Genomic DNA, 57,671 nt, shown 5'->3' on the forward strand with positions numbered 1-57,671 from the left:
TCTCCGGGGAAAGACAAAAGTCGAGGGTATATCCGGGGGTTTGGGCCCCGCCAAACTCCCTGTTCCGCTTGTGGAATACTTCTCTACTGAAGAGAGAGTGCCTTTTGTCTTATCCATTATTCACGTTATTTACGTATTTTTTATAAAAAAAGAACAAAAAATCCTTGACCCTTACCTTACGTCATAACTTATTTTTGTTCCTGTTAATTTCAAAAGTACAGCCATGAAGTATCATTCGGTGAAAAAGCTGGCCGGAATAGCAGGGGTAAGTGTGCGCACACTACATTATTATGATCATATCGGTTTGCTGAAGCCATCGGTCCGTACTGCCGCGGGGTACAGGATGTATGGCGAAGCCGCCCTGCTCCGCTTGCAGCAGATCCTTTTTTACAGGGAACTGGGGTTTAAGCTGGAGGAGATCAGAGAAGTGCTGGATGATCCGGAATTCGACCTGTTGCAGGCGCTTAAAGTTCATAAGGAGCGCCTTGCATCAGAAAAGAAACGGTTAAATGCTTTAATGGCGACTATTGACAAAACGATGTATCACTTAAAAAACAGAAAAATGATGAAACCGGAAGATTTATATAAAGGCCTGCCCAGAGAGCAGGCAGAGATCTGGCGAAAGGAAGCCATGGAAAAATGGCCAGGCCAGGTGGAACATGCGGAGAAGCAATTGCTGAAAATGGATAAAGCGAGTTTTCAGGCATTACAGGACGGTTTTAAAGCGAATACCCAAAAGCTGTTACAACTTAGCGACAGGAATCCTGCCGACGTAGAAGTGCAGTCGGAGATACGGAAACACTACGGCTATATTATGCGCTTCTGGGGAAGCCCGAAAACGACCAATGCGGAGGCGTATAAAGGTTTGGGAGACCTTTATGTGCAGGATGAGAGGTATACTAGGGTAGGCGGAAAACCCAATCCTGTTTTTGCGGAATTTCTGAGGGAAGCAATGCATTATTTTGCGGATACTGAACTCAGTCGGTAAGGTGTAAGAGGTATGGGGTGAAATAAGCATACTGTGGTTTCGGGCAGGACCGGGTACCTGCCCGGAATAAAACAGAAGCCTTTATAAATATGATGAGGCCCGACTGCTTTCAATCTGCTGCAAACCGGTGGATTTATATTCCGTAATAATTTACTCCATTTCGTATTCATGTTCAGCATCACGTATCTGGAGGGAGTCGTATACCTGTTCCAGTCCGTGTTTGTTTTCGGCCAGGACTACAAGAAAATCCCCGTTTTCCAGTACGGTAGCCCCATTTGGGGTAATATATTTTCCTTCCCTTTTTATCATGGCAATTATCGCGTTCTTGGGGAAATGCAGGTCCACGATTTTTTTGCCTACGGAAGGATTGTCCGCGTCCAGGTGTATTTCTTCTAATGCGGATTTGGCACTGTCGGACAAAAAGAGGTCTACCGGCGTTTTCCGTTTGACTTTTTCCGGAAGGGCCACATGAAGCAATTTGGCCACAACCGATAAGGTAGTCCCTTGTACGAGGACGGAGGTTGCGGACACAAAGAAGACGATGTTGAAGATAATGCCTGCTTTGTCTATACCGGCAAGTAAGGGATAAGTAGCAAAGACGATCGGAACGGCCCCCCGTAGTCCTACCCAGGAAATATACCAGCGTCGGCGTAGCTTCATTTTGAAGAACATGAGGCTGAGAAATACGCTGAACGGCCGTGCGATAAAGATCAGGAAAAGTGAAATAAGAATACCTATACCGAAGATGGGTGGAATATTACTTGGGTAAACCAGAAGCCCCAGGGTAAGGAACAGGGCTATCTGCATAAGCCAGGCCAGCCCGTCGAACATTCTCATGATGGTCTTTTTATGGATAATATCCTGGTTACCAAGATATACGGCGCAGAGGTATACCGCGAGAAACCCGTTGCCCCCTACGAAGTCGGTAGCAGAAAACGTAAAAAACATCAGCGCGATTACCAATACCGGGTATAAGCCTTCAAAATCTATATTGATCTTATTAATAACAAATTTACCGGCTTTACCGAAGAGAAAGCCCAAAAGTAGACCCAGGGAAATTTGTTTGAAGAACATCGGAACGACGGACCATATACTTTCATCCTGGTTTATTACCAGGCTCAGAAATGCAATAGTAAGGAAATACGCCATGGGATCATTACTCCCGCTTTCCAGCTCCAGTGTGGGACGTATGTTCGTTTTGAGGGCTATGTTTTTGGACCTGAGAATGGAAAAAACCGCTGCGGCGTCCGTTGATGAAACGATCGCGCCGAGCAACAGTCCTTCGTAGATGGTAAAGTCGGTGATGGCCCAAACGAAAAAGCCCACAGATGTAGCGGTAAGAAGTACGCCGAGGGTGGATAATGATATTCCCTGCCAGAAGACAGGTTTAATGGATTTCCAGCTGGTGTCCAGTCCCCCGGAGAAAAGGATAAAATTCAGAGATACAATACCGATGAACTGTGCCGTTCCGAGATCATCAAAATGGATACCCCCGATACCTTCGGAGCCGGCGAGCATTCCTATGGCGAGGAAGAGGATAAGGGTGGGAAGTCCCACACGATAGGAGGTTTTTCCGGCAATTATACTGATAAAGAGCAGGGCAGAGCCTATGAGTAAAATGTTCTCGGTAGTTATATTCATAATTATTAATTGTCTGAATGTAAGGGCATCATCGGCATCTATTCGAATGCTTCGTTATGCTGTTCCGTAACGCGAATAAAAGTAGTTCTTTTGGTCAGTTCCTTGAGACGTTGGGCTCCAACGTATGTACAGGTGGACCTGAGGCTCCCTAGAATGTCCTTTATGGTGTCGGCAACATCTCCTTTATAAGGGATTTCTACGGTTTTGCCTTCGCTGGCACGGTATTCGGCTATGCCCCCGGTATGTTTTGTCATGGCGGTTTCGGAACTCATACCATAAAATAACTTGTACTTGTGCCCGTCTCTTTCCAGGGTTTCTCCGCCACTTTCGGAATGCCCGGCCAGCATGCCTCCAAGCATTACAAAATCGGCCCCTCCACCGAATGCTTTGGCTATATCGCCGGGTATTTTGCACCCGCCGTCCGAAATGATCTGGCCACCCAGGCCATGGGCTGCATCGGCACATTCGATAATGGCGGATAACTGCGGGTAGCCCACCCCTGTTTTCACCCTTGTAGTACAGACGCTTCCGGGGCCTATACCTACTTTGATTATGTCTGCCCCGGCCAGCAGAAGTTCTTCTACCATTTCACCGGTAACTACGTTTCCGGCAATAATTACCTTATCGGGGAATTGCGCTCTGGTCTCCTTGACAAAAGAGACAAAGTGTTCGGAATAGCCATTGGCTACATCGATGCATATGAAAGTAATTTGAGGAAATTTTCCGAGCAGTGTATGCAGTTTCCCGGCATCCTGCTTCCCGGTACCGGTACTTATGGCAATATGATCTGCGATCCTTTTCCCGTCGTTTACCATAAAATCTTCCCATTGTTGTAGATCGTAATGTTTATGGATGGCAGTGATGAGTTGATGGGGGGCAAGGGCAGAAGCCATTTCAAAGGTTCCCACGGTATCCATGTTTGCTGCAATAACGGGTATGCCCTTCCATACTTTCCCCGTGTGCATGAATTTGAATTCCCTTTCCAGGCTAACGGCTGCCCTGGAATTGAGGGTAGACCGTTTCGGGCGTATCATTACATCTTTGAATCCCAGTTTTAAATCACTTTCTATTCGCATGGCAGCTACCTTTCCTTAATTTTTAATAAAGAAAAGAATTATGGCCAAAAAATCCTATGGGGAGATATGATTTTTTTGCCAGGATACGATGGGGTATGGTAATTTTTACCGGTTACGGCTTGTATGACTAAGAGGGGGTATGTAAAATCATCTTAGTTTCGGATATTTAACCGGATCGGTTTCATGCATTATACCGTATACCCTTTCGAAAATATCCTCTGCGTTCGGTTTGGAGAAGTAATCTCCGTCGGTTCCATAGGCCGGTCTGTGTGGTTGTGCGGAGAGGGTTTGCGGGGCACTGTCGAGGTATCTGTATGCTCCTTGTTTTTCCACCACTTCCTGCATCAGATAAGCCGAAGCTCCGCCGGGAACATCTTCATCGATAATGAGCAGTCGGTTTGTTTTCTTTACGCTTTCTGCGGTTTCATGGCGAATATCGAAAGGCAAGAGGGTTTGTGCATCGATTACTTCTGCGTCAATACCTACTTCAAGCAGGTCTTTGGCAACCTGTTCCACGATGCGGAAGGTGGAGCCATAAGAGAGCAGTGTAATATCCTTCCCTTCTTTTACGATCTCGATCTTTCCGATAGGAGTGCGGAATTCCCCGAGGTTTTCCGGAAGGTATTCTTTCAGGCGATACCCGTTAAGGCTTTCTATGATAAGGGCGGGTTCGTCACTCTCCATAAGGGTATTGTAAAACCCGGCAGCCTTGGTCATGTTCCTAGGAGTAAGGATATACATACCCCTGAGCAGATGTATGAGCCCTCCCATTTGTGAACCGGCGTGCCATATCCCTTCCAGGCGATGTCCCCTGGTCCTTACGATTACAGGTGCCTTTTGTTTTCCCATGGTACGGTAATGCAATGAGGCCAGATCGTCACTCATGGTCTGCAGGGCATACAGTATATAATCCAGATATTGTATTTCTGCAATGGGACGCAGTCCCCTGAGAGCAAGCCCTATGCCCTGGCCCAGGATGGTGGCTTCGCGTATTCCGGTATCGGCTACCCTGACTTCACCGTATTTTTTCTGGAGCCCTTCGAGCCCCTGGTTTACGTCCCCGATATTACCGCTGTCCTCACCAAAAACAAGGGCATTGGAATATTTGGAAAAAAGCTTGTCAAAATTATCACGGATCACAATACGCCCGTCCACCAATTCCGGATCTTCACCGTATTGTGGTGCTATTTCCGTTATAGCAGTGGCCCTGTCCGGAAGTTCACTATAGAGATGAGAACTGTATTTCGGTTGTTCTTCGTCGAGGTAGTTCTCTATCCAGACGGCCAGTTTGTCTTTTTCTTCCAGGTTTTCGTGTATTACATAACGCAATGCACGTCTGCTTAAAGAAAGTATATCTTTTTTAGCCGGTTCGTCTATGGCTATCAGGTCGTTTTTCAGTTTGTTGATAAAAGATTTATTGGCACTTTTACCGGCCAGGCTATCCAGCAGGGCAATAGCTTCTTTCTTCTTGCTTTTTACGGGAAATATAAATTCGGCCCAGGCTTCTTTTTTCGCTTCACGGACCTCTTTTTTTACTTCCTTTTCAAGGGCAATCAGTTCTTCTTCGGTTGCAAAGCCGTTGTCCAGAAGCCATTCTCTCATTTTTACATTGCAGTCATGCGCCCTTTCCCAGTCCAGTCTTTCCTTGTTCTTGTATCTTTCGTGTGACCCGGAAGTCGAGTGCCCTTGTGGCTGGGTAAGTTCCGTCACGTGGATAAGAACGGGTACATGTTCTTCCCTGGCCAGCCTTCCTGCGCTTTCATAAGCTTCTACAAGGGCGGGATAATCCCATCCTTTTACCACGGTGATTTCAAAACCGGGTTTGTCATCGCGCTGAAAACCTTTCAGGACTTCGGATATATCTTCCTTGGTGGTCTGGTGTCTTGCATGTACGGATATTCCGTACATATCGTCCCAGATACTGATTACCATGGGGACCTGCAATACTCCGGCAGCATTTATAGTCTCAAAAAAGAGACCCTCACTGGTACTGGCGTTCCCGATGGTACCCCATGCCACTTCGTTTCCGTTATCGGAGAAGTTAGTACTGTCCATGTCCCCGGCTTCCCTGTAGATCCTGGAAGCCTGTGCAAGTCCCAGTAATCGTGGCATTTGTGCTGCGGTAGGGGAAATGTCGCTACTGCTGTTTTTTTGTTGCATAAGGTTTTTCCAGCTTCCGTCTTCATTCAGATTATGGCTCAGGAAGTGGCCGCCCATCTGTCTTCCGGCACTCATGGGCTCTTTTTCTATATCGGTGTGGGCATACAGCCCCGCAAAAAAATGTTTTGCGGTCAGGCTTCCTATGGCCATCATAAAGGTCTGGTCACGGTAATAACCGCTGCGGAAGTCACCGTTTTTGAAGGCCCTGGCCATAGCGAGCTGGGGTGTCTCTTTCCCGTCACCGAATATACCGAACTTAGCTTTTCCCGTTAGGACTTCCCTTCGGCCGAGCAAACTGCATTCCCGGCTCATAACAGCTATTCTGTAATCGTACAGGACCTGGTTTTTAAAATCGTTGAAGGTGATATCTTTCGGGGAATCTGTTTCGGTATGCATGTCGTTATTTTAAGGGTGTACAAAATTAGGGAAAACATTCCGCTTTTGCAAGGCCGGCAGGAGGTCTTTTGGTGTTGTATTAGTAATTTAAAGCCTGTTTTTTTAATAAAAAATCAAATAAATGTTTGTATTCTGGATTTTATTGCGTTTTATCTAAAGAAAATGCGCTCTAATTTCTGTTAGGAGAAATTACACCTTCTTCACAAATTTAGTCAATATAACAATGTGTTGTCCTTCTATTTTGCCTTCTATTTGTTCGGGATTGTCATGTACAAGGGAAATTCTCCGGACGGCCGTGCCTCTTTTTGCGGTAATGGACGAGCCTTTTACATTCAGGTCTTTGGTGAGGACTACAGTATCCCCAGCTTCCAGTACGGCGCCGTTACTGTCCGTATGTTTTACGGTGCTTTCTTCATTAACAGTATTGGCAGCCTTTGCCCACGCCAGGGTTTCGTCATCGAGGTACATCATGTCCAGCAGGTCCTGGGGCCAGCCTTCCGCTTTCAACCTGTTGAGCATACGCCATGCCACAACCTGAACTGCAGGGACGGTACACCACATGCTGTCGTTAAGGCATCGCCAGTGGTTGATATCGGTGGTTTCGGGATTTTCTATCTGTTGCAGGCAGGTATCGCTGATCAGAATGCATGCGTCTGCTCCGTCTGCTGGCGCACCGGGTACTTCGTAAACTTTCAGATTGTCCGTGACCCCGCTTAACTCGCATACGGAGCCGCTTCGTGCGTGTAGTTGTTCTTCGATATTCATCAGTGTGGTTTTTGCACGGCAAATATAGGGGAATTAAAATTCCGCGATACGGAAAGTTTCTCCATACGCTAGGGCGTAGCCGCTTTTTTATTCTTTAATCCATACTGAAAAGGAACGGATTGTGATCAGAACCATTTCCGGGTAAACAGCTTAACAAGGGTTTTAGGGGAGAGGGTGACGATAAAGCGTATTTTTTCGTTGTACTGGGGCTGTGCGATTTCCCATCCGTTATTGGAGTAAAGCGGAAAATATAATTCAAAGTAATCGGTGACGAGGTTTAACCTTACCCCGGAATCGTAAACAAAACGTTCCGGTTCCAGTTTACTTTTTATCCAGCCGATATCGCCGTAAAGTTCCACCCATCTCCAGACATTGAAACTCGCATTGGCCGTTACCATCCAGTTATTGGCATAGGGATCTTGGAATTTCGATTTAAACCCTCCTTCGGCAATGATGATCTGCTGGCTCAGAATCCCGGAGGTTTCCGATCGTCCCAGATAGCCGAAATCGAACAGGTAATCCGTGGGACGGTCCAGGGCAAAACTGAAATAATCGGAACTGGTATCGTTGTAGATAAATTTCCCCGCGAACAAACGGAGGTTGAGCTGCCTGTTGTTCTGGTACAGTTTCCGGTATTCCAGGTCAAAAGATAGTTTGGAGAAATTATTGGCCAGTTGAAAATCGGTAAACCAGGAGAAATAATTAATGATACCGTTATTGGAGTATGAATACCTGGTATTGAAAACACTGTAATCGGGGTCTGTATTATCCGGATTGACTAAATTGTCCTTCTGCCGGATAACGTTTACAAAACGAAAGGTCAGGGATTCTTTTATATTGGACCGGAAATCATCTGTGCGGAAGCCCAGGCTGATTGCCGGCGTAATGGTGCTGTACCTGAGATCGGGGGCATAGTGATAGCTGGAACCGCTCACGGAAAAAGTGCTTAAATACAGGTTGTCCTGGTCCATATAGTTCCGGTAGGCAATAAGGCCGGAACCTACAAGCGATTTTCCTTTGGTGGCGAGAGAGGGTACAACATCGTATAAAAACGGTTGGGTCGTCAGGGTCTTGTTATGTAGTCTCATGCCCAATACTATGCCGTCATAATAATTATATGAAGCCGTGGGGACAAAGAAAACCTGGTTGTAATACGGATTTTCCGCATCCTTGAAGAATTGCAGTTTTATTCGCCGGTTCTGAGAGAAAAAGCCATTCAGAGACTTCCAGTTGTCACGCTGATTGAATTCGGGAATTATCTTATCGTAATTCAATACCAGTCTTTTTTCCTGATTATATGGAATGCGAAAGGTTTTTTCCCCGATAATATTTTCAAACCAGTATTTGGAGAGAACACTGTCGTTACGTACGCCGAACAGGGAAATGGGAACGTTGGTCCGCCGTTTGTTTTTGATGGTGACATAAACGGAATCTTCGGTCTTTTTTACTTTTTTTATGGTAAAATCTATCTTGTGCCGTGTACTTACGTACTCGTCAAAAAACCAATCTATATTCTTGGATGCGCCCTTTTTGAGGCTTTCTTCAAAATCCAGGGCATTCACGTATTCCAGGGAATGCTCCCGGTAGAATTCTTTTATTTTTTCGGATATACTGCCGTCTCCGAGATAGTCTTCGAGATATACCAGCCCCAGACCGGCTTTATACTTTCCTGCTATTTTTTCATTGAATTTAATGAGTTTGTCTTTAGGAGTGGCAAGAGCCTGGTCGAGATTCCTGCTGGCCATAAGCATAAACAATAACGGATATTGATCGTTAAAGCCTTTTTGCGCGATGTGAAAGCTTCTTACCAGCCATAATTCGGACAGTTTGCCCATCAGTTTCATGTCCGGATAAAATTCCTCGACATATTTTATCATCAGGTAAGTTTGTATGGCATCGGTGATCCAGCGATCTTTTCGGGTATCCAGGAACAAGGTATTTTCAAGATAATCGTTGAGTGTGGTTTTCAGTAGCTTCAGTTCGTACTGAAATTCCTCCGAGAACGGTCGCAGGAAAGATGGAAGCTGGTTGAGCCCGTAAAGCGGGTTTTTTCTGTATTCGGTTTCAGTGACCAGGAGTTTGGGATGAGGATATGTTCCGAGGTGATCGCATATATAATGTATGACCCGGTCTACGGCCTTTTTTCTTGCTTCGGGCCCCATTTCCCTGAATGCGATGTTCGTTGTGAGTGCGAGGTGTGTGTTGGTGTAGGTCTGGAAAGAATTCTTTTTTTCCAGGTACAGTTTCACATCATTCCTGTCATTTCCGATAAGTACGACCTGTTGCAAATCCCCGACCTTTTTGGTTTCGGAGATATCCAGATTGGTGTTCAGGGCATAGTGTTCCGGGTAGTTGAACACGACCTTGTAATCTGTTTTATCGGTATAGAGGTCGTCCAGGTTCTTATTGCTGTATATCACCCAGTCATCATTATAGACTGCAGGGGTGATATACCAGTATCGCAGGGTAAAATTCCCGTTATCATCAAAACCGTAGCGGGTAAATTCCGCAGAAGGTAACCTGACGGAATAGGAGAGTTTGAGCAAAAGGTCGTCGCCGGGATAAACGGGGAAATTGAGCTGGACTTTGATGATGTCTTCAGAATCCATCCGCTCCCATTTGATGGGGTTGAAATTTTTATCTACAACAGAGATGACTTTGGTGTTTCCGCGTACCCTGTTTTTGGCCAGGTGCAGACTTTTGTCAAACTCCTCGCCGAACCTTTTGGCCAATGCGGTGTTTTTTCCGGAGTAAGCATTGTTCCAGTCGGTCAGATAAATAGTGTTGAGCGTATCGCGGGAACGGTTGTGGAAAATGATTTCCTGCTGAATATTAATGGTTTTGCTCTCCGGAAGAAACCTCGCTACAATGGTCTGGCGATTTTGAGCCGAAAGACTTTGCGGTATTGTTAACAGGAGCAGGAGAATGAAAAGACCGCAATTCCGGGCAAAAAATCGCAGAGGTGCGTAACGGGTACACCTCGTTTCGGGAGATTTGATGTTTTTCTCAGGTTGCGGCATATAGGTCTTAAAAATTTGGACTGAGGTTAGATTCCTTATAAAAAGAATCCAGGATTTCCAGTACGTCATCTTCGGTATCCACAATTTTTACCAGGTCAATATCAAGAGGGCTGATATTGCGGTGGTGTTCCAGGAGAGAGGTGCGGACCCATTCGAAAAGGCCGCCCCAGAACTCGGCACCTACAAGTATGATGGGAAATTTACCGATCTTTTTCGTTTGTATCAGGGTGATGGCTTCAAAAAGTTCATCCAACGTGCCGAAACCACCCGGCATAACCACAAACCCCTGGGCGTATTTTACAAACATGACCTTACGTACAAAGAAATAATCGAAATGGAGATTTTTGTCGCTGTCAATATAGGGGTTGTCGTGCTGTTCGAACGGAAGGTCGATATTCAAACCTACCGAGGTACCGCCGGCAAGGTGGGCTCCCTTGTTCCCCGCTTCCATGATACCGGGACCTCCTCCGGTGATTACACCGTACCCGTGATTAACTATCTTATAAGCGATCTTTTGAGCGAGGTCGTAATATTTGTCTCCTGGTTTTGTCCTCGCTGATCCGAAGATGGACACGCAGGGGCCGATCTTGCTCATTTTTTCAAATCCGTTAACAAATTCCCCCATAATCTTAAAAATGGCCCAGGAATCGTTTGCTTTTATTTCATTCCAACTTTTGTGGTGATGTTTTTGATTCATATATAATATACTGTTTTTTACGTCAATCCCGGTTTTTTCCGGCATTTGTGTTCAGGGCTTTCACTCCCTGACCCGTTTTTTCAGATTGTAAACATAGATAATTTTACTTTTATCTATATTATAATAGAATTAAAATTTAATATTCGAAAACAGTGTTGTAATGCGGAGGGTAGTTTGCCGGTTTTCCTGTTTTTTATCGGTGTCTGTTCCCCGGGGCCCCGGAACAGTGTTTATATGGCAAAACATATATCCTGCAAAAAAAAACAGGTCGTATGTTGTTGCAGGGTATTTATTCCAATTCTTTTTTCAAAAATTTTGCCGTATAACTTTTGGGGTGTTTGCTCACTTTTTCGGGTGTTCCGGTAGTGATGACCTGTCCTCCTCCTTTGCCTCCTTCATAACCGATATCGATAAGGTGGTCTGCCATTTTTATCACATCCATGTTGTGTTCTATAATAAGAACGCTATTTCCTTTGTTAACCAACCGGTTCAATACTTCCATAAGCACCCTGATATCTTCGAAATGCAGTCCTGTTGTGGGTTCGTCGAGAATATAAAAGGTATTTCCGGTATCTCTTTTGGAAAGTTCAGTAGCGAGTTTTATACGCTGAGCCTCTCCTCCGGAAAGTGTGGTGGACTGTTGCCCGAGGGTAATATAACCGAGTCCCACTTCCTGGATGGTCTTTAATTTTCGGTATATCTTGGGGATATTCTCAAAAAAGTCAACAGATTCGTTGATGGTCATGTCCAGGACGTCCGAAATGGATTTCCCTTTATATCTTATTTCGAGGGTTTCCCGGTTGAACCGTTTGCCCTGGCAGGTTTCGCATTCTACATATACGTCCGGCAAGAAGTTCATTTCAATAACTTTTACCCCGGCCCCCTGGCAGGTCTCACATCTTCCCCCGGCTACGTTAAAGCTGAAACGTCCCGGTTTATAACCTCTTATCATTGCCTCCGGCGTTTTGGCAAACAGGTTGCGTATTTCGCTGAAAACACCGGTGTACGTTGCCGGATTGGACCTAGGGGTCCTTCCTATGGGCGATTGGTTGATGTCTATGACCTTGTCTATGTGCTCAAGTCCCTGAATACTCTTGTATGGCATGGGCTTTTTAACAGCATTGAAAAAATGGGCATTAAGGATGGGGTAGAGGGTTTCATTGATGAGGGTGGATTTTCCGCTTCCGGATACCCCGGTTACCCCGATCATTTTACCCAGGGGGAACTCTACATCCACATTTTTAAGGTTGTTTCCGGTGCAGCCCTTTAAAATGATGGTATTGCCGTTGCCTTCTCTTCTTTTTTCCGGGACCTCTATTTTGCGTGAACCATTGAGGTAGTCGGCTGTGAGAGTGTGGTGTTTTTTTACTTCGTCCGGATGTCCCTGAGAAATGATTTCCCCGCCATGTCTTCCTGCTCTCGGGCCAATATCAATAATATGGTCGGCCCTTTCTATCATGTCTTTATCGTGTTCTACCACGATCACGGAATTGCCGATATCCCTGAGTGATTCCAGGGAGTTGATAAGCCGTTCATTATCCCGTTGATGCAGTCCGATACTCGGTTCGTCAAGGATGTAGAGCACTCCCACCAGTTGCGAGCCTATTTGTGTGGCAAGGCGGATACGTTGTGCTTCTCCCCCGGAAAGGGATTTGGATCCTCGGTTGAGTGTGAGGTAATTAAGCCCCACATCCAAAAGGAATTGCAGCCTGGAGCGAATCTCCTTTAAGATCTCCTCGGCTATTTTAAGCTGTTTTTCGGATAGGTGTCCCGGAAGTTTTTCAAACCAGATTGCCAGTTCGGAAATATCCATGGAAGCCAGCTCCGCTATATTTTTTTCGTTGATTTTGAAATAGAGGGATTCTTTGCGCAGGCGGGAACCTTGGCATTCCGGGCAAATGACTTTGTCCATGTATTCCTTGGCCCATCGCTTCACCGAAGCCGAAGGATTTTCCCTGTACTGGTTCTGTATGAAGTTTATAATTCCTTCGAAGTCTATTTTATAGTCGCGTGTAATGCCGAGGGTCTTGGAGGCGACAGAGAATTTTTCATTTCCTCCGTAAAGGATCATGTTCTGGGCTTCTTCCGGGATATCTTTTATCGGATCGGTAAGCTTAAAGTTAAACCGTTCCGCAATAATTTCCACCTGTTTGAATATCCAGTTTTTTTTATACTCTCCCAATGGCACGATCCCTCCCGATTTTATAGTGGCATTGCGGTTGGGGATTACCTTTTTGAGATTGATCTCCCGCACTGTTCCTAGTCCGCTGCAATGCGGGCACATTCCTTTCGGAGAGTTGAAGGAGAAGGTATTGGGTTCCGGGTTGGGATAGGAAATACCGGTAGTGGGGCACATAAGGGTACGGCTGAAGTAACGTACCTGCTCTCCGCCGTGCTCCATGACCATCAGAACATCCTCGCCGTGGTACATGGCCGTGTTAATGCTTTCCATCAGGCGCTTCTGGAAGTCTTCGTCTTCGTTTACCTGCAGGCGGTCAATAACAATCTCTATATCATGGGTCTTGTACCGGTCTACTTTCATCCCCTTTTCCAGGTCCTTTATTTCGCCGTCCACACGTACTTTTACAAACCCCTGCTTGGCAATCTGCTCAAAGAGTTCGCGATAATGGCCTTTCCTGGATTTGATTACGGGAGCGAGGATGTAAACGCGTTTACCGGCAAAATCCTGGATGATGAGTTCTTTGATCTGTTCATCACTGTAACTCACCATCTTTTCGTTGGTGTTATAGCTGTATGCATCCGATGCCCTGGCATAGAACAACCGGAGGAAATCATATATTTCTGTGATGGTACCTACCGTAGACCTCGGAGATTTTGAAGTGGTCTTCTGCTCTATGGCGATGACGGGGGACAATCCGTCTATTTTATCCACATCCGGGCGTTCGAGCCCTCCCAGAAACTGCCGGGCATAGGCGGAAAAGGTTTCTATATACCTTCGTTGCCCTTCGGCATAAATGGTATCGAAAGCCAGGGATGATTTTCCGCTTCCGGACAAACCGGTGATAACCACAAGTTTCTCCCTGGGGATGGTGACATCGATATCTTTCAGGTTGTGAACTCTGGCACCGAGGACTTCAATGTTCTCTTCGAAATTCGTCATAAGAAATGCTTAAAAACAGCTTTTTGGACAAAGTGACGAAATTACGAATTTTCCGCTTATTAATGGGTGTAAGAGACCCCTGGATTTTTCAGGTTCAAAAATAACTTGTATAAAGTACCGGTTTTTCAGATTGTCGATATCCTGTCCGGACAATAATAGTGTGTTTTTACCCGTTCGGGTGGCCGGGGAAGTCCCATGGTCATTTCTTTCTTGTACTTTGATCCTGTTGTTTTGTCGGGAGAGGTGTTGTGGAAAGCAGGAACAGGAAGGGCAGTTTGGTTTCCGGTCGCCCGAACAATAAAGATAAAGGAATTTTTGATGTTGTTTCCCGGTAGAAAATTATGTTGCTGACCCCTAATTATATCCCATCGGGTGAAGTTTTCAGAAGCTTTTTTCCCTGTTGTATGTTTTCAGGTTTTTATAAAGTGTTGTAAATGTGTGGATAATACTGTGATAAAGAATGGTTAATTCCTCTTATATTTGCAGCGCAAAATTCAATACTCTATATCAAGATGAAAGCCGGAATAGTAGGATTACCCAATGTAGGAAAATCAACTTTGTTCAACTGTTTGTCCAATGCCAAGGCTCAGAGCGCCAATTTTCCGTTCTGTACCATTGAGCCGAACCTGGGAGTGGTTAATGTGCCCGATTACAGGCTGGAAAAACTGGAGGAACTGGTGCAGCCCGAAAGGGTTTTGCCTGCAACGGTGGAAATCGTAGATATCGCCGGACTGGTAAAAGGAGCGAGTAAGGGAGAAGGTCTTGGCAACCAGTTTTTGGGGAATATCCGGGAATGTCATGCTATCATTCACGTACTTCGCTGTTTTGACAATAGCAATATTGTGCATGTGGACGGCAGTGTAGACCCGGTAAGGGATAAAGAGACCATAGATATTGAACTGCAGCTTAAGGACCTCGATACCGTAGATAAACGCCTGGAAAAAGTGAACCGCGCAGCCAAGACCGGTGATAAGAATGCGCAAAAGGAACAGGCGGTACTGCAAAAATTCAAATCAGCTCTGGAAAGCGGGATTTCCGCAAGGGCGGTAGAGGTGAACGAAGAAGAAAAAGAGATCATAAAGGGTTTTCAGTTGCTTACGGCAAAACCGATCCTGTATGTATGTAATGTAGACGAAGCTTCAGCCAAAGACGGTAATGCCTATGTGGATAAAGTGAAAGAGGGCATAAAGGATGAAAACGCGGAGATCATAGTGTTGGCTGTGGCTACGGAAGCAGATATTGCGGAGCTGGAAGATTATGAAGAACGGCAGATGTTTCTTCAGGATATAGGGCTGGAAGAACCGGGAGTATCCCGATTGATCCGTGCGGCTTATAAGCTTCTGGACCTTCAGACCTATTTTACGGCGGGTGTTAAGGAAGTCAGGGCGTGGACCGTTCCCGTCGGTGCTACGGCACCACAGGCCGCAGGCGTTATTCATACCGATTTCGAAAAAGGATTTATTCGTGCCGAGGTTATAGGGTATAATGATTATGTAACCCTTGGCAGTGAAGCAAAGGTCAAGGAAGCAGGGAAAATGCGTGTAGAGGGGAAAGAATACGTGGTACAGGACGGAGATGTAATGCATTTCCGGTTCAACGTATAATCCGGAATATCGGGGAATGGCCGTTTTAGGGCTGTTCCTGTCTTTCACGACTCGCAAATTCATGTTTGCCGGGGTTTGTTAATCAACAATATTGCCACTACTGTTGTTGATTAATTTAATTTTAACGTCTTTCATATTTTAGGCGGAGTTGCTATATTAGCCAAAACCAAACTTCTTATAAAATGTCGCAAACATCTCAGTATACCGAAGACAATATACGTTCACTGGACTGGAAAGAGCATATACGAATGCGTCCCGGGATGTATATCGGTAAGTTGGGGGACGGTTCGAGTGCGGATGACGGTATCTACATCCTTTTGAAAGAAGTGATGGACAACTGTATAGACGAATTTGTGATGGGAGCGGGAAAGACCATCGAAATAAGTATACAGGGAAATAAGGTTACCGTGAGGGACTATGGCCGGGGAATCCCGCTGGGGAAAGTGGTGGATGTGGTATCCAAAATGAATACCGGGGGGAAATACGACTCCAGGGCCTTTAAGAAATCGGTGGGACTCAACGGGGTAGGTACCAAGGCAGTGAATGCGCTTTCTTCTTATTTTCGGGTAGAATCTACCAGGGACAACAAATCAAAATCCGCCGAGTTTGAAACCGGGAACCTGGTCAACGAAGAAGAATTATCCGAAACCTCCAGGAGAAGGGGTACCAAGGTGTCTTTTATCCCGGACGAAACGATATTTAAGAATTACAAGTTCCGGAACGAGTACATCGAACGGATGCTTAAAAATTATGTCTACCTGAACCCGGGGCTTACCATAGTTTTTAACGGAGAGAAATTTTATTCCGAAAACGGTCTTAAAGACCTGCTGGAGGACAATAACAATATGGATGATATGCTGTACCCGATCATCCATCTGAAAGGGACGGATATAGAGGTGGCAATGACCCATAGCAGGACCCAGTACAGCGAGGAATATCACTCCTTTGTAAACGGACAGAACACCACCCAGGGGGGGACGCACCTGGCCGCTTTCCGGGAGGCTGTGGTAAAAACGATCCGTGATTTTTACGGAAAGAATTACGATGCATCGGATATACGCAAATCCATTATAGCAGCTGTTTCCCTGAAAGTTATGGAGCCTGTCTTTGAGAGTCAGACCAAAACCAAACTAGGGTCTACCGATATGGGCGACGGATTGCCGACCGTAAGGACCTATGTCAATGATTTTATAGGTACGCAACTGGATAATTACCTGCATAAAAACGCGGAGACGGCCGAAAAGCTGCAACGGAAAATACTTCAGGCCGAACGGGAACGAAAAGAACTTTCCGGCATACGGAAACTTGCCAGGGAGCGTGCCAAAAAGGCCAGTTTGCACAATAAGAAACTCCGGGATTGCCGCGTGCATCTTATGGATATGAAGAACGAGAGGCGACTGGAATCCACCCTCTTCATAACCGAGGGAGACTCCGCTTCCGGTTCTATCACCAAATCGAGGGACGTCAATACCCAGGCGGTCTTCAGCCTTCGGGGAAAACCGCTTAATTCCTACGGGATGAGCAAAAAAGTAGTGTATGAGAACGAAGAGTTTAACCTTCTGCAATCCGCACTGAATATCGAAGAGTCTTTTGAGGATCTCCGGTACAATAATATTGTTATCGCTACCGATGCCGATGTGGACGGAATGCACATACGCTTGCTCCTGATCACGTTTTTCCTGCAGTTCTTTCCGGAGCTTATCAAGGAAGGCCACCTGTATATCCTGCAAACCCCGTTGTTCCGCGTGAGGAACAAGAAAGAGACTATTTATTGCTACAGCGAAGAAGAAAAGCAGGAGGCTATACGTAAATTGAAAGGGAAACCGGAAATCACGAGGTTTAAGGGGCTCGGGGAGATTTCCCCGGATGAGTTCAAATATTTTATCGGGGATGATATCAGGCTTGACCCGGTGATGCTGGACAAGGCGATGTCAATAGACAACCTTCTGGAGTTCTATATGGGCAAGAACACCCCGGACAGGCAGGAGTTTATTATTAATAACCTGAAAGTGGAACTGGACCTTATAGAGGAAGAATAGTTCTGTTTTTGTTGCAGGTATACCCTGCTCTTTTTATTAAAGTTACGAACAAACTCACCATACAAGTTTTTTAAATCTCTCTACATACACATGGAGGAAAATAACGAGAATCAAGATCTGAATAACGAAGAAACAAACGCAGATTCCATAACCCGGGTCACCGGGATGTATAAAGACTGGTTTTTGGATTATGCTTCTTATGTGATCCTGGAACGTGCCGTTCCTGCCATAGAAGATGGCTTTAAGCCTGTACAGCGCCGTATCCTGCATTCCATGAAAGAGCTGGACGACGGGCGCTACAACAAGGTAGCCAACATTGTGGGGCATACCATGCAGTATCACCCTCACGGGGATGCAAGTATAGGAGATGCAATGGTCCAGATAGGGCAAAAGGATCTGCTTATCGATACGCAGGGAAACTGGGGGAATATCCTTACCGGAGACGGTGCCGCGGCCCCCAGGTATATAGAGGCAAGACTCTCGAGGTTTGCCCTCGAAGTGGTATACAGTCCCAAGATCACGGAATGGCAGCTTAGTTATGACGGAAGAAAAAAGGAACCCATCAACCTGCCGGTCAAGTTTCCGTTGCTTCTGGCCCAGGGAGCCGAAGGTATTGCGGTAGGGCTTTCCACAAAAATACTCCCGCACAATTTTCTGGAACTGATAGATGCTTCCGTAAAATACCTCAAAGGAAAATCGTTTACCATATACCCCGATTTTCCTACCGCGGGTATTATGGATGTGTCCAACTATAATGACGGTAACCGTGGCGGTAAAATAAGGGTAAGGGCCAAAATATCCCAGTTGGATAAGAATACGCTGGTCATTACCCAGATACCTTACGGCTCCAATACCTCTTCCCTTATAGATTCCATACTGAAGGCCAATGAAAAGGGGAAGATAAAGATCAAAAAAATAGAGGATAACACGGCGGCCGAGGTAGAAATACTGGTGCACCTGCCTTCCGGTATTTCCCCGGATAAGACCATAGATGCGCTGTACGCTTTCACTTCCTGCGAAACTTCCATATCGCCTTTGGGATGTGTTATCGAGGATAATAAGCCTTTGTTTATAGGCGTGTCGGAAATGCTGAGGAGGTCTACGGACTTTACCGTGCAGTTGCTGAAACAGGAACTGGAAATACAGTTGCAGGAGTTCGAAGAGCAGTGGCATTTTGCTTCCCTGGAACGCATTTTTATAGAGAACAGGATATACCGTGACATTGAAGAAGAAGAGACGTGGGAGGGAGTGATATCTGCTATCGATAAAGGATTGCAGCCTCATATAAAACACCTGAAACGTGCCGTTACCGAAGAAGATATCGTAAGGTTGACGGAAATACGGATCAAACGTATCTCCAAGTTTGATATTGATAAGGCCCAGGAAAAGATCGAAGCGCTGGAGGGGGAAATAGAACAGGTAAAACATCATCTTGCAAATCTCATAGGGTACGCCATAGATTATTTTGCCAGGCTTAAAAAGACGTATGGCGAGGGAAGGGAGCGAAAGACAGAGATCCGTGTATTTGACGATATAGAGGCTACTAAAGTAGTTATACGAAATACCAAACTCTATGTAAACCGGGAAGAAGGTTTCGTGGGGACTTCCCTTCGGAAGGACGAATACGTTTGTGATTGTAGCGATATAGATGATATTATCGTGTTCACTAAAGAAGGGAAAATGGTGGTGACTAAGGTGGAGGCCAAGACTTTTATAGGTAAAAATATCATCCATGTAGCCGTATTCAGGAAAAAAGATAAACGCACTGTTTACAACCTGGTCTATAAAGATGGAAAAGGAGGTGCAAGTTATATAAAAAGGTTCCATGTTACGGGAGTAACAAGAGACCGGGAGTATGATCTTGCCCAGGGTAAAAAAGGTTCCGAAATACTTTATTTTTCCGCAAATCCGAATGGAGAGGCAGAAATGATAACCATATTCCTGCGCCAGGCCGGAAGTATTAAGAAATTGAAATGGGATGTGGATTTTGCCGATATCCTTATCAAAGGAAGGCAATCCAAAGGAAATCTCGTTACAAAATACGGGATTAAGCGTATAGAACTGAAGGAAAAAGGAGTGTCTACGCTCAAACCCAGAAAAATCTGGTTTGACGAGACGGTACAGCGGCTCAATGTAGACGGAAGGGGAGAACTTCTCGGGGCATTCAAAGGTGAAGACAGGTTGCTGGTGATAACACAGTCCGGCATGGTGAAAACCTTATCACCTGACCTTTCCGTGCATTTTGATCAGAATATGGTGGTACTCGAAAAATGGAACCCGAAAAAACCGGTCTCGGCAATCTATTATGACGGGGAAAAAGAAAAATATTTTGTCAAGCGCTTCCTTATAGAAAATGAGAACAAAGAAGAATTGTTTATTACGGAACATCCGAAATCCCAACTGGAAGTGGTATCCACGGAGTGGAGGCCGGTAGCCGAAGTGGAATTTGTAAAACCGAGAGGAAAACAGGCTCGGGAAAACCTGGTCGTTGACCTGGAAGATTTTATTACTATTAAGGGGATCAAGGCCCTGGGCAACCAGCTTACGGCCGAGAAGGTGAAGCAGGTGAACCTGCTCGACCCGTTGCCTTATGAAGAAGCCGAAGAAGCTGAATCGGAAGATGTGAATATGGAAGATGAAGATGATACCGTAAAAAAGGATCCCGACAGTGTAGAAGCTTCCGGAAAATCACAGATCCGTCTGGATTTTGAATAAAATATCTTCTGCGGAGGATAATGGAGATTTAAAATAACAGGAACAATGGTTAAGATATACAAGGAGTTTAAGGAGTTTGCTGTTAAAGGGAATATGATGGACATTGCCATCGGTGTTATCATAGGAGCATCTTTTAATAAGGTAACGGATGTTCTGGTCAAGAAAATACTGATGCCGCCCGTGTCCCTGCTGGTTTCAGACGTGAATTTTAAAGATAAAGAGTGGGTTCTTCGTAAAGCCATTACAGGCGAAAAAGGAGAGGTTGTGGCCAATAAGGTAGCCATAGGTTACGGGGAACTCGTGGAATCTTTTTTTGATTTCCTCATTATTGCTTTCTGTATGTTCCTGGTGGTGAAAGGAATGAACCGCCTGCGGAACAAGGCGCAAAACCCGGCCGATAAAACAGAAAAAACCCCGAAAGATATCGAGTTGCTGGCGGGGATCAAGGATCATATGGAGGAACAGGTCGGCCTCATGAAAAAGTTTATGAAAAAAGAAGATAAATGACCTAAAACCACACTACAGATCAGGGTTCTTCCCCTATTCCTGCTCCCGGGGCATTGTTTTTAACGGAATCGATGCCGTTTTCCATCCCGGCCTCCGAGGCATACATCTGGCTGGTGCCGATAATCTGTCCGTTTCCCGCTTTCAGGTTGAAATAAAACTTGCCGTTCTTGGCTGTTTTTCTTTCGAATTTGGTTTCGTCCTGGGCATTTTTCTTTACCGAAGCTATCCCGTTTTCAGCAGCACTTTTACTGCTGTACGCCTCACTGCTCAGGATTACTTGTCCGTTTTTGGCCTTTAAAGTAAAGTGAAAGCCCCCTTTGGTATTCTTCTTTAATTCAAACATAGAGGTACTGTTTTTGGTTGTGAGTAGTAAATATACTAAAAAAAGAGGAAGCCTGGTGTTAAATTATTGAGGATGCCTGGATGTGCTACATGAAGTCGTGAAGTGAAAAAGCCTGGAAACCCGGCGATTAATGCGTGGTGGTTCGCAGGCTTTTGCTGTTGTTTTCCGGATGGTCCGTAAGATCATTTAAACATATCCATTCCCGGAATATTTGGCATGCCATCTTTAGCTACGGAAGCAAGTTCGGCCTCGTTTACCTTTGTAGCCTTTTCTATTGCCTTGTTTAAAGTGATAACCAAGTAATCTTCCAGCTGTTCACGATCTTCGAACAGGGAAGGAGCAATGTCGACAGCCTTGATCTGTCGATTTGCCGTAATGGTGATTTTCAGCAAACCATCACTTGAACTTTCATCTATTAAAACACTGTCTAAGCGTTTTTTAGTCTCCTCGATCTTTTTCTGGGTTTCTTTGAGTTTCCCCATGATCCCGGTTAAATCTCCAAACATTATTTCCTGATTTTAAAGAATTGTAAAAGCAAAATTATTAAATTGTACTGCTTTTTGGGCGAAAATATTATAAAATCGTTATGAAAAAAATAAGTGTCTTGCTTATTATAAGTGTTATTTTTGCAACATCTTGTAAAAATGAAAATACTTCAAAAGTGACCAAAAACATTACACCTCCCATTGCGGAAAAAAAAACTACTTCTTTAAAAAAGCACGGTGACATACGAATAGATGACTATTTCTGGATGAACGAAAGGGACAATCCGGAGGTTATAGATTACCTGGAGCGGGAAAATGACTATAATGAGAAAATGACTGCGCATACCAGGCTGTTCCAGGAAAATCTCTTCGAAGAAATGAAATCCAGGATCAAGGAAGATGATGAATCCGTTCCTTATTTCTATAACGGTTACTGGTATGTTACCCGCTATGAGACCGGAAAAGACTACCCGGTGTATACCCGGAGGAAAGATTCGCTGGAAGGGAAGGAAGAGATCCTTTTTGATTGCAATGAGATGGCAAAGGAGCATTCTTATTTCCAGTTGAAAGGGATTAACATCAGTCCGGACAACAAACTGGCCGCGTTTGGTGTGGATACCATCAGCAGGAGGATATACACTATCCGGGTGAAAAACCTGGAGACCGGGGAGATATATCCACTGGAAATTGACAATACTACCGGGGGAAGTACCTGGGGTAACGATAACAGAACACTGTTTTATACGGTCAAAGACCCCAAGACCCTGAGATCGGAAAAAATTTACAGGCATATCCTGGGGCAGGAAAAGGCGGATGAACTCGTATATCATGAAAAGGACGATACCTTCAATGCCTTTGTGTATAAGACAAAATCCAGAAAGTACATTGTGGCAGGGTCACACAGTACACTTACTACCGAATACAGTATACTTTCTGCCGACGAACCTACCGGGGATTTTAAGGTTTTCCAGCCTAGGACACGCGGACTGGAATATAGTATCTCGCATTATAACGATCATTTTTATATTGTGACCAATACAGACGGTGCTACCAATTTCAAACTCATGAAAACAGCCGAGACCAATACCGGAAAAGAACATTGGGAGGAGGTATTGCCGCACCGGGACGACGTTTTGCTGGAAGATATAGATATTTTCAAGGATTTTCTGGTAGTCAGCGAACGAAACCAGGGACTGAACAAGATACGTATTATGCGCTGGGATGGAGAAGAGGACTATTACCTGCCTTTTGATAATGAAACCTATACGGCCTACACCGGTACAAATATCGAATTCGATACGGATATTCTCCGGTATGGCTATAATTCGCTTACCACACCGCTTTCCACTATAGATTTTAATATGGTTACCCGCGAAAAAGAGGTGAAAAAAGAGCAGGAGGTGCTGGGAGGAAAGTTCAATAAAGATAACTATACATCCGAAAGGATATGGGCAACGGCACGGGACGGCAAAAAAGTTCCCGTTTCCCTCGTATACCGGAAGGGGATTAAAAAAGACGGGAAAAATCCGTTGCTGTTGTATGGTTACGGATCGTACGGTTCTACGATAGACCCTTATTTTTCCACGGTAAGGCTCAGCCTGCTGGACCGTGGCTTTATCTATGCAATTGCACATATCAGGGGAGGAGAATACCTCGGAAGACCCTGGTATGAAGACGGAAAACTACTCAAAAAGAAGAATACATTCACCGATTTTGTAGATTGTTCTCAGTTCCTGATCGATGAAAAATATACCTCCCCCAAACACCTTTACGCGATGGGAGGTTCTGCCGGAGGGCTGCTTATGGGGGTTGTGGTAAATATGGCGCCGCAACTCTATAACGGTGTCGTTGCAGCAGTACCGTTTGTGGATGTGGTGACCACGATGCTGGACGAATCCATACCGCTGACTACCGGTGAATACGACGAGTGGGGCAATCCCAATGACAGGGAATACTATAATTACATAAAATCCTACTCTCCTTACGATAACGTAAAGGCGCAGGCATATCCCAATATGCTGGTAACGACCGGGTATCACGACTCTCAGGTGCAGTACTGGGAACCTGCGAAGTGGGTGGCCAAGTTACGGGATTTAAAAACAGATAATAATTTACTTCTTTTTCATACCAATATGGATGCGGGCCACAGTGGTGCCTCGGGGCGTTTTGAAGCACTTCGGGAGGTCGCGGAAGAGTATGCTTTCCTGTTAGATTTGGAGGGAATTAAAGAGTAATAAAAAAAAATAACTAAATTTGCTCGGTTTTTGGTTTTTTTAAAAGAACCGACTTTGAAACCAAATACAAGTTATATGGAACAAAAGATTAAGGCTTACGATAACGTATTAGAACTAATCGGAAATACGCCAATTATAAAACTTAATGCCATAACCAATTCCCTCCAAGGAAATTTTTATGCAAAAGTTGAAGCTTTTAATCCCGGCCACTCCACGAAAGACAGAATAGCGCTTCATATCATTGAACAAGCAGAAAGGAGCGGAATTCTGAAACCGGGAGATACGATCATCGAAACAACCTCGGGAAACACGGGGTTCAGTATTGCAATGGTGAGTATCGTAAAAGGGTATGATTGTGTACTTGCCGTAAGCTCCAAATCCTCGAAAGATAAAATAGACATGCTGCGCTCTATGGGGGCCAAAGTATATGTATGCCCTGCTCATGTAAGTGCCGATGACCCGCGGTCATACTACCAGGTGGCAAGGCGTATGCACGAAGAGATTAAAGGGTCGGTTTATATAAACCAGTATTTTAACGAGTTGAATATCGATGCCCACTATAACACTACGGGCCCCGAAATATGGAAACAGACAGGCGGAGCCATTACTCACCTTATAGCCTGTAGCGGAACCGGGGGGACTATCTCCGGGACTGCCAGATACCTCAAAGAACAAGCCAAAAAGAACGGTACGAAAATAAAAGTCATAGGTGTAGATGCCTATGGTTCCGTACTCAAAAAATACCACGAGACCGGGGAGTTCGATTCCAAAGAGATATACCCGTACCGGATAGAAGGTCTCGGTAAAAACCTTATCCCTACAGCAACGGATTTTGATGTTATCGATAAGTTCATCAAGGTAACCGATGAAGAAAGCGCACATACCGCAAGAGAGGTATCCAAAACGGAAGGCCTTTTTGTCGGTTATACCAGCGGAGCGGTGATGCAGGCAGTCAAACAGCTTTCCGCAGAAGGGGAATTTGATAAGAACAGCAATGTTATTATGATATTTCCCGATCACGGTTCCAGGTATATGAGTAAGATATACAGTGATGAATGGATGCGGGAACAAGGATTTTTTGATAGTAAAAACATTGAAGAGGAACAGAAAATAGAATACATTAAGTAAGAATTTTCTAAGACATCCGCATTTTTGCGGATGTTTGTTTACAAAATAGGCACTAATAGTTCATATCTTCCCGAGAATTTTTGTGAACGAATTCTTAAAATACGTAATTTAGCTTGTTCGTGCTAAAGAAAATTTATCTTAAATTTTGAGATCTACATGAAGGATTTATTTGATAGGATCATTGAAAATAAGGGACCATTGGGAAAATGGGCTTCGCAGGCGGAAGGATATTTTGTTTTTCCGAAACTCGAAGGGCCGATTTCCAATAGAATGAAGTTCAATGGTAAAGAGGTTATAACCTGGAGTATTAATGATTATCTGGGGCTTGCCAACCATCCCGAGGTGTTGAAGGCAGATGCCGAAGCGGCCGCGGAGCACGGTTGTGCATATCCCATGGGAGCCAGAATGATGAGCGGACATACCGATGTCCATGAGCAACTTCAGAACGAACTTGCGGCTTTTGTTAAGAAAGAAGCGGCATATTTGCTGAATTTCGGTTACCAGGGGATGGTCTCTGCAATAGATGCATTGGTTACCAAGGATGATATTATTGTTTATGATGTGGATTCCCACGCTTGTATCATAGACGGCGTGCGCCTGCATATGGGTAAACGGTTTACCTTTATGCACAATGATATAGACAGTCTTGAAAAGAACCTGGAACGGGCCACTAAAATGGCGGAACAGACCGGAGGAGGAATACTTGTTATCTCCGAAGGCGTGTTCGGTATGCGTGGCGAGCAAGGAAAACTGAAGGAAATCGTAGCGCTTAAGAAAAAGTATAAGTTCCGTCTTCTGGTGGATGATGCCCACGGTTTCGGGACCCTGGGAACTACCGGGGCGGGAGCAGGAGAAGAACAGGGAATTCAGGAAGATATCGATGTGTATTTTGCCACGTTTGCCAAATCTATGGCGAGTATAGGGGCATTCCTCGCGGGAGACAAAGAGATCATCGATTACCTGAAGTACAACCTGCGTTCGCAGATGTTTGCAAAATCCCTGCCTATGGTGTTTGTGAAAGGAGCACTGAAACGCCTTGAGATGCTGCGCACCATGCCGGAGCTGAAAGGTAAATTATGGGAAAATGTGGATGCGTTACAGAACGGCCTCAAAGACCGGGGCTTTAATATCGGTACAACCAATACCTGTGTCACCCCGGTATACCTGAACGGAAGTATCCCGGAAGCCATGGCACTGGTCAAGGACCTCAGGGAGAATTACGGGATTTTCTGTTCTATCGTAGTATATCCCGTAATTCCGAAGGGATTGATACTTCTTCGTATGATCCCGACAGCAACGCACACACTCGAAGACGTTAGCGAAACACTCGATGCCTTTTCGGCAATCCGTGACCGTCTGGAAAACGGAACCTATAAAAGGCTGTCAGCTGCCGTAGCTGCGGCGATGGGAGAGTAGTTTTCCGAAAAACACATACAAACCGGAAAAGGATGTTGCAGGTCATTTGCGACATCCTTTTTTTATTCCGGTTCCGGGTAAAAAGCAACATCATAAAATATTTTTTCCGGCGTTTTATAAAAAATGTCTCTTTCTGATAAAAATCATTTTTTTCAAAATACTTTTGGGAAACAATAGGTGATAAGGAGAGAATTACTTAATTTGTATAGGTAGACAGCAGTGGTATGTAATGGGGATTTCCGGCGATAGAACGAAGAAAATTGCTGTTTTTGAAACCGTATTATTTAATAGAATTATTCGAATGAAAAAAATTATTATTGCCATTGACGGTTATTCTTCGACCGGTAAGAGTACCATTGCCAAAAGACTTGCTAAAGAACTGGGGTATATCTATGTAGATACCGGGGCTATGTATAGGGCGGTTACGTTGTATGCTATGGAAAACGGTTTATGCGGAGATGAAGGTATAGACCGGGAAGGCCTTATCGGAAAACTGGATGACATCAAAATCCGTTTTGTGCTTAACAATACCCTCGGATACGGAGAAACATATCTCAACGATGTGAATGTGGAGGAAAAAATAAGAAGTATGGATGTTTCCAACCGGGTAAGTGGTGTGGCTGCCATTTCCGAAGTAAGGCATAAACTGGTGGAAGAGCAGCGTGCAATGGGAAAAGACAGGGGAATTGTCATGGATGGCAGGGATATAGGAACCGTAGTCTTTCCGGATGCGGAGTTAAAACTGTTCATGACCGCTTCCCCGGAAATCCGTGCGACCAGGAGATATAAAGAACTGTTGGGCAAGGGGAAAGAAATATCCTTTCAGGAGGTCCTGAAAAATGTAACCGACAGGGACTACATAGATTCACACAGGAAAGATTCACCTCTCTTCCGGGCTCCGGATGCTATTGAACTTGACAATACGGACATGGGAAAGAACGAGCAGTTTGAACGTATCTATAATCACGCCATGCGGATCATAAAAAAACAGGATGAGTAAAAAAACAGCCCCGGATTTAAATGAAATCCGGGGCTGTTTTTTTTAAGACAGTCGGGGAATGACCAGCTCCTGGTCCGGGTGAATAAGGTCCGGATTTTTCAGTTTATCCGTATTGGCCTGAAAAATGGTGTTGTATTTAGAAGCATCCCCATAGTATTTTTTGGCAATTTTACCCAGGGTTTCCCCTTGTTGAACCACATGGCGGTGATATACGGAAGCATCGGTCTCTTCCACCCGTATGTCCGCCTTAATATCAGTAGGCTGATTGCCGCCTATTTCCTTGATCTTGTCCCAAAGCACGTTTTTTTCGTATTGTGTTTTGGTTGTTCCTTTCAGTTTCAGAATGCCATCGGCTTCTTCCACACTGCCGTTTTTGATCTTTAATTCCGTACCCAGGTCGAGTACCGGCTGATATTTTGCTTTAACACTCATAGTTTTGTACATTTATTGATTAGAGTTCTACCAAATATAAGCATTTTGTGAAGTATTTTTAGTGTTAACACTGTCAAATAAACATTATAAAATAGGTGAAATGCACGAAAAGGAGGACGAAATATAGAAATTATTAATACCGGACTGTCTTTATTGGAAATTCCGCAACATTTTTTCCACTGTTTATGGTCGATTTTAAACAAATACGTTTATTTTCGTCCCGGAAAACAGCATACCGTTTTCTCTTGCAGTAGTTATGTACTGTACAATGCGGTATGGAAGGGGAACCTGCCGGTTCTTTTTCCGGTATTAAATGACCTTTTTAATGAGAAACAGTAAATGGAAAAAATTTTTGAAGACACAAAAACTGCCTTCGCCCTAAAAACCGATGTAGAACTGGAGAGGGCGTATTTTCTATTTAAGCTGATCGCGAATCAGCCCTTGGTACGGATTGGTACGGCTGTGACCAACTTTGCCATAAAAACACATCTCCCTGTCGAGGGACTTATACGGTCTACCGTATTCGATCATTTCTGCGGAGGTGTCAACGAAGAAGACTGTATGCCGGTCATCGACAAATTGTATGAAAAAGGAGTTTCTTCCGTACTCGATTATTCCGTGGAAGGAAAAGATGAAGAAAACCCGCTTGACGAATCTCACCGACGGGTTATAGATATACTGAATTTTGTTAAAGAAAAGGATTCTATCCCTTTTGCTGTTTTCAAACCTTCGGGGTACGGAAGGTTTTCCCTGTTCCAGAAAATCAATGAAGGTAAAAAACTTACCGTGAGGGAGCAGGATGAATGGGACAGGGTGGTAAACCGCTTTGATTCTACCTGCCGCAAGGCACATCAACTGGATGTAGCGCTGCTGATAGACGCAGAGGAAAGCTGGATACAGGAAGCGGTAGATAATCTCATCACCGATATGATGCGCAAGTACAACAAAGAAAAAGCCGTGGTATATAATACCCTGCAAATGTATCGTCACGATCGGATGGATTATCTGAAAAAACTTTATAAACAGGCCGAAGAAGAAGGATTTTGCGTAGGGATAAAACTGGTTCGTGGTGCCTATATGGAAAAGGAGAACGAAAGAGCAGAGGAAATGGGGTATGCCAGTCCCATTTGTCCTTCCAAGGAAGCTACCGATAATAATTACAACGAAGCCGTGGCATATATGATAGACCATCTGGACCGTATGGCTATCTTTGCCGGTACGCATAACGAAGAGAGTTCATACCTGCTTATGGAGCTTATGGAAGAACGCGGTATAGCCAAGGACGATCCCAGAGTGTGGTTCGGACAGTTATACGGGATGAGCGATCACATAAGTTATAACCTCGGGGCACGCGGATATAACGTGGCAAAATACCTGCCTTTCGGACCTGTAAAAGATGTTATGCCCTATCTGATACGCCGGGCAGAAGAAAATACTTCTGTGGCCGGGCAAACCAGCCGGGAATTGTCTTTACTTAAAAAAGAACGAAAAAGAAGAAAACTGTAATTTTTGCAGGTGGCATAAACGGGGGTATTACCGCATTCAAAAATGTTAGTATATTTGAAACGTATAAAACCATTGTGTATTGTTACTTTCTCTTTCCATAAAAAACTATGCGCTCATCGACGACCTCAGGGTTCGTTTTGACAGGGGACTTACCATTATTACCGGTGAAACCGGAGCGGGAAAGTCTATTCTGCTGGGCGGGTTGTCCCTTATACTGGGTAAAAGGGCCGACCTGAACAGTTTAAAGGACAAAGAGAAGAAATGTATCGTGGAAGCCGAGTTTTCCGTGGAAGATTACCATCTGGAATCTCTTTTTACCAAACTCGATCTGGATTACGAACCCCATACAATCATTCGCAGGGAAATACTTCCCGGCGGTAAATCCCGGGCTTTTGTAAACGATTCCCCGGTAACCCTTGATGTACTTTCGGCGCTGAGTATACGGCTTATAGATATTCACTCCCAGCATCAGACCCTGCAGCTTACCGATAACGATTTCCAGTTTCAGGTAATAGATGCCATAGCGGGAAATAAAGGGAACATAGAGAATTATAAGACCAGGCTGTCAGAATATCATAAAGCTAAAAAGGAACTTCAGAAATTAATAGACTTTCAGCAGGAAGCAGACAAGGAACAGGATTATAACGCTTTTTTACTGAAAGAACTCCAGGATGCCCGGCTGCAACCGGGAATGCTCGAAGAAATGGAAGAGCATTTTGAGGCACTGAGCAATGTCGAAGAAATAAAGGAAAAGCTGGCTCTCTCTTCCCAGCTGCTCAGTGATGAACAGAGCGGAATCCTGGTAAACCTGAACAGTATGCGGAATGCACTGGGGAAACTTGCCGGGTACGGTGCCAGGTTTGAAGAATTGCAAAACAGGATCAATTCCGCTTTCATAGAACTGGACGACACATTCAATGAGATACAGAATATAGACGAAACCGTCGAGGCGGATCCGGAGCAACTGGAACAGGTAAACACCAGGCTACAGCTTATCTATGACCTGCAGAAGAAACACAATGTCCTGGAAGTGGAAGAACTTATACGGATCCAGAAGGAACTCGAAGAAAAAGTCTCTGTCACGGAAAACCTGGAGAACGATATAAAGGACAAACAGCTAAAGGTACTCCGGCTGGAAGAAGAACTGGACGCAAAAGCCCTGAAAATACACGAGAAAAGGGTGAAAGAAGCCCCTAAGCTAAAAAAGTATCTCGAAAGTTCGTTGACGAAGCTCGGAATGCCCAATGCTACTTTCCGGATAGAGATCAAATCCACTACCTCGTTTTTTGCCAACGGTAAAGACGAACTGCACTTTTTGTTCTCCGCGAATAAGGGGACCGGCTATGGCGAATTGAAAAAAGTGGCGTCCGGAGGCGAACTGTCCAGGATAATGTTGTCTATAAAAGCCGTGCTGGCACGCTACGAAAAACTCCCAACTATTATGTTCGATGAAATAGATACAGGGGTTTCCGGTGAGGTATCCGATAAGATGGGGGATATTATGAAAGAGATGGGAAACAGCATGCAGGTTTTTGCCATTACCCACCTGCCGCAGATAGCAGCGAAAGGAGCCGGGCATTTTAAAGTATATAAACAGGATTCGGGAGAAGTGACCTCCACCCGGATGAAAGCATTATCTACCGATGAACGTATCGTGGAGATAGCCGAAATGCTGAGTGGTAAAAATATTTCCGAATCGGCCATATCACATGCCAGGGAATTATTATTATTGTGATGAAATTCAGGTTGAGATCTTGTGTTTCGGGTTTGTGATTAACCTGTCATTTTCAACCTGTAACCTCAGAGTTAAACCATAAACGACAAACATAACAGATAGAAATGTACAATTTATTAAAAGGAAAAAAGGGAATTATTTTCGGGGCGTTGGACGAAAACTCCATTGCCTGGAAAACTGCAGAAAGAGTTCATGAAGAAGGAGGTACTTTCGTACTTACGAATGCCCCCATCGCTATGCGTATGGGACAGATAAAAGCACTGGCGGAAAAAACAGGTTCAGAGATTGTGCCGGCAGATGCCACCAATCTGGAAGATCTGCAGGCCCTCGTGGAAAAATCCATGGAAATCCTGGGAGGTAAACTCGATTTTGTCCTACATTCCATAGGGATGTCTGTGAATGTCCGTAAAGGAAAACACTATACGGACCAGAATTACGATTTTACTACCAAAGGATGGGACGTTTCTGCGGTTTCTTTTCATAAAGTGCTGCAAACCCTGCATAAAAATGACGCCATGAACGAGTGGGGAAGTATAGTTGCATTGACTTATATGGCAGCTCAGCGTACATTCCCGGACTATAACGATATGGCCGATAATAAAGCTTATCTCGAATCGATTGCCAGAAGTTTCGGCTATTTCTACGGAAAAGATAAAAAAGTGAGGGTAAATACCATTTCCCAGTCTCCGACCCCTACCACGGCAGGGCAGGGAGTTAAAGGGTTTGATGGTTTTATCGCTTATGCCGATATGATGTCTCCCCTGGGTAATGCTACGGCCGGAGAATGTGCGGATTATACCGTATCGCTTTTCTCCGACCTTACCAAAAAAGTGACGATGCAGAACCTGTATCACGACGGAGGTTTCTCCAATACCGGCGTGAGCAACGAGGTTATGGAGAAGTTCATGAAATAATCATGAAAATAACAGCAATAAAAAAATCCCGTCGTCAGGCGGGATTTTTTGTTTTATTGGCCTCGGGTATAGTTCAAAATCTGCATTTTGCCTCTAAAACTAGAGTACAATTTCGTTGCTTAGTAAAACTTGTGGACTTCAGTCTGTAGAGATTTGGTAATCCGTAAATTTACCCGTGCATGGTTTCCTTCCTGCCCAGGTTTTTCATTATTTCCGCTTCATATTCCAGCAATTCCTGCCATTTGCGGTCCACTACTTCACGATTACTACCGTATTGGCGGGCAAAAGAGAGGAACATGGTATAGTGGTTGGCCTCACTGGTCATGAGGTTCCTGTAGAATTCCGCCAGTTCCCGATCCTGTATGTTTTCTGATAACAAACGAAAACGCTCACAGCTCCGGGCTTCAATCAGGGCGGCGTATAACAGCCGGTGAACGAGATGGTTTTCCCGGCTGCCACCTTTAGGGAAGAATTTCATCAGTTCTACCACGTACAGGTCTTTACGTTCCCTGCCCAACACCCAGCCGCGGGCAATAATCCTGTCATGTACCATTTTAAAATGGCTTATCTCTTCCTTTACCAAAGCGGTCATGGCCTGTACCAGTTCCGTGTATTCGGGGAAGGATACGATGAGGGAAATGGCCGTGCTTGCCGCTTTCTGTTCGCAATAGGCATGGTCAGTAAGTATTTCTTCAATGTTTTTCTCTACGATATTTACCCATCTGGGGTCCGTAGGCAGTTTTAATCCTAACATGATTTTCCGTATTATCAGCTATTTCTATCAGTTTGTTTTCGAAACGATTCCGGGGATACTGATTCCTTATTGCATAGGGATAAAATTTTTTTAGTACATGACAAATATACTAAAATCCCGCAGTGCAGCCGGGAACCATTTTGATGCCGGGAGACAGGCATATCTGTATAGAAAGTTCATATCCGATGTTATGGAGTTGAGAGGGTAAGAGTCGGGAAGGTGAATATAGATTTCTTTGGATGAGGTGCTTACAGGCTTTTATACGACACCGAAGGCCCGTTTTGTTACGGACAATACCAATAATTTTTAAAATCACTCCTGTTGTCCGTGGATTTGTGGCCGAAATATGCAGACTTCAGAGGAAAGTAAAGAGCATCTATAACTCCGGACTTCTCAACTCCAAAACTGAAAAACAACCGGCACCAAACCCGTTTGACCTTGAAAATACTTTTGCCGGATTCAGGTTAGGAGTTGCCTGTTTTCATGGAACGCTGCAGCATTTCGAAGAACAACGCTATGGTGATTACCAGGGAGCAACCTATAAAATTCAGCCATAAATAACCTATTCGTTCATCGGCGTAGACAAAACTGTAATAAATAAAGAAAATAATAATCTGGGTGAACACGGCTGCCCAAAAGACTGCATTTCCCCGTACAAACCGGAAAAAGAAGGCGAGCAGGAATATGCCTAGTACATTACCGTAAAATACCGATCCTATAATATTTACCAGCTGGATGAGGTTATCGAGCAATGAACCGAAGTTGGCAAATGTAATGGCAATAAGCCCCCAAAGCAGGGTAAACCATTTGGAAGCCGAGAGATAATGACTGTCCTGTTTTTCGTTTTTATGACTTCTCTTGTAGAGGTCTATTGTAGTAATGGTCCCGAGGGCATTCAGTTCCGAAGCGGTAGAAGACATTGCGGCGGAAAGAATAACCGCCAGCAGCAGTCCTATAAAGCCCGTAGGGAGATTGTTGAGAATAAAATGGATAAACACGTAATCTTTGTCATTCGTTTCGATGGCCGGGTCCGCTTTTTCTATAAGCTTCCTGGCCTTACTCCTGTTTGCCCTTTCCTGTTGGTTTATGTACTGGATTTTTCGTTTGGCCGCCATCGTCATCTGGTAGTCCTTGACGTTCAATACTCCGGAATAATATTCCTGTGCCATTTTTTTCTCGGTTTCCAGGGCCTGGTGCTCTTTTTCCAGTTGCCTGTACTCATCAGCATAAGAAGAATTCATAACGGCTTCCGTTGCTGCGGGATTAAAGTTGAGGGGAGAGGCGTGGTATTGGTAAAAGACAAATACCATTACCCCCACAAGCAGGATAAAGAACTGCATGGGAACTTTCAACAGGCCGTTAAAGATAAGCCCCATCTGGCTTTCCCTTACGGATTTCCCGGAGAGGTATCGTTGTACCTGGCTCTGGTCCGTACCGAAGTAAGACAGCATCAGAAAGAACCCGCCGGTAATTCCGCTCCAGAAGGTATACCTGCTCTGAGTGTCCAGTGAAAAGTTCAGGATGTTCAGTTTTTCATTGGCTCCTGCTACTTTCAACGCTTTGCTGAAGGTGAGGTCATCCGGCAGGTAATGGAGAATGAGAAAAAAAGCCACGAACATACCGGACATAATAACAAACATCTGTTGTTTCTGCGTCACATTAACCGCCTTTGTACCTCCGATCACCGTGTACACAATTACCAGCGAACCGATGATAACATTCAGGGTTTTCAGGTCCCAGCCGAGTACGGCAGAAAGGATAATAGAAGGGGCATAGATAGTGATACCGGCAGCCAGTCCGCGTTGTATGAGAAAGAGTATGGCGGTAAGGCTCCGGGTTTTTAGGTCGAAACGCTGTTCCAGGAATTCATAGGCGGTATAGACCTTAAGCCTGTCATAGACCGGGATAAAAACAATACAGATGACTATAATGGCCAGCGGAAGGCCAAAATAAAACTGTACGAAGCCCATTCCGTCGTGAAAAGCCTGTCCGGGGGTAGACAGAAAAGTAATGGCACTGGCCTGTGTTGCCATGACCGACAAACCTACTGTCCACCATTTGGCTTCTTTATTACCCAGGATGTAATCTTTGACGGTAGTGTTCCGCTTCGTTTTCCATGTACCGTAAACTACAATGAAAAGAAGGGTCGTATACAATACTATCCAGTCTATACTTTCCATGCACTAGCAGTTTTCCAGCATTATAAAATAAAAAAGGATGATATAAACCGCATTGGCTATAAGGACCAGGGTGTAGCTGGGTTTCCAGCGCCATTTTTCGGGAGTATTATTTTTTTGCAGTGGTTCCATTAATGAGGTGATGTTTGTTTTTTCATAGTGTGCAAAAACTTCCGCTTTGGGGTACGTATCCGGTCAATTACCGTTTTCCTGTTTTCCTACGGAAAGCATGTTGGCAAACAGTTTGAATGCGCCCGGAACACCCGCTGGAAGTTCCCTGAAAAAACTCAGTCCCGTGTAAATATAATAACCTTTTCCGTAAGGTGCTACAAGAAGGCTGCCTTCTTTTGCATTTTCTCCTTTATCGTGCATGGAGAGAAGGGCCGTATATTGCGGGGCCCATTGATCCGGAAAATAAAGTCCCCTTTCCTGGACCCATCCTTCAAAATCTTTCACGGTTATCTTGTTCGGAAAATTCAGCACCGGGTGATTTTCGGACAGTAATTTTACGGCTGCATGTTCATCCGTAACCCTGTCCCTGGACAAACGAAGGGCGTATGGGGCCATAACATCCAGAGGCATTCCCCGTCCTACGGTATTATACTGTACGATAAGCGTACCTCCTTCTTTTACATAATCCAGTAAAACGGGCTGTTTGGCATACAGGGTTTCCGATATGTTGTAGGCACGGATTCCTATAACCACCGCATCATAACCTGTCAGGGAGGAAGCGGAGAGACTGTTTACATCCAGGAATGTTACATTATAACCTATTTGCCGCAGGCTTTCGGGTATTTTATCACCGGCACCGGCTATATATCCTACCGATTTCCCTGCTTTTTCTATATTGAGCCTCACTATTTTGGCTTCGGAGGGCAGTAAGACGGACTGGGCAGGAATGTGGTCATAATTTATCTCTACCAGTTCCTTGTTATAAGTTTCGCCGTTTATGTTTACCACCGGCTTTATAAACCCTTCACTTTCATTTTGCGGGGGGGTTACCCGGAACACTATGGTTTTTTCCTCTCCCTTTTTGGTGGTTTTCATAGGATGGCTTTCCGGTTCCACGCTCCAGCCTTCCGGAACTTCGAGAGCAACAGTGCCGTTTACCTGTTCCCGGACAGCACGGACCTTTACCGGAATCCCTTTGGGCCCGTTGGCAAAAATATTTACCTTGTTGGTAATCGATGCCGTTACCGGAGGGAGTATTTCAAAAGGTTGGTATAATTCTCCCTTGGCAGGATCGGTGTGTTTATATACGATGTCTTTTTGGAGGTCTATCGCCGTTCCATCAATAACCATGTGAAAACCGGCAGTGAGTATGGCCGGAGTTTCAGGGAGACCTATAAATTCCGGTTTTGAATGGTACATACCCAGTGTGCCCTTACGCATCAGCCAGTACGGCGTTGTGTATTTTTTTGCATCCGGTATGGTGGTTTCCAGTTCAAAATTGTTTTTTTCGTTAGTTCCGAGTTTTGCGGCAATCTTTTTTACGGTTCCGGAAGGGAGTATTTCCATACTTTGCAGCTCCATATCCGTATTCCCCCGGTTAATGGCCTCTATATTGAGTTTAATTTTGCTTCCCGGGGTGGCCTGCGGATCTGTTGCGGTTGCTTCCAGGTACAACCCGGCGCAGGCCTGTATGATTTCTTTTATTTCTTTGGTTTTTACAGTTTTCCAATAGGCATCGTCCAGTTTACGGATAAGGCGGTAAGCTTTGACCAACTGCGGAATGTGTTCTGCCGGATTTTTAAAATTGAAATGATGTTCTACGGATTTAAGCAGTTTCGCTATCTCTTCCGTACCGTCAATTCTCGACCATGTGGTATTGATCCCGGAAAAAAGATCATTATTTTCCGGTTTGTCCCCTTTCAGCAGTTCCAGGTATTCCGTTTCACTACCTCTTGTGGCGGCACTGCCAAACCCCTGACTTCTGTGCTGGCTGCGGCTCCGGGCGGCTATTTCCCCGTTGCTTTTGCCTAGAACAGGATAATATCCTCCCAGGTCCATTTCTATGAGAGCGCCCTTATCGGCATTCCGGAATTTTTCCTCGCTGCCGTAAAACCACCAGGAGGTATTGAAAAAAAGCCTTCGGGGTTGCCATGTATCCAGTTGTTGTAACTGTTCCGGATAAACATTTTTGTTTCCTGTCAGGTCAAAGGCTTCCACACTTAGCATAGCCGATGTGGTATGGTGTCCGTGCGTAGTTCCGGGACTTCGGTGATCAAAACGATTGATAATAATGTCCGGACGGAATTTCCGTATGGCCAGTACTACATCAGCCATGACACTATCTTTGTTCCAGATATCGAGGGTTTCGTCCGGGTGCTTCGAAAAGCCAAAATCATTAGCCCTGGAAAACATTTGCTCTCCACCGTCTATTCGTCTTGCCGCCAGTAATTCTTCGGTTCTTATTACTCCCAGTAATTCCCGGAGTTCCGTACCGATAAGGTTCTGTCCTCCGTCGCCACGTGTCAGGGACAGGTATGCCGTCCGGGCATGTACTTCATTGGACAGGTATGAGATCATCCTCGTATTTTCGTCGTCCGGATGAGCAGCCAGGTAAAGTGCCGAACCCAGGAAGTTCAGTTTCTGTATGGCGTGATAGATCTCGGAGGAAGAATAGGTTTTGGGTTGCTGGGCGGATGTGGCTGAGGAAGCAAAAATAAATAATAACAACAGGGTAATTTTGCGCATTTCAGTTAGTTTTTAGGTTTCCGCAGTTGTATTGCGATAAAATGGCACATCGGTAATTGCCAGGACTGGTAACAGTCCTTTCAAATATAGAAATAATAGAAATTATTGCCCCGGGTTTAGGCTTTCTTTAACTATTTACAGGCTTCGGCTACCATCATCTTCCGCAGAACTGCCATATACTTTTACTCCTTTCTGCAGTAACAGGTTGTTAGGGTAGGTGACCAGCTCATCTTCTTCCGTGCGGAGCAGCAGGTGGAAGGCTTTTATATCTTCAATTGTGGCACGTACCGGGAAATCTTTATCCAAGATCTCTATTTTGTCCCCTATTTTAAAAGGAAACGTAAAGAATAGGATAACCCCGGCAGTAATGTTGCTCAGTATGGACCACTGGGCAAATAACGCAACACCGATTACCGCAAATATCGAAGAAAGTATCAGCCCCAGGTCCTCGAAATCTACATTCCATATAATACTTATGGCAGCAATACCGATAAAGAAAATGGCAATATTGGCATATCTCACAATAAGGGAGGTACGCGCGTCATTATAATTGCTTATTACCCCCACCTTGCGGATGATCTTGGATAACAGGTACTTCAGGAGTAAAAGTAAAGCAACGGCTATAGCCGTGTATAACAATTGGTTTTTATAAGGATCAAATAATATATTCATCGGTTTTGTGGCTGTTTTACAGAAAAGAGTAAAGATACACCGGGAAATCGTTTTTCAGGCTGTTCCCCCGTTTTTTATGTATTGTCCTCTACTATAGTTTTCAGGGTGCTGTATACCAGGTGGGCAGGCAATCCTACTACATTAAAATAAGAACCTTCGATCTTCTTTATTCCGGTAAGGCCTATCCATTCCTGTATGCCATAAGCCCCTGCCTTGTCAAAAGGCCTGAAATGATCTATGTAGTATTCGATCTCTTCATCGGTTAGCACATCGAAATATACTTTGGTCACCGCATTAACGGTTTTTTGTAATGTGGTTGTGGTAAAACACACGGAAGTGATGACCTCGTGAGAGGTATCCGATAATGTTTTAAGCATTTCCCTGGCTTCTTCCTTATCTTTCGGTTTGCCGAGAGCTTTTTCCCGGTGCCATACAATAGTATCGGAAGTGATCAGGATGTCTTTTTCCTTCAGATCTTCTTTCAGTGGTAATGCCTTGAGTTGTGCCAGGTAATCCGGGATTTCGCTTCCGTAAAGCCTTTCCGGGTATATTTCCTCTACGTTTTTCAACCGTATTTCAAAATCAATCCCCAGATCGCGGAAGAACTGGTGCCGCCTGGGAGAGCCCGAAGCGAGGATAATATGGTGGTTCTCTAATATTTTGCGGAGCATACTACCGTTTTTTGTATTGAATATAAAGTTAAAATCAGTAATGAGATTGCGTTTACTTCACTTCCTTTGGTCCTTATCTATAGGTCTACATTTTTTTTATTTTGCTGGTTTTTGATTCATGACTTCCCCCGCACGGAGGCGGAGACTTTCCGTCCGTCGTGTGGCGGTTAGATCTTTATGATTTTCCCTTTGCGGTACAGCCCGTATGCAAAGAGCCATATAAAGAAAGTGAAAGCCAGTGCAAACATAAGACTGCCGAGGTAATTGTCAAAAACAGGACGGAAAATGTGTTGATAAGACCATCCCATCAGCGAAGTATCCCCGATCTGTATAACATAGATGAATATTTTTACCACCAGCACGGACAGCATATAACTCACCAGCGGGTTTTGCCCGAATACCCGGAATACCAGTGTCCATTCGCTGACCTTTTTGATATCGATAATCCAGATGAATAATGCCCATACCGCAGTAATGATCCCGGTGGTATACAGTACATAAGGTCCTGTCCATAATGGCTTGTTTATCGGATAGATAAAATCCCACAACTGCCCGGCAAGGATAAAGCACAAAGCAAGTATAACCAGTTTTTTTACCTGCGATTGTCCCGGTGAACCCGATTTGAGCATGCTTTTCCCGATAACATATCCGAGGATTACCTGTCCGGCCGAAGAAAGAGTGCCCAGCAAACCTTCCGGGTCAAACGGAATACCGTAGCCTTTGTACAAATGTCTCTCCCCGAGCAGGGCGGTATCCAATACATTGCCGAAATTCCCTTCCAGGGAGTAGGGGGCATCTCCGCCCATAAAGTAGAGTATGGCCCAGTGCCCGAGCAAAAGTGCCGCAATGGAAAAGATCAGATAGCCGGTTCTTTGCAGGAGGGTAATGCATATCCCCGCCACGAGAAAAGCCAGGGCAATGCGTTGCAGTACACCAAAAATACGAAGGTCGGCAATATTGGTCCTGTAAAAAGGGAACCAGTTAAGCAGTACGCCTATCAGGAAAATGAGGGCGGCTCTTTTTAAAAGTTTGAGCAAAACGGGTTTTTTCAGGGAAGGGTCCAGTTTTTTCATGGAGATACTCATGGAGAGGCCCACTACAAATAAAAAGCTGGGGAATACGAGATCGGTAGGGGTACACCCGTCCCAGGAAGCATGGCGCAGCGGTGCATAAACATAATCCCATGATCCGGGCGTATTTACCACGATCATAAAGAAAATGGTAAGCCCGCGTAATACATCTACGGACAGAATTCTGGTTTTCATGGTCGGTCAATTTGTTTTAGGGGCAATTTAATAATTAAAATCCGGTTTTAAATCATATTGTTTTTCAGTTTGTAAAGGATAAAAGGGAGAAAAGCATAGACAGATCACTTCCGTAATGTCTCACCGGATTGCGGGGAAAAGCGGAAGTACAAGAATCCCTTTCCCCTGAGAATAGGGTGTTCCGGCTATGTGGAATAATTAATCGAAGCCGGCTTCGAAATTGTTACTCCATTTTCCCTGTACTTTCAATACCTGTTCGATAACATCCCTTACACATCCTTTGCCGCCGTTTTTATGAGATACATACTTGGCTATTTCCTTGATCTCCGGGGCAGCATCCTGGGGACAGGTGGGAAGTCCGACCATTTGCATCGGTGGAAGGTCGGGCAGGTCATCGCCCATGTAAAGTACGTTTTCGGGTTTTATGTCGTAGATGTCGAAATATTCGTTCAGGGCATCCGTCTTGTGATGTGCACCCAGGTAAATGTCCGTCACCCCCAGGCCACGCATACGTTCCCGTACACCTTCGTTGGTACCGCCCGAAATAATACAGATGTTATACCCCCTGCCTATAGCCGTTTTTATGGCATAGCCGTCTTTCAGGTTCATATTGCGGAGCATTTGTCCGTCGGTGGTAATTATAATAGTGCCGTCTGTGAGCACACCATCTACATCAAAGACAAAAGTGGTGATGTCTTCAAGGTATTCTTTATAGTTTTTCATGCAGGGAAATATATTTTGCTTTTGAAATTAAAAAAGGCAAAGTTACGAAGTTTCTTCCTGAAACGGGAGAGTACTTGTTCCATAGGCCGGACATACGCCTTTTCTGTAGAAAATTCAGGTTAGATAATAGTTCATATGCCCGGAGTTGGCGAGTCCGGAGTTTTGAGAGATTCTCTCTTCGGAATTTGAAAAACGGTGAATTATCTGGTGTACGTTGATAAAAGGCAGTTAAAAGAAACAAATTGTATATTCATTCCCGAAACATGAGCCTTCAAGGCTTCTGCTTTGCAGCGCAGGGATACTCAACTCATCAACTCCGCAACTAAAAAACATTTTTTCAATGTTTCTGTATGGATTTCGTAAGTGTTTCGTATATCTTTTTGTATGTAGGGTATGTGTTCAACTGGTCCAGGTGTTTTTGTACGGTAGTCTCGTCATGCCGCTTTGCCGGACCGGTCTGGGCTTCGGCGGGGGACATGTTTTCTATCTTTTCCGCAGTTTCCGCTATAAGCGGTTTCAGCAGGTCAAAAGAAAGGTCGTTTTTTTTACATATGTCATTTCCGATGGCATAGAGGTGGTTTACAAAATTGTTTACAAAAACCGCAGCCAGGTGGAGTGACCGCCGTTGTTCGGAATTTACCCGGTACACCTTTCGGGAAATACTGTGGGCCACATACTCCAGTAATTTCCTGTCCTCATCATTTCCTGCTTCGATACATAAGGGAATTCCCGCGAAACTGATATCCTTGTTCCTGGAAAAACTCTGTAAGGGATAAAAAACACCTCTGCGGTTTTCCGGGGCCAGTTCATCCAGGGCAACGCTTCCGGAAGTATGGACTACCAAGCGTCCCTTAAAAGGAAGCTTATGGGAAACCTCACTTATAGAATCGTCGGAGACTGCTATGATATACAGGTCGGCATTCAAGAGCTCATCATAACTGTTTGTGACAGGAATTCCTTCTGTGGAAGTGGCACTCCTGTTAAACAGCTGAATTACCTGTACTTTACTGCTCTTATAAAAGGCTTTGATCAAATGTGTGGCTACATTTCCGGAGCCAATGATAATTACTTTGGTCATATGGCAAAGTTACGAAGATCCTGGCAACGGACGGGTTACGGATTTTCGGTAATTGTGTTTTTGGAGGTTTGACGATGAGTTATTATAAGTTTCAGCCACGGGTACCTATTCCAAATCATCTGCCCGTGGCAAAAACAGAGCCCCGGTTTATCAGAAATCCGGGGATTTTTAGCGTTAGTCATTGGTTCTTCCAATAATTCCGAATTTCAAAACTAAAAAAAACATTTGAATCTTGAAATGTATTCATCCTACCACGGTGCGGGGTGTCCGATAAAGGTCCGGCAGTATTTAAGAACATATTAACATTCCCTTGTGTTTCTTTCCTCTTTCATACCCGTAAAAAGTCATAAAAACAACCTATTTTTGCAGGCGGAATACCATAGTGTAAAACTACACGTAAATAAGTTGTAATGACAGACTTCCTCAAGAAAACGCTCTTCTCCACCCGTTTAATGGCAATTTTGTTTGTAGTATTTGCCACGGCACTGGCCTTTGGTACGTTTATCGAAAGCTGGTACAGTACCACTACAGCACGGATATGGATATATAATGCCTGGTGGTTTGAGGCCATTATGGTGTTGTTTGTGGTTAATTTCGCCGGGAATATCGTGCGTTACAGGCTACACAAGCGAGAAAAATGGGCCGTACTCTTGTTGCACATCTCTTTTATACTTATCATTCTCGGTGCCTTTGTTACCCGTTATATCAGTTACGAAGGTGTAATGCCTATACGGGAAGGAGAGACCTCCAATACCTTCCTGTCCGATAAAACCTATCTTACGGCCTATATAGACGGGGAGATAAACGGCGAGCCCATGCGGAAATCCATGCGGGAAGCCCTTCTCGTGTCTCCGGAAGGTATCCTTTCGAGGCTTCCCTGGCGGTCCGATTTTAACGGGCAACCTTTTACAGTTTCCTATGCCGGGTATATCACCGGTGCCGAAGAAGGACTTATTCCGGACGAAAACGGGGAAGAATACCTCCAGGTGGTAGAGGCCGGAGGAGGTTCCCGTCACGATCATTATATAAAAAGCGGTGAAGTAACAAGTATTCACAACGTACTTTTCGCACTCAACAAGCCCACCCAGGGAGCCATTAATATCAATACACAAGACAGTGTCTATACCATATCCACTCCCTTTGAAGGGACTTTTATGCGAATGGCGGATCAGTTTGAGGACAGTGTGGTTAAAGACAGCGTCCAGAAATTACAATTACGGTCTTTATACAATGTAGCCGGGATGCAGTTTGTATTTCCCGAGCCTGTGGTAAAGGGGAAATATGATATTATAGAGGCGAAGGATAAGGCCAATGCCTCACAGGATGCCCTTATTCTGGATATTGCTACCAATGGGGAGACCAAACGGGTAAAAATACTCGGGGGCAAAGGAATGGCAAAAGCACCCTTAACAACAAGTATAGGAGGGCTGGATTTTCACCTTTCTTTCGGTTCCATAGAAATAGAACTGCCTTTCAGTATTAAACTGAACGATTTTATCGCAGAAAAGTATCCCGGTACGGAAAACGGATATGCCTCTTTTATGAGTAAAGTTACCGTAAATGACGAACGGTCTTTTGATTATGATATTTACATGAATCACATACTGGATCACAAAGGATATCGTTTCTTCCAGGCCAGGTTCGACCCGGATGAAAAAGGGACTGTATTATCCGTCAACCACGATTTTTACGGTACCTGGATCACCTATATCGGGTATTTTCTGTTATACACCGGCCTTATCGGTATCCTGTTCTACGGTAAAACGAGGTTTAAGAGTCTCGGGCAGATGTTAAAAAAGATAAAAGCCGAAAAAGCAAAAGTGGTAACGGCAATCGTCCTTTTTTGCAGCCTTACCGCGTTCGCACAGGAGGAACAGGCAGAGGCCACAGATGCCCATATGCACGAAAAAGACCATACGCATACCAGCGTTCTGCCTACCCAGGCACAAATAGACTCCGTAATAGCTGCAACGTCCGTAAGCCAGGAGCATGCGGACAAGTTTGGTAAACTGGTTATCCAGGATGATGGCGGTCGTATGAAACCCGTGAATACGTTTGCTTCCGAATTACTCCGTAAGATCAGTAAGAGCGATTCCTATAACGGACTGGATGCTGACCAGGTGTTTTTATCCATGCTGCAAAACCCGGCGGCATGGTACAATGCGGAGATCATATACATGAAAAAAGCCAATGACAGCCTCCACAGGCTTATTGGAGTGGAAGAAGGGACAAAATATGTAAGAGCCATAGACTTCTTTGATGATAAAGGGAATTACAAACTGGCACCTTATCTTCAGGAGGCATATGCTACCAATGTACCTAACCAGTTTCAAAAAGAGTTCAAGGAGGCCGATCAGCGCCTGGCATTGCTGAACAGGGCTTTGGGAGGGGAAATACTCAAAATATTCCCGCTTCCGGACAATGAGAACAACAAGTGGATATCTGCAGTAGATTTCAGGACCCGCCAGTATCCTGTTCAGGACTCTCTCTACGCGAATTTTATCGATAAGTCCGTAAGTCTTTACCTGATGTCTCTCCGGCAGGCCATAAAAACCGGTAACTATACGGAAGCTGATAAAATACTCGAAGCCTTTGAAAAAAACCAGGAAAACTTCGGATCGGAAGTACTGCCTTCGGAACGTAAAGTAGAAGTGGAGGTAATATACAACAAAGTGAATATATTCCAGCAGTTACTCATATGGTATATGACCGTCGGGCTGGTTATGTTCTTTTTTATTGTGCTGCGTATCTTCTATGAGAATAAATTTTTAAAGACCCTTGTATTGGTAGGGAAGGTAGGGATAATCATACTTTTTGTACTGCACACTGCGGGGCTTATAGCCCGGTCTTATATTTCCGGACATGCTCCCTGGAGTGATGCCTACGAGAGTATGATCTATGTGGCCTGGGCAACCATGCTTTTCGGACTGATATTCGGCCGGAAATCCGATCTTACGATGGCGTCCACCGCATTTGTCACCTCTATCATACTTTTCGGAGCACATATGAACTGGCTCGACCCGGCTATAGCCAACCTGCAACCCGTGCTCAACAGTTACTGGCTGATGATCCATGTGTCTATTATCGTAGGAAGTTACGGGCCCTTTACACTGGGAATGATACTCGGCGTAGTGGCGTTGCTGCTGATCATACTTACCAACGACAAGAACAGGAAGAAGATGGACCTTCATATCAAAGAGATCACCGTCATAAACGAAATGGCACTTACCGTAGGACTTATCATGCTTACCATAGGTAATTTCCTTGGAGGACAGTGGGCAAACGAAAGCTGGGGCCGTTACTGGGGCTGGGACCCTAAAGAAACCTGGGCACTTATCAGCATTATGGTATATGCCTTTGTAGTGCATATGCGCCTCGTTCCCGGTCTGCGGGGGAGGTTTGCGTTCAATTATGCCAGTATCATAGCATACGCCAGTATTATGATGACCTATTTCGGTGTGAACTTTTACCTCGTGGGACTTCACAGTTATGCCAGCGGGGACAAAGTGATAACCCCCGATTTCGTGTATTATTCCATAGTGGTTATCGGGGTACTAGGGGCGGTAAGTTACTGGAGGTACAGAAAATATTATAAGGACAGTAACGGTAAAAAGATATCAGGACAGGCATAGACCGGTTAATAGCGGTAACTTCAGTATTTTGAATTATTGATTTATTAAGTTGACGGATGTTGTTTGAACAGATTGATAGTCAACTAACGAAAGGGCAATTTCCTTACCTGCCGGAAAGGCAGGAATGCTTATAAAAAAACTACGGGTCCGTAGACCTCTCAACTGTGGAATAAATACTATAACCGTATAAAACAAACTTTCCCGCCCCGGTTTCACCGGTAATAATGGTAAGTCCCTATCAAAACGAACCCTGAGGTCGTCGATGAGCGCTCGTAGAAGCACAACGGTTTTCGTCCTGGATTCTCAGGAAACTATCCGCACATACGTCGCTAATCAGCTCAAAACTAAAAAAATATATAATTAAAAATCGCAAACTGCAAGGTTTGTGCAGGGAATAATAGTAACTTTACGAGTACTTACCCCCGGATTTTGGATTTGAACTATTGTAAATCATACCCAAAACAACCATTTACACCCCATACTACCCCACATTATATTCAGGATTTGAACAGTTTTGTAACGATCAGAACTGCTTTGAATTATAATCATTCATTAACTAAAACCTTTTAATTATGAAAACTTTAGAAAGTTATGGTGTTCAGGAGATGAACGTTGCTGAATTATGTGAAACAGACGGGGGGATCACATTCGATCAAGCTTATCACGACTTCCAGCAAGGTGGAGCACACCTGGGCTTGGGTGCCGCAATGCTCGTTTCGGGAGCCTGGGCTGGTATTGCATTGACACCCGCACTTATCTTTAATTCTTTGGGAGTTGGCAGCCTGCTTGGAGGGCTGAACCTTAACCTCTGATTTTAAACAGAGAAACAGGAGTCCTAAGTCCGTAAGGAACAGGGCGCAAATTTAAACGGGTCTATTACTGAAGATCCGGAAGGAAAGTTAAGTTAATATTTTAAGAGCATTGTAAATGCAAGGTCAAGGCCGTCTGATGTTACAGGCGGCCTTGTTTACGTTCCGTTGATGGTTCTCTACTGTATATCACAATGCGCATTTAAAAGCTGTTTTTCCTGGCATCCCCTTAAGTTCCCTTTACATCAGGTAAAAACTCTTCTCCGGTTTAATCGTTTCCGGGACATCCGTTTCGTTCAGCATTTGCCGGAGGTTTATTTCTATAGTCCGGGCAATGGAGGTCACCGGAGTATCCGTTGGCAGATTTTCAAAAGGGTCCTGGAGGTAAATAGCCGTTTTTTCGATGAGAAAAAAGGCTATGGCCACAGTAATGACCAGAGGAATCTGTATAAAACCGAGATCATCTACCAGTGCAAAAGGCAAAAGAAGGATGAACAGGTATAGAATTAGGTGAACGATCAGGCTATAGGTAGCAGGGAACACCGTATTTTTAATACGCTCCGCTTTTCCCATAGAATCACAAAGCCTTTTCAGGGTTTCGTCAATTTGAACCTGTTGATAGGAATTGACCCATCCTTTCCGGAAGGCCTTTTTAAGGTCTGCCATATGTAATTGCAGCAGGGCATTAGGTATATTGTCCTGTTTGCCCACCTGTTCCAGTTCTTCTTTAGATAGAAATGGCCTGGCATCCTTCAAAGGCTCCTGTTTGCGGAGCGATCGCCCCAGCGCATAGCACCATGCCATTTGCCGGTACGTCATTTTCCGTATCAATACGGAAGCTTCCCCGGCATCCTCCCCCTCTATACGTATAAAACCGAGAAGTTGCCTGGTCAGCGTACGTGAATCGTTGACAATGGCCCCCCAGATAATGCGTGCTTCCCACCATCGGTTATACGATTGCCCCGTACGGAAAGTCAAGATAAGCGAAATGGCCGTACCCAGAATGGTAGGGATGGCCAGGGGAATAGCAATGCCGCCAACATGGAGAAGTTCGTCGGCAATACCGATAATTACGGATAATAAGGTAACAAAAAGGATCTCGGAACGCGTTTTCCTGAAGAGAAACTTCAGGGGGATCTTATTGTTCAGTAGCATAAAATGGGTTTTCTTACAAAGTAAACAGGCTTTAAATTAATCTTTTTTTGCGGATTATCTGTCGTTAAGCTTTATTTTTCTTACCCAGCCCCCCTTCACCGGAGACAGATACCCATATCTGAAGAAAGAAATACCAGGCTTCGTTTTCATATCCATGGCCTATATTGCTGTTTTCTTAACGGATATTCCGACCCCTGTAAACAATATTCTTGCGTCCGTAAATAATATTCTTGTGTCTGTGAACAGTATTCGGGTACTCATGAACAATATTTTTGCATCCGTGAACAATATTCCGGTATCTACGGATGATATTTCTATATTTATACGTGCAGTTTTTCTCTCTGTTTATTATATAGCCTCACCTTAAAGTCTTAAAATTAAGGTTCCGATATACTTTTAATGCGTTGTATTATCGGGTTTACGCAGGATTCCCCTTCCGCTATAGGAAAGTACGGCGATCATGGCCCCTACAAAAGCGATAAGCAAGAAAGAAGCCCGGAGATTGAGGTGTTCGGCAATAAAACCGATAACGGGGGGACCGAATAAAAAACCGAAATAGGCAATCGTGGAAACCAGGGCGAGAGATATACCCGGAGGAAAATTCTTGGACCTTCCTGCCATAGAGAAGGAGAGAGGTATGACGGAAGAAGTACCTGCGCCGACCAGTAAAAACCCGACCGTAGCAAAAATCACGGAAGGAAAGAGCACGGAAAGCAATAGCCCGAAAAATATCAATATGCCACTGAACTGAAGCAGCATCACCGCACCGAAACGTTGGGTAAAATGGTCCGCTACAAAACGTCCCGTAGCCATGGTGCTCATAAAGGCAATATAGCCCAGGGTGACAAGTCCGGCATCTACATTCACAACTTTGTCAAAATAAACTCCGCTCCAGTCAAACATACAGCCTTCGCACATCATCCCGCAAAAAGCTATGGCCCCGATGCGTAATAACAGTTTGTCGGGTTTCTTTAATACGAGCCCTTTACTGTCTCCCGTGTTTACATCTTCCGTAAGCATATTGCGGTAGGCAAAGAAGATAATGAGCAGGCTTACACAGCCTATAGCGAGGAAGTGGAAAAGAGGGTTGATGCTCAGGTCTATCATCCCTGCACCAATGGCCCCGCCGACAAACCCGGCCAGGCTCCATAAACCGTGGAAAGAAGCCATAATCGTTTTTCCGTAATGAAATTCCACACCTACAGCCTGGGTGTTGACTGAAATATTGATGAGGTTACCTACCAATCCGAAGAGAGCAACGGCGCCCAGCAAAGCAATTTTGGTCTCGGCGAGTCCGAGTAACGGCAATACACATCCGTAAAGTATGGCAGAGATAACAGCTACCTTACGACTGCCGAAACGATGTACCAGCCATCCCGCCAGAGGAAGGGCAGCAAGGGACCCCGCGGGAAGCCCGAGCAGGAGTCCGCCCAGTTCACCTTCCGTAAGATGTAGCTTGTTCTTTATGTCCGGGATACGGCTGGCCCAGCTGGCAAAGCAAATACCGCTAAGGAAAAAAACTGCACTTACGGCTACTCTTCTTTTAAGGTTGATGTTCATGGTTTGTTAGTTTTTTAGTTCTTAGTTGAGGAGTTCAGAATCCTACTCCCGTATCCTTAAAAGGGGTTGTTTTTATGAGAGTTACTCTTCCCCCTCGAGAGGATACAGGGATTGCCTTCCCCGAAACTCCGGACCTCCCGGGCTCCTAACTAATCCTCCGCAAAGTTCATAAAAATATTCCCTGTCTTAAACCCGTATTTTGTTAAAACAAAAAAAACTTAGATGTATTTAAAAAAAAGTATTTAATATTGCAGCATTATGAGCACTTCGAAATTATATTAACAAGATGACAAAGCCGATCTGGATACAGACCGATATTTTGTCTTGGTAGGCATACTTCTTCGCTTACCCTTTTTTTGTTTTAAATTTTTTGTCAGACCATGTAATTTCGGAAACGATGCGTTCATATTCCAATAATACTTTAGGAAAGTTTTTTAGCAACCTCAAGACCGCCCTTACGGGTAAGGAAACGGATTTTACCAGCGGAAGCATCCGCAAGGCCATTTTTATGCTGGCCATTCCCATGATCCTCGAGATGATGATGGAATCGGTTTTTGCTTTGGTAGACATTATCTACTTGTCCAGGGTAAGTGTTAATGCCGTAGCCACCGTGGGGCTCACGGAGTCGGTAATTACCCTTTTATATGCGGTGGCAATAGGTTTGAGTATGGCCGCTACTGCGGTAATAGCCCGCAGGGTAGGAGAAAAGAATGTTAAAGGGGCTAAGGAAACTGCCGTACAGGCTATTGTTCTCGGGGTAATAATTTCTATTGTTGTAGGAGTTATCGGGGTTTTATATCCCAGAGAAATCCTTACCATGATGGGAGGAGAGGCGGACCTTATTGAAGAAGGTTTCGGATACACACAGATACTGATAGGAGGTAATATCACCATATTCCTGCTTTTCCTTATCAATGCCATTTTCCGTGGCGCCGGGGATGCATCTATTGCAATGTGGGCCCTGGCCTTGTCCAACGGACTCAATATTATCCTCGATCCGTTGTTTATATTCGGGTGGGGCCCTGTGCCTGCTTATGGCGTGGAAGGGGCGGCTATAGCTACTACCATAGGAAGGGGAGTAGCGGTGCTCTTCCAGGTGTGGATATTGTTTTACGGATGGAGCAGGATAAAACTGCAGGTTTCGGACTGGGTACTAAGGGGACAGGTAATGTGGAACCTGGTAAAAGTATCTTTGGGAGGTATAGGGCAGTTTCTTATCGGTACATCCAGCTGGGTGATACTCATGCGTATTATGTCCGAATTCGGCAGTGAGGTACTTGCCGGCTATACGATTTCTATCCGGGTAATGATGTTTACCATGATGCCTTCATGGGGGATGAGTAATGCCGCGGCGACACTGGTAGGGCAGAACCTGGGAGCCGGTCAGCCGGAACGGGCGGAAAAGTCTGTCTGGAAGACCGGGAAGTACAATGCTTTCTTTATGCTAACCGTTTCCCTGATATATCTTCTCTTTGCCAGATATATCATAGGTTGGTTCAGTGATGATGCGGATGTTATCAAATACGGGAGCCTCAGTTTACAGGTGGTGGCAGCAGGGTATATTTTTTACGCTTATGGTATGGTAGTTACCCAGGCTTTCAACGGGGCGGGAGATACCAGAACACCTACCATTATCAATTTCTTCTGTTTCTGGGTTTTTCAGCTGCCTTTTGCCTATCTGGCAGCTATGGTGTTCCATTGGGGGCCGGTAGGCGTATATCTGGGCATAACGATTGCAGAAACCCTGATTGCCGTTATAGCATTGTTATGGTTTAAAAAAGGAAACTGGAAAACGGTAAAAGTATAAATATCATAGGGGGCAATATCCGTAAAGGCAGATACGGCGGATATGTTACCCCGTATGATCTGTGCCCGGCTAATATCTCACTTCACCGGAGTATCTTGTGACAAAAGAGAGAATACCTGTATTACAGGGACGATGCTTAGCAAAACATTTGTATTTTTGTGTTTATTAAGTTTAAAAATACATTTTCAAAAAACATATTATGAGTTCATACGATGTAGCCGTTATCGGCTCAGGTCCGGGCGGGTATGTTGCAGCTATCCGCTGCGCACAGCTCGGGATGAAAACCGCGATCATTGAAAAATATTCCACCCTTGGGGGAACCTGTCTGAATGTAGGGTGTATTCCTTCCAAGGCACTGCTGGACTCTTCGCATCACTATGATGATGCCGTAAGACATTTTGAGGAGCACGGTATCGAAATTCCGGGAGAAGTAAAAGTCAACCTGGAAAAGATGATAAACCGCAAGCAATCTGTGGTGGACCAGACCTGTTCGGGGGTGAAATTCCTGATGGACAAAAATAAAATTGATGTATATGAAGGAGTGGGAAGTTTTGCAGACAGTACACACATCAATATTAAAAAGACAGATGGCAGCGAAGAAAAGATAGAAGCCAGGAATACCATTATAGCTACCGGTTCCAAACCTTCTACACTTCCTTTTATAGAAATAGATAAAGAAAGGGTAATTACTTCCACCGAAGCATTGAAACTGAAAGAAGTGCCCAAACACCTGGTAATTATAGGTGGTGGTGTTATTGGCCTGGAACTCGGGCAAGTATATAAACGGCTGGGAGCTGAAGTATCTGTAGTGGAGTTTATGGACAGGATCATCCCGGGAATGGATGGCGCCCTTTCCAAAGAACTCACTAAGGTCCTGAAAAAACAAGGCTTTAAGTTCTACACCGGTCACAAAGTAAAAGAAGTGACCAGAGATGGAAAGAAAGTAACGGTAAAGGCAGACGACAAAAAAGGTAAGGAAGTAGTTCTGGAAGGGGACTACTGCCTGGTTTCCGTAGGACGCCGTCCCTATACCGACGGACTGAATGCCGAAGCTGCCGGAGTAAAGCTGAATGAACGGGGACAGGTTGAAGTGAATGACCACCTGCAGACCAGTACTTCCAATATCTATGCTATTGGTGACGTCATCAAAGGAGCGATGCTTGCCCATAAGGCAGAAGAAGAAGGTGTGTTTGTAGCGGAAACCCTGGCCGGACAGAAACCGCATATCGATTATAACCTGATCCCCGGCGTTGTGTATACCTGGCCCGAAGTTGCCGCTGTAGGTAAAACCGAAGAACAGCTTAAAGAAGCCGGAGTAGATTATAAAGTAGGCCAGTTCCCTATGCGTGCATTGGGAAGGTCCAGGGCCAGTATGGATACCGACGGCTTCGTAAAGATACTTGCAGATGCTGCTACGGATGAAGTATTGGGTATACATATGATAGGCGCCCGTATGGCCGACCTTATTGCCGAAGGAGTAACCGCCATGGAATACAGGGCTAGTGCGGAAGATATTTCCCGTATGAGCCATGCCCATCCCACCTATGCCGAAGCAGTTAAGGAAGCAGCCCTTGCCGCTACCGATAACAGGGCATTGCACGTGTAGTACAAAGGATACTGTTATAAAAAGCGAAGACCCCGAAACTAATTTCGGGGTCTTCGCTTTTTATAGCTATAGATTTCAGTACCGGTCAGTCCAGCGGAGTGCCGATTTCGTCAATTTCATCCTGACTGTCCAACGGAATGATATGGGTATAAATAGTATAATACATAGAGTACATAAACGGAAGGGTAAACAGAATACCTATACAAAGGGCAATCAGCCCTATTATGATGGCCAGACCGGTAACAATGAGTAGTCCCAGGAGAACAAGAGGTTGTTTTGAGACGAGCTGAATACTTTTTTGAATAGCATCTACAGCTTTCAGATCGGCAAAAATGATTAACGGAATGGTCAGGAATGTAAAAAAGGAAATCGCATATGACACTATAGCCCCGATAAAAGGGAATAATGATACCAGAGCTCCGGCCAGCCCGAGTATGAATGCGGCCAGGAACAATTCTTTAAAATATTTCCCTTTATAATAGTCAAAAGCGGTGGATATGGAAAAATCCTTTCCGGTCTCTGCCAGATGTGCCATCTGTATAAGGCCGGCACTTACAGGTGATAGAACGGCACTGATACCGGCAATGGCTATTACATAGAACAGGATAGTCAGAAAAGAAGAATTCAGGTTAATCTGGAATAAGGTCTCCGAGAAGTTACCGATTCCGAACAAACCGGAACTTAAAGCTGTGATGAGAACTGCTAAAATAGCAACTACAATAAGCAGGACAACCCCCGCCTGCAGGGCAATTTTCTTGTAGTTCCCGAAAGCTTTTTCAAAGACGGGACTAAAATCCATGCTGTACCCTTTTTGAAGTACATCGTTTAATCGTTCTTGGGCAGTATTCATTTCAAATAGTATTGGTTTTGATCAGGATTATTTTAAACCAAGATAAGATTTTTAACCCGTTATCCGTTTATTTTTGAGGGAAGATATCGAAAAACACAAAAACTTAGTTAATAAACCTGCGAAAGGAATCTAATTTTTAATGATGCTGAGTGCAGAGAGGATCTTTCCTTTCAATCTTACCAGAAAAGTTGTGGCTTCCCCGTAGTTTTGGTTAAATGCCATAACAAACTCCTTCCTCAGAACAGCTGTTTTTTCTTCTATGGCAGGTTTTATCTTATTGTACAGGAAAGACAGCCAGGTAACAGTTATCATAAACAGTATGGCCCCAGGTATGGCTATATAGGGAGGCAGGGAGTGATGGAACGGCTGGTACAGGCCCAGGCCGAAAAAGCTGGCATATAATATGGTGTAGTGTATTACATATATCGAAAGCGTATTTTGCCCTATGCTGATAATGGTCCCGGAAGTAAGTACGTCCCGGAGAAGCATAAAAACAGCAAAAAATACAAGGACATTCCCCAACCTGGAAAAAAGTTCGAAATTCAATGAAGAAAAAGGGAACAGGGCAATGAGGATGCCCCCTACGGCAAGAGATAACGTTATGGCTACGGGATATAAGTTCTTTTTCTCCTTGTAAATACTGAACAGGGTAGCCATAAAAGCCCCGAAAGAGGCATAACCGAACCATGGGAAAATGGTAAATACCGAGCCATTCGTTTTCGTTATAAAATTGGCGAGGAACTTCGGTAAAAAGCCGAAATCCCACGCTGAATACCAGGGGTAAGTACAGAAAAGTAATAAAGTGCTTCCGCCGAGTAAAAGGGGCATGACATACTTTTTGCGGTCATAGGACAACAGGTAGATACCTACCAGCAGCAAAATGGAGAGTCCTATACAGTGCAGTACATCTATTTTATAAAAGTTATCATATATCTCTCCCTTTAAAAGAAAACCGGGAAAATCCAGTCGAAGGATATACCCCAGCCCTATAAGCATCAATCCTCTTTTTATTCCCTTTTTTACCCGCGGATTGGCACGGCCGGCATCTTTATTGCGTATGAGGAGATACATAAAAATAAATCCGGCCACAGTGAAGAATACAGGAGCCGTAATCCCCCGGTTGTACTTCCACAGGGCAAAGGCCGCATTAGTAGTGTCCCGGAATTGAGGAGCGAGCAAACCGTCTATAAAATGGCCTTGTAACATCATTAAAATGGCCCAGGCACGCATGGCATCGATAAAATATAGACGGGAGCTGTTCTTCATATAAACATTTTTAATAAGTATATACTGTTAAAACCATGACTTTGGATCATTTTGCCGGCAAAAATATATAAAACGGATGTTTTCTTTATACCGGATATAAAAAAACGGGACAATAGCGTGTTAGTGTAAGGAAACTTGCTATTGCCGCGATGGAAACGAACAAAACATGAGAAGTCTTTGTAGCCGGGTAAATTATCTTTTATGGGGCCTAATGCACATTAAACGCTACACTTTTGTGGTGTAGTCGGCCCCGGGAAATCGGTATCCCCGATCCCTATATAAATGTGTGGAGCGGGGTATTAAGTTTTCCCGTGTATGCTTCGCGTCCCAATATTCCATCGGGACGCCCTGAAATTGACTGCCAGCTGTATCTTTTATAATAAAAATAGTATTTTGCAGTATATTAGGTTAAAATTTTCTTTTCCGAAAAATCTTAAAACAATATATCTATGGCATCTATCCTGGCTTTTGCAGGAAGCAATTCTTCCACATCCATCAATTATGAACTAGTGAAATACACGGTTTCCAAAATAAAGAATATTCCTGTCCGGCAGTTGAATATGGCCCATTATCCTTTTCCGATGTACAGTGAAGACCTGGAGCGCGAAAAGGGTTTTTCCAATTCTCTGGTAGAACTGAGCAAGGATATAAAAAAATCGGCCGGGCTCATTATTTCCGTCAATGAACATAACGGCAACCCGTCCGCCTATTTCAAGAATCTCATCGACTGGCTTTCCAGGCTCGACCGCCAGTTTATGGACGGTAAAAAAGTACTTTTAATGAGTACGTCACCGGGAAGGGCAGGAGGAGAGCATTCCCTGACAAAGATACAGGACACGATACCGCGGTTCGGGGCGGAAATAGTGGCTACGTTCTCGCTGCCTTCTTTCGGCAGGAACTTTTCCACGGAAGATAAAAAGATAACGGACAACGGGCTGAGGGAGGAACACCAGGAGGCCCTGGACAGGTTTTTAAAAGAGGTGTAGGTGCCTTTTAGGAGGAGTGCTATGCGACCACAATACCAAACAGTTCGTCCAGCTTTTGGTCGAATCCGGATTCGTCGGTAATGGGTATCTCGTTGATATCCCCATTTTTCTTGATCGTCAGTTTGTTATCGGTAAGGGTTATCCTTCCGTTTTCCGTAGGTACGGATATCAGTTTGTTGCGGGTAAAAGGCGATTCGCTGCTGGTTTGATGGTAACGGCACATTCCGGAGAATTCACTGTATTCCCGGGGGATATTCTCAAAGATGTATTTGGGTACTTCATGCCCGGCATTGTCTTTTATATTGACAATAAATTCACCTTTGTTTCCCGGCCTGATAACAAAAGCACCTCTGGCGTCCTGCTGTACAACACCGTATTCTGTTCTTAACGGGGCAAAAGCAAATTCCCCGAAGCCCACATCCGCCAGGTATTCCGTCCCATCCACAAGTACAATCACAGCGAGGTGGTCGTATTCCGGGCCGAACTGCCCTTTTTTGCCATCATAGACCCGTGCGGATATCCTCTTGGCCGTAAAGCCGGAAGCACGGAGTAATTGCAGGAACAGTTCATTGAGTTCGTAGCAGAACCCGCCTCTCTTGCGATGGATGATTTTTTGAAAAATATTTTCTGTGTCCAGCCGGATCGGAATTCCGTAATGGATATCCAGGTTTTCAAAAGGTATGTGCAGCAGGTGCCGTAATGCAGGGAAACCGGGTTTTGAAACCGTAGCACAACCGATCCGGTTTAAATAAGCCTGTATATTCATCTTTTATTTGGAAAACTGCGCTTTTTAAAACAATTTTACGATCTTCATGCCGGTTATAACCCGGAAGAAGTTTTATAAAAATACATAAACCCGACCATATGAAAAGAAGAAACTTTGTTAAAACGGCAACTGCTGCCGTAGCTGTGAGTACCGTAGCCCCGGCACTCGCAACTTCAGTAACAGGGGAAAAGGCCTCCGATAAAGTAGTGAACCATTATGTATTGTTCTGGTTAAAGAAGGACCTTACGGAACAACAGGTGGAAGAGTTTACAGGCTTTTTTAAGATGCTGCGTACCGTACCGGGCATACGCAAGTTCTATTACGGTAAACCTGCCGGCAGCAAACCCCGTGACGTAGTGGATAACAGTTTTACGTATAACCTCATGATACAGTTCGACACCCTGGAAGAACTGGAAGTTTACGGCGTACATCCCATACATATGGATGCCATAGAAAAATACAGCCACTTCTGGGAAAAGGTGACAGTACACGATTCGGTGCTAGGGTAATTGTCTTTTTACCTGCCGTTGTGGTCTATTGCACCCTTATTATTGGTTTTTAAGCAACAGCAGAACAGCTAACTGTAGTACGGTGGGTTCTGCCGGGCTGTTTTACGCTGTAATAATCGACTATTAAATCTTAATTGTATACTATGCATATAAACGATACCTACCCTTTACCTACTTATACTGCAGGTGAAAACCGTTATGACCTCATGCAATATCGCCGATGCGGGCAAAGCGGTATTCAACTGCCGTTACTTTCTTTAGGGTTATGGCACAATTTCGGGGATACCAACGATTTTACCCAGGCAAGGACCATTTTAAGAACAGCCTTTGACCTGGGGATTTGCCATTTTGACCTGGCGAACAACTATGGTCCGCCCTATGGTTCTGCCGAGGAAAACTTCGGGCGTATTTTTAAAAAGGATTTTGCTCCCTACAGGGACGAGCTTTTAATTTCCAGCAAGGCAGGTTGGGATATGTGGCCGGGACCATACGGTAATTTCGGTTCCAGGAAGTACCTGATAGCCAGCTGTGACCAGAGCTTAAAACGAATGGGGCTGGATTATGTAGATATTTTCTATCACCACCGTCCCGATCCGGAAACACCGCTGGAAGAAACGATGGGGGCCCTGGACCAATTGGTACGCCAGGGGAAAGCACTGTATGTGGGCGTTTCCCAGTACAATGCGGAAGATACGGCCAGGGCTGCCGGGATACTGAAGGAGCTGGGAACCCCTTTCCTGATCCATCAGCCAAGATACAGTATGCT

At 44.7% G+C, this 57,671-nt stretch carries 43 protein-coding genes (1 of these 43 running past the window's edge); 19 read left to right on the plus strand and 24 right to left on the minus strand.

Annotated features, from left to right (window positions below; all coding sequences use genetic code 11):
- Positions 1 to 223 precede the first annotated feature (223 nt).
- Entirely contained in the window at positions 224 to 988 is a 765-nt protein-coding gene (locus ED312_RS08980; protein ID WP_123215673.1) for a MerR family transcriptional regulator, read from the plus strand.
- A gap of 150 nt (positions 989 to 1,138) precedes the next feature.
- Here ED312_RS08980 and ED312_RS08985 read toward each other — a convergent pair whose 3' ends face one another.
- From ED312_RS08985 to uvrA, 7 genes are all read right to left on the minus strand, one after another.
- Positions 1,139 to 2,629, minus strand: a complete 1,491-nt coding sequence (locus tag ED312_RS08985; RefSeq protein WP_123215674.1) for a potassium/proton antiporter — start codon at positions 2,627 to 2,629, stop codon at positions 1,139 to 1,141.
- A 38-nt stretch (positions 2,630 to 2,667) separates the two neighbouring features.
- On the minus strand, positions 2,668 to 3,705 hold the full coding sequence (locus ED312_RS08990) for a GMP reductase (RefSeq protein WP_123215675.1): 1,038 nt from the start codon (positions 3,703 to 3,705) through the stop codon (positions 2,668 to 2,670).
- A 147-nt stretch (positions 3,706 to 3,852) separates the two neighbouring features.
- Positions 3,853 to 6,261, minus strand: coding sequence for an alpha-ketoacid dehydrogenase subunit alpha/beta (locus ED312_RS08995; RefSeq protein WP_123215676.1), 2,409 nt, complete (start codon positions 6,259 to 6,261; stop codon positions 3,853 to 3,855).
- A gap of 189 nt (positions 6,262 to 6,450) precedes the next feature.
- The gene (locus ED312_RS09000) at positions 6,451 to 7,026 is read right to left on the minus strand and encodes a PhnA domain-containing protein (RefSeq protein ID WP_123215677.1); all 576 of its coding nucleotides are present in this window, start codon (positions 7,024 to 7,026) and stop codon (positions 6,451 to 6,453) included.
- Positions 7,027 to 7,151: 125 nt separating this feature from the next.
- Positions 7,152 to 10,046 carry a gluzincin family metallopeptidase gene (locus ED312_RS09005; RefSeq protein WP_240643070.1) on the minus strand — a complete coding sequence of 965 codons (2,895 nt, stop codon included), beginning with the start codon at positions 10,044 to 10,046 and terminating at the stop codon, positions 7,152 to 7,154.
- 7 nt (positions 10,047 to 10,053) lie between these two features.
- Positions 10,054 to 10,743 carry an LOG family protein gene (locus ED312_RS09010; RefSeq protein WP_123215733.1) on the minus strand — a complete coding sequence of 230 codons (690 nt, stop codon included), beginning with the start codon at positions 10,741 to 10,743 and terminating at the stop codon, positions 10,054 to 10,056.
- Between the two features lie 289 nt (positions 10,744 to 11,032).
- The gene (gene uvrA, locus ED312_RS09015) at positions 11,033 to 13,864 is read right to left on the minus strand and encodes an excinuclease ABC subunit UvrA (protein WP_123215678.1); all 2,832 of its coding nucleotides are present in this window, start codon (positions 13,862 to 13,864) and stop codon (positions 11,033 to 11,035) included.
- Between the two features lie 512 nt (positions 13,865 to 14,376).
- Here uvrA and ychF point away from each other — a divergent pair.
- The 4 genes from ychF (at position 14,377) to mscL (ending at position 20,729) form a co-directional block, all read left to right on the plus strand.
- Positions 14,377 to 15,468 carry a redox-regulated ATPase YchF gene (gene ychF / locus ED312_RS09020; protein ID WP_123215679.1) on the plus strand — a complete coding sequence of 364 codons (1,092 nt, stop codon included), beginning with the start codon at positions 14,377 to 14,379 and terminating at the stop codon, positions 15,466 to 15,468.
- Between the two features lie 182 nt (positions 15,469 to 15,650).
- Positions 15,651 to 17,507: a DNA topoisomerase IV subunit B gene (locus tag ED312_RS09025; protein WP_123215680.1), complete on the plus strand. Its 1,857-nt coding sequence runs from the start codon at positions 15,651 to 15,653 to the stop codon at positions 17,505 to 17,507.
- 90 nt (positions 17,508 to 17,597) lie between these two features.
- Positions 17,598 to 20,222, plus strand: a complete 2,625-nt coding sequence (locus ED312_RS09030) for a DNA gyrase/topoisomerase IV subunit A (protein WP_123215681.1) — start codon at positions 17,598 to 17,600, stop codon at positions 20,220 to 20,222.
- A 45-nt stretch (positions 20,223 to 20,267) separates the two neighbouring features.
- Positions 20,268 to 20,729: a large conductance mechanosensitive channel protein MscL gene (gene mscL, locus ED312_RS09035; protein ID WP_123215682.1), complete on the plus strand. Its 462-nt coding sequence runs from the start codon at positions 20,268 to 20,270 to the stop codon at positions 20,727 to 20,729.
- A 19-nt stretch (positions 20,730 to 20,748) separates the two neighbouring features.
- Here the strand turns inward: mscL and ED312_RS09040 are convergent, their stop codons facing one another.
- Positions 20,749 to 21,072, minus strand: a complete 324-nt coding sequence (locus ED312_RS09040; RefSeq protein ID WP_123215683.1) for a YegP family protein — start codon at positions 21,070 to 21,072, stop codon at positions 20,749 to 20,751.
- Positions 21,073 to 21,254: 182 nt separating this feature from the next.
- Positions 21,255 to 21,578 (minus strand): YbaB/EbfC family nucleoid-associated protein, encoded by a 324-nt coding sequence (locus ED312_RS09045; RefSeq protein WP_123215684.1) that lies wholly within the window; start codon positions 21,576 to 21,578, stop codon positions 21,255 to 21,257.
- 80 nt (positions 21,579 to 21,658) lie between these two features.
- Here ED312_RS09045 and ED312_RS09050 point away from each other — a divergent pair, with 80 nt between their 5' ends.
- The 4 genes from ED312_RS09050 to cmk all read left to right on the plus strand — a co-directional run bounded on the left by ED312_RS09050 (position 21,659) and on the right by cmk (position 27,335).
- Positions 21,659 to 23,791 (plus strand): S9 family peptidase, encoded by a 2,133-nt coding sequence (locus tag ED312_RS09050; RefSeq protein ID WP_123215685.1) that lies wholly within the window; start codon positions 21,659 to 21,661, stop codon positions 23,789 to 23,791.
- Between the two features lie 75 nt (positions 23,792 to 23,866).
- On the plus strand, positions 23,867 to 24,919 hold the full coding sequence (locus ED312_RS09055; protein WP_123215686.1) for a PLP-dependent cysteine synthase family protein: 1,053 nt from the start codon (positions 23,867 to 23,869) through the stop codon (positions 24,917 to 24,919).
- A 156-nt stretch (positions 24,920 to 25,075) separates the two neighbouring features.
- A complete protein-coding gene (locus tag ED312_RS09060; protein WP_123215687.1) occupies positions 25,076 to 26,335 on the plus strand; it encodes an aminotransferase class I/II-fold pyridoxal phosphate-dependent enzyme in 1,260 nt (419 codons plus the stop codon).
- A gap of 301 nt (positions 26,336 to 26,636) precedes the next feature.
- Positions 26,637 to 27,335, plus strand: a complete 699-nt coding sequence (cmk, locus tag ED312_RS09065) for a (d)CMP kinase (protein WP_123215688.1) — start codon at positions 26,637 to 26,639, stop codon at positions 27,333 to 27,335.
- A gap of 42 nt (positions 27,336 to 27,377) precedes the next feature.
- Here cmk and ED312_RS09070 read toward each other — a convergent pair whose 3' ends face one another.
- Positions 27,378 to 27,767, minus strand: coding sequence for a LysM peptidoglycan-binding domain-containing protein (locus tag ED312_RS09070; RefSeq protein WP_123215734.1), 390 nt, complete (start codon positions 27,765 to 27,767; stop codon positions 27,378 to 27,380).
- 339 nt (positions 27,768 to 28,106) lie between these two features.
- On the opposite strand from ED312_RS09070, the gene ED312_RS09080 reads away from it, so the two are divergent.
- The 3 genes from ED312_RS09080 to ED312_RS09090 all read left to right on the plus strand — a co-directional run bounded on the left by ED312_RS09080 (position 28,107) and on the right by ED312_RS09090 (position 31,922).
- Positions 28,107 to 29,273 (plus strand): proline dehydrogenase family protein, encoded by a 1,167-nt coding sequence (locus ED312_RS09080; protein WP_123215690.1) that lies wholly within the window; start codon positions 28,107 to 28,109, stop codon positions 29,271 to 29,273.
- A gap of 79 nt (positions 29,274 to 29,352) precedes the next feature.
- Positions 29,353 to 31,008, plus strand: coding sequence for a DNA repair protein RecN (recN, locus tag ED312_RS09085; RefSeq protein WP_123215691.1), 1,656 nt, complete (start codon positions 29,353 to 29,355; stop codon positions 31,006 to 31,008).
- A gap of 104 nt (positions 31,009 to 31,112) precedes the next feature.
- Positions 31,113 to 31,922, plus strand: coding sequence for an enoyl-ACP reductase FabI (locus tag ED312_RS09090; protein WP_123215692.1), 810 nt, complete (start codon positions 31,113 to 31,115; stop codon positions 31,920 to 31,922).
- Positions 31,923 to 32,091: 169 nt separating this feature from the next.
- On the opposite strand, the gene miaE is transcribed toward ED312_RS09090, so the two are convergent.
- The 9 genes from miaE to ED312_RS09130 form a co-directional block, all read right to left on the minus strand.
- Entirely contained in the window at positions 32,092 to 32,676 is a 585-nt protein-coding gene (gene miaE, locus ED312_RS09095; protein WP_123215693.1) for a tRNA-(ms[2]io[6]A)-hydroxylase, read from the minus strand.
- Positions 32,677 to 33,140: 464 nt separating this feature from the next.
- Positions 33,141 to 34,856 carry a sodium:solute symporter gene (locus ED312_RS09100; protein ID WP_123215694.1) on the minus strand — a complete coding sequence of 572 codons (1,716 nt, stop codon included), beginning with the start codon at positions 34,854 to 34,856 and terminating at the stop codon, positions 33,141 to 33,143.
- A 3-nt stretch (positions 34,857 to 34,859) separates the two neighbouring features.
- The gene (locus ED312_RS24360; protein WP_262707130.1) at positions 34,860 to 34,985 is read right to left on the minus strand and encodes a hypothetical protein; all 126 of its coding nucleotides are present in this window, start codon (positions 34,983 to 34,985) and stop codon (positions 34,860 to 34,862) included.
- A gap of 63 nt (positions 34,986 to 35,048) precedes the next feature.
- Positions 35,049 to 37,550 carry a PIG-L family deacetylase gene (locus ED312_RS09105; RefSeq protein WP_123215695.1) on the minus strand — a complete coding sequence of 834 codons (2,502 nt, stop codon included), beginning with the start codon at positions 37,548 to 37,550 and terminating at the stop codon, positions 35,049 to 35,051.
- A gap of 135 nt (positions 37,551 to 37,685) precedes the next feature.
- On the minus strand, positions 37,686 to 38,222 hold the full coding sequence (locus ED312_RS09110) for a mechanosensitive ion channel family protein (protein ID WP_123215696.1): 537 nt from the start codon (positions 38,220 to 38,222) through the stop codon (positions 37,686 to 37,688).
- A gap of 74 nt (positions 38,223 to 38,296) precedes the next feature.
- Positions 38,297 to 38,893 (minus strand): Maf-like protein, encoded by a 597-nt coding sequence (locus ED312_RS09115; protein ID WP_123215697.1) that lies wholly within the window; start codon positions 38,891 to 38,893, stop codon positions 38,297 to 38,299.
- Between the two features lie 167 nt (positions 38,894 to 39,060).
- The gene (locus tag ED312_RS09120; protein WP_123215698.1) at positions 39,061 to 40,158 is read right to left on the minus strand and encodes an acyltransferase family protein; all 1,098 of its coding nucleotides are present in this window, start codon (positions 40,156 to 40,158) and stop codon (positions 39,061 to 39,063) included.
- Between the two features lie 198 nt (positions 40,159 to 40,356).
- Positions 40,357 to 40,881 (minus strand): KdsC family phosphatase, encoded by a 525-nt coding sequence (locus tag ED312_RS09125; RefSeq protein WP_123215699.1) that lies wholly within the window; start codon positions 40,879 to 40,881, stop codon positions 40,357 to 40,359.
- 337 nt (positions 40,882 to 41,218) lie between these two features.
- A complete protein-coding gene (locus ED312_RS09130) occupies positions 41,219 to 41,959 on the minus strand; it encodes a Rossmann-like and DUF2520 domain-containing protein (RefSeq protein ID WP_123215700.1) in 741 nt (246 codons plus the stop codon).
- Positions 41,960 to 42,369: 410 nt separating this feature from the next.
- On the opposite strand from ED312_RS09130, the gene ccsA reads away from it, so the two are divergent.
- Complete coding sequence (gene ccsA, locus ED312_RS09135) at positions 42,370 to 45,591, plus strand: cytochrome c biogenesis protein CcsA (protein WP_123215701.1); 3,222 nt, start codon at positions 42,370 to 42,372, stop codon at positions 45,589 to 45,591.
- A gap of 572 nt (positions 45,592 to 46,163) precedes the next feature.
- Positions 46,164 to 46,403: a hypothetical protein gene (locus tag ED312_RS09140; protein ID WP_123215702.1), complete on the plus strand. Its 240-nt coding sequence runs from the start codon at positions 46,164 to 46,166 to the stop codon at positions 46,401 to 46,403.
- Positions 46,404 to 46,640: 237 nt separating this feature from the next.
- On the opposite strand, the gene ED312_RS09145 is transcribed toward ED312_RS09140, so the two are convergent.
- A complete protein-coding gene (locus ED312_RS09145; RefSeq protein ID WP_123215703.1) occupies positions 46,641 to 47,555 on the minus strand; it encodes a bestrophin family protein in 915 nt (304 codons plus the stop codon).
- A 396-nt stretch (positions 47,556 to 47,951) separates the two neighbouring features.
- Positions 47,952 to 49,115: an MFS transporter gene (locus ED312_RS09155; RefSeq protein ID WP_123215705.1), complete on the minus strand. Its 1,164-nt coding sequence runs from the start codon at positions 49,113 to 49,115 to the stop codon at positions 47,952 to 47,954.
- Between the two features lie 397 nt (positions 49,116 to 49,512).
- On the opposite strand from ED312_RS09155, the gene ED312_RS09160 reads away from it, so the two are divergent.
- Together ED312_RS09160 and lpdA are read left to right on the plus strand one after the other, a co-directional pair.
- Positions 49,513 to 50,922: an MATE family efflux transporter gene (locus ED312_RS09160; RefSeq protein WP_123215706.1), complete on the plus strand. Its 1,410-nt coding sequence runs from the start codon at positions 49,513 to 49,515 to the stop codon at positions 50,920 to 50,922.
- 199 nt (positions 50,923 to 51,121) lie between these two features.
- Positions 51,122 to 52,528 carry a dihydrolipoyl dehydrogenase gene (gene lpdA / locus ED312_RS09165; protein ID WP_123215707.1) on the plus strand — a complete coding sequence of 469 codons (1,407 nt, stop codon included), beginning with the start codon at positions 51,122 to 51,124 and terminating at the stop codon, positions 52,526 to 52,528.
- Between the two features lie 85 nt (positions 52,529 to 52,613).
- Here the strand turns inward: lpdA and ED312_RS09170 are convergent, their stop codons facing one another.
- Positions 52,614 to 53,378, minus strand: coding sequence for a DUF2189 domain-containing protein (locus tag ED312_RS09170; RefSeq protein ID WP_123215708.1), 765 nt, complete (start codon positions 53,376 to 53,378; stop codon positions 52,614 to 52,616).
- Between the two features lie 129 nt (positions 53,379 to 53,507).
- Entirely contained in the window at positions 53,508 to 54,644 is a 1,137-nt protein-coding gene (locus ED312_RS09175; protein ID WP_123215709.1) for a heparan-alpha-glucosaminide N-acetyltransferase domain-containing protein, read from the minus strand.
- 449 nt (positions 54,645 to 55,093) lie between these two features.
- Between ED312_RS09175 and ED312_RS09180 the strand changes: the two genes are divergently transcribed.
- Positions 55,094 to 55,630 (plus strand): NADPH-dependent FMN reductase, encoded by a 537-nt coding sequence (locus tag ED312_RS09180; RefSeq protein ID WP_123215710.1) that lies wholly within the window; start codon positions 55,094 to 55,096, stop codon positions 55,628 to 55,630.
- A 19-nt stretch (positions 55,631 to 55,649) separates the two neighbouring features.
- Here ED312_RS09180 and ED312_RS09185 read toward each other — a convergent pair whose 3' ends face one another.
- Positions 55,650 to 56,396 carry an arylamine N-acetyltransferase family protein gene (locus ED312_RS09185; protein ID WP_123215711.1) on the minus strand — a complete coding sequence of 249 codons (747 nt, stop codon included), beginning with the start codon at positions 56,394 to 56,396 and terminating at the stop codon, positions 55,650 to 55,652.
- Between the two features lie 98 nt (positions 56,397 to 56,494).
- On the opposite strand from ED312_RS09185, the gene ED312_RS09190 reads away from it, so the two are divergent.
- Positions 56,495 to 56,905: a Dabb family protein gene (locus ED312_RS09190; RefSeq protein ID WP_123215712.1), complete on the plus strand. Its 411-nt coding sequence runs from the start codon at positions 56,495 to 56,497 to the stop codon at positions 56,903 to 56,905.
- Positions 56,906 to 57,048: 143 nt separating this feature from the next.
- A protein-coding gene (gene mgrA, locus ED312_RS09195; protein WP_123215713.1) for an L-glyceraldehyde 3-phosphate reductase crosses the window boundary here: on the plus strand, positions 57,049 to 57,671 show its 5' portion. Its footprint extends 397 nt past the window's final position; 623 of the gene's 1,020 nt are visible here — the first part of the coding sequence; the start codon lies at positions 57,049 to 57,051; its stop codon lies off the right edge, out of view.

The organism is Sinomicrobium pectinilyticum (assembly GCF_003725735.1).
In the GTDB taxonomy this organism is placed as follows: Bacteria; Bacteroidota; Bacteroidia; order Flavobacteriales; family Flavobacteriaceae; genus Sinomicrobium; species Sinomicrobium pectinilyticum.

Coding starts and splice junctions, on each gene's coding strand:
- ED312_RS09115 (WP_123215697.1), bottom strand. CDS start 38,893: ATGCTCCGCAAAATATTAGAGAACCACCATATTATCCTCGCTTCGGGC.
- ED312_RS09105 (WP_123215695.1), bottom strand. CDS start 37,550: ATGCGCAAAATTACCCTGTTGTTATTATTTATTTTTGCTTCCTCAGCC.
- lpdA (WP_123215707.1), top strand. CDS start 51,122: ATGAGTTCATACGATGTAGCCGTTATCGGCTCAGGTCCGGGCGGGTAT.
- ED312_RS08980 (WP_123215673.1), top strand. CDS start 224: ATGAAGTATCATTCGGTGAAAAAGCTGGCCGGAATAGCAGGGGTAAGT.
- ccsA (WP_123215701.1), top strand. CDS start 42,370: ATGACAGACTTCCTCAAGAAAACGCTCTTCTCCACCCGTTTAATGGCA.
- ED312_RS09025 (WP_123215680.1), top strand. CDS start 15,651: ATGTCGCAAACATCTCAGTATACCGAAGACAATATACGTTCACTGGAC.
- miaE (WP_123215693.1), bottom strand. CDS start 32,676: ATGTTAGGATTAAAACTGCCTACGGACCCCAGATGGGTAAATATCGTA.
- ED312_RS08995 (WP_123215676.1), bottom strand. CDS start 6,261: ATGCATACCGAAACAGATTCCCCGAAAGATATCACCTTCAACGATTTT.
- ED312_RS09045 (WP_123215684.1), bottom strand. CDS start 21,578: ATGTTTGGAGATTTAACCGGGATCATGGGGAAACTCAAAGAAACCCAG.
- ED312_RS09100 (WP_123215694.1), bottom strand. CDS start 34,856: ATGGAAAGTATAGACTGGATAGTATTGTATACGACCCTTCTTTTCATT.
- ED312_RS09145 (WP_123215703.1), bottom strand. CDS start 47,555: ATGCTACTGAACAATAAGATCCCCCTGAAGTTTCTCTTCAGGAAAACG.
- ED312_RS24360 (WP_262707130.1), bottom strand. CDS start 34,985: ATGGAACCACTGCAAAAAAATAATACTCCCGAAAAATGGCGCTGGAAA.
- uvrA (WP_123215678.1), bottom strand. CDS start 13,864: ATGACGAATTTCGAAGAGAACATTGAAGTCCTCGGTGCCAGAGTTCAC.
- ED312_RS09090 (WP_123215692.1), top strand. CDS start 31,113: ATGTACAATTTATTAAAAGGAAAAAAGGGAATTATTTTCGGGGCGTTG.
- ED312_RS09160 (WP_123215706.1), top strand. CDS start 49,513: ATGCGTTCATATTCCAATAATACTTTAGGAAAGTTTTTTAGCAACCTC.
- ED312_RS09070 (WP_123215734.1), bottom strand. CDS start 27,767: ATGAGTGTTAAAGCAAAATATCAGCCGGTACTCGACCTGGGTACGGAA.
- ED312_RS09000 (WP_123215677.1), bottom strand. CDS start 7,026: ATGAATATCGAAGAACAACTACACGCACGAAGCGGCTCCGTATGCGAG.
- ED312_RS09120 (WP_123215698.1), bottom strand. CDS start 40,158: ATGAAAACCAGAATTCTGTCCGTAGATGTATTACGCGGGCTTACCATT.
- ED312_RS08990 (WP_123215675.1), bottom strand. CDS start 3,705: ATGCGAATAGAAAGTGATTTAAAACTGGGATTCAAAGATGTAATGATA.
- ED312_RS09060 (WP_123215687.1), top strand. CDS start 25,076: ATGAAGGATTTATTTGATAGGATCATTGAAAATAAGGGACCATTGGGA.
- ED312_RS09180 (WP_123215710.1), top strand. CDS start 55,094: ATGGCATCTATCCTGGCTTTTGCAGGAAGCAATTCTTCCACATCCATC.
- mscL (WP_123215682.1), top strand. CDS start 20,268: ATGGTTAAGATATACAAGGAGTTTAAGGAGTTTGCTGTTAAAGGGAAT.
- ED312_RS09055 (WP_123215686.1), top strand. CDS start 23,867: ATGGAACAAAAGATTAAGGCTTACGATAACGTATTAGAACTAATCGGA.
- ED312_RS09050 (WP_123215685.1), top strand. CDS start 21,659: ATGAAAAAAATAAGTGTCTTGCTTATTATAAGTGTTATTTTTGCAACA.
- ED312_RS09080 (WP_123215690.1), top strand. CDS start 28,107: ATGGAAAAAATTTTTGAAGACACAAAAACTGCCTTCGCCCTAAAAACC.
- ED312_RS09110 (WP_123215696.1), bottom strand. CDS start 38,222: ATGAATATATTATTTGATCCTTATAAAAACCAATTGTTATACACGGCT.
- ED312_RS09005 (WP_240643070.1), bottom strand. CDS start 10,046: ATGCCGCAACCTGAGAAAAACATCAAATCTCCCGAAACGAGGTGTACC.
- ED312_RS09130 (WP_123215700.1), bottom strand. CDS start 41,959: ATGACCAAAGTAATTATCATTGGCTCCGGAAATGTAGCCACACATTTG.
- ED312_RS09170 (WP_123215708.1), bottom strand. CDS start 53,378: ATGAATACTGCCCAAGAACGATTAAACGATGTACTTCAAAAAGGGTAC.
- ED312_RS09175 (WP_123215709.1), bottom strand. CDS start 54,644: ATGAAGAACAGCTCCCGTCTATATTTTATCGATGCCATGCGTGCCTGG.
- ED312_RS09155 (WP_123215705.1), bottom strand. CDS start 49,115: ATGAACATCAACCTTAAAAGAAGAGTAGCCGTAAGTGCAGTTTTTTTC.
- ED312_RS09125 (WP_123215699.1), bottom strand. CDS start 40,881: ATGAAAAACTATAAAGAATACCTTGAAGACATCACCACTTTTGTCTTT.
- ychF (WP_123215679.1), top strand. CDS start 14,377: ATGAAAGCCGGAATAGTAGGATTACCCAATGTAGGAAAATCAACTTTG.
- ED312_RS09185 (WP_123215711.1), bottom strand. CDS start 56,396: ATGAATATACAGGCTTATTTAAACCGGATCGGTTGTGCTACGGTTTCA.
- ED312_RS08985 (WP_123215674.1), bottom strand. CDS start 2,629: ATGAATATAACTACCGAGAACATTTTACTCATAGGCTCTGCCCTGCTC.
- cmk (WP_123215688.1), top strand. CDS start 26,637: ATGAAAAAAATTATTATTGCCATTGACGGTTATTCTTCGACCGGTAAG.
- ED312_RS09040 (WP_123215683.1), bottom strand. CDS start 21,072: ATGTTTGAATTAAAGAAGAATACCAAAGGGGGCTTTCACTTTACTTTA.
- ED312_RS09140 (WP_123215702.1), top strand. CDS start 46,164: ATGAAAACTTTAGAAAGTTATGGTGTTCAGGAGATGAACGTTGCTGAA.
- ED312_RS09010 (WP_123215733.1), bottom strand. CDS start 10,743: ATGAATCAAAAACATCACCACAAAAGTTGGAATGAAATAAAAGCAAAC.
- ED312_RS09030 (WP_123215681.1), top strand. CDS start 17,598: ATGGAGGAAAATAACGAGAATCAAGATCTGAATAACGAAGAAACAAAC.
- ED312_RS09190 (WP_123215712.1), top strand. CDS start 56,495: ATGAAAAGAAGAAACTTTGTTAAAACGGCAACTGCTGCCGTAGCTGTG.